52 protein-coding genes and 2 pseudogenes (1 of these 54 cut by a window edge) are annotated in these 57,671 nt (G+C 60.2%); 38 read left to right on the plus strand and 16 right to left on the minus strand.

Annotated elements, in window-relative coordinates; all coding sequences use genetic code 11:
• Positions 1–338 (minus strand): hypothetical protein (locus tag AC0IW7_RS03350; protein WP_471815736.1); only part of this gene is annotated, 338 nt, incomplete at its 3' end.
• Between the two features lie 160 nt (positions 339–498).
• Positions 499–1,233, minus strand: coding sequence for an SDR family oxidoreductase (locus AC0IW7_RS03355; protein WP_471815738.1), 735 nt, complete (start codon positions 1,231–1,233; stop codon positions 499–501).
• A gap of 206 nt (positions 1,234–1,439) precedes the next feature.
• Between AC0IW7_RS03355 and AC0IW7_RS03360 the strand changes: the two genes are divergently transcribed.
• Both AC0IW7_RS03360 and AC0IW7_RS03365 read left to right on the plus strand, forming a co-directional pair.
• On the plus strand, positions 1,440–1,877 hold the full coding sequence (locus AC0IW7_RS03360) for a nucleoside deaminase (protein ID WP_471815739.1): 438 nt from the start codon (positions 1,440–1,442) through the stop codon (positions 1,875–1,877).
• A 232-nt stretch (positions 1,878–2,109) separates the two neighbouring features.
• Positions 2,110–3,219, plus strand: coding sequence for a polyamine ABC transporter substrate-binding protein (locus AC0IW7_RS03365; protein ID WP_471815740.1), 1,110 nt, complete (start codon positions 2,110–2,112; stop codon positions 3,217–3,219).
• Between the two features lie 137 nt (positions 3,220–3,356).
• Here AC0IW7_RS03365 and AC0IW7_RS03370 read toward each other — a convergent pair whose 3' ends face one another.
• Positions 3,357–4,295 carry a glutathione S-transferase family protein gene (locus AC0IW7_RS03370; RefSeq protein ID WP_471815742.1) on the minus strand — a complete coding sequence of 313 codons (939 nt, stop codon included), beginning with the start codon at positions 4,293–4,295 and terminating at the stop codon, positions 3,357–3,359.
• Between the two features lie 64 nt (positions 4,296–4,359).
• A complete protein-coding gene (locus AC0IW7_RS03375; RefSeq protein WP_471816106.1) occupies positions 4,360–4,623 on the minus strand; it encodes a GIY-YIG nuclease family protein in 264 nt (87 codons plus the stop codon).
• A gap of 336 nt (positions 4,624–4,959) precedes the next feature.
• Here AC0IW7_RS03375 and AC0IW7_RS03380 point away from each other — a divergent pair, with 336 nt between their 5' ends.
• Positions 4,960–5,211, plus strand: a complete 252-nt coding sequence (locus tag AC0IW7_RS03380) for a ribbon-helix-helix protein, CopG family (protein WP_122492864.1) — start codon at positions 4,960–4,962, stop codon at positions 5,209–5,211.
• Entirely contained in the window at positions 5,186–5,476 is a 291-nt protein-coding gene (locus tag AC0IW7_RS03385; RefSeq protein WP_471815744.1) for a type II toxin-antitoxin system RelE/ParE family toxin, read from the plus strand. The genes AC0IW7_RS03380 and AC0IW7_RS03385 overlap by 26 nt, the downstream gene beginning before the upstream one ends.
• Before the next feature lie 16 nt (positions 5,477–5,492).
• On the opposite strand, the gene AC0IW7_RS03390 is transcribed toward AC0IW7_RS03385, so the two are convergent.
• The gene (locus AC0IW7_RS03390) at positions 5,493–5,963 is read right to left on the minus strand and encodes a nuclear transport factor 2 family protein (protein WP_471815746.1); all 471 of its coding nucleotides are present in this window, start codon (positions 5,961–5,963) and stop codon (positions 5,493–5,495) included.
• A gap of 122 nt (positions 5,964–6,085) precedes the next feature.
• On the opposite strand from AC0IW7_RS03390, the gene AC0IW7_RS03395 reads away from it, so the two are divergent.
• Together AC0IW7_RS03395 and yaaA are read left to right on the plus strand one after the other, a co-directional pair.
• A complete protein-coding gene (locus tag AC0IW7_RS03395; RefSeq protein WP_471815748.1) occupies positions 6,086–7,030 on the plus strand; it encodes a GlxA family transcriptional regulator in 945 nt (314 codons plus the stop codon).
• A 63-nt stretch (positions 7,031–7,093) separates the two neighbouring features.
• Positions 7,094–7,873 carry a peroxide stress protein YaaA gene (yaaA, locus tag AC0IW7_RS03400; RefSeq protein WP_471815750.1) on the plus strand — a complete coding sequence of 260 codons (780 nt, stop codon included), beginning with the start codon at positions 7,094–7,096 and terminating at the stop codon, positions 7,871–7,873.
• Positions 7,874–7,963: 90 nt separating this feature from the next.
• Here yaaA and AC0IW7_RS03405 read toward each other — a convergent pair whose 3' ends face one another.
• A complete protein-coding gene (locus tag AC0IW7_RS03405) occupies positions 7,964–9,787 on the minus strand; it encodes a glycoside hydrolase family 18 protein (protein ID WP_471815752.1) in 1,824 nt (607 codons plus the stop codon).
• Positions 9,788–10,683: 896 nt separating this feature from the next.
• On the opposite strand from AC0IW7_RS03405, the gene algD reads away from it, so the two are divergent.
• The 12 genes from algD (at position 10,684) to AC0IW7_RS03465 (ending at position 27,539) form a co-directional block, all read left to right on the plus strand.
• A complete protein-coding gene (gene algD, locus AC0IW7_RS03410; RefSeq protein ID WP_471815754.1) occupies positions 10,684–11,994 on the plus strand; it encodes a GDP-mannose 6-dehydrogenase in 1,311 nt (436 codons plus the stop codon).
• A gap of 140 nt (positions 11,995–12,134) precedes the next feature.
• On the plus strand, positions 12,135–13,616 hold the full coding sequence (gene alg8 / locus AC0IW7_RS03415) for a mannuronan synthase (RefSeq protein WP_463381810.1): 1,482 nt from the start codon (positions 12,135–12,137) through the stop codon (positions 13,614–13,616).
• A gap of 44 nt (positions 13,617–13,660) precedes the next feature.
• Entirely contained in the window at positions 13,661–14,827 is a 1,167-nt protein-coding gene (locus tag AC0IW7_RS03420; protein ID WP_471815756.1) for a PilZ domain-containing protein, read from the plus strand.
• Positions 14,828–14,830: 3 nt separating this feature from the next.
• Entirely contained in the window at positions 14,831–16,279 is a 1,449-nt protein-coding gene (gene algK / locus AC0IW7_RS03425) for an alginate biosynthesis TPR repeat lipoprotein AlgK (RefSeq protein ID WP_471815758.1), read from the plus strand.
• Positions 16,276–17,757: an alginate export family protein gene (locus AC0IW7_RS03430; RefSeq protein ID WP_471815760.1), complete on the plus strand. Its 1,482-nt coding sequence runs from the start codon at positions 16,276–16,278 to the stop codon at positions 17,755–17,757. Before algK ends, AC0IW7_RS03430 begins: the two co-directional genes overlap by 4 nt.
• A 26-nt stretch (positions 17,758–17,783) precedes the next feature.
• Positions 17,784–19,427: a mannuronan 5-epimerase AlgG gene (algG, locus tag AC0IW7_RS03435; RefSeq protein ID WP_471815762.1), complete on the plus strand. Its 1,644-nt coding sequence runs from the start codon at positions 17,784–17,786 to the stop codon at positions 19,425–19,427.
• 14 nt (positions 19,428–19,441) lie between these two features.
• Positions 19,442–20,935 carry an alginate O-acetyltransferase gene (locus tag AC0IW7_RS03440; RefSeq protein WP_471816108.1) on the plus strand — a complete coding sequence of 498 codons (1,494 nt, stop codon included), beginning with the start codon at positions 19,442–19,444 and terminating at the stop codon, positions 20,933–20,935.
• Entirely contained in the window at positions 20,932–22,044 is a 1,113-nt protein-coding gene (locus tag AC0IW7_RS03445; RefSeq protein ID WP_471815764.1) for a mannuronate-specific alginate lyase, read from the plus strand. The genes AC0IW7_RS03440 and AC0IW7_RS03445 overlap by 4 nt, the downstream gene beginning before the upstream one ends.
• 410 nt (positions 22,045–22,454) lie before the next feature.
• Positions 22,455–24,008, plus strand: a complete 1,554-nt coding sequence (locus AC0IW7_RS03450; RefSeq protein ID WP_471815766.1) for an MBOAT family O-acyltransferase — start codon at positions 22,455–22,457, stop codon at positions 24,006–24,008.
• Between the two features lie 12 nt (positions 24,009–24,020).
• Positions 24,021–25,196 (plus strand): alginate O-acetyltransferase, encoded by a 1,176-nt coding sequence (locus AC0IW7_RS03455; RefSeq protein WP_471815767.1) that lies wholly within the window; start codon positions 24,021–24,023, stop codon positions 25,194–25,196.
• 70 nt (positions 25,197–25,266) lie between these two features.
• The gene (locus tag AC0IW7_RS03460) at positions 25,267–25,917 is read left to right on the plus strand and encodes an alginate O-acetyltransferase AlgF (RefSeq protein WP_471816110.1); all 651 of its coding nucleotides are present in this window, start codon (positions 25,267–25,269) and stop codon (positions 25,915–25,917) included.
• A gap of 176 nt (positions 25,918–26,093) precedes the next feature.
• On the plus strand, positions 26,094–27,539 hold the full coding sequence (locus tag AC0IW7_RS03465; protein WP_471815769.1) for a mannose-1-phosphate guanylyltransferase/mannose-6-phosphate isomerase: 1,446 nt from the start codon (positions 26,094–26,096) through the stop codon (positions 27,537–27,539).
• A gap of 284 nt (positions 27,540–27,823) precedes the next feature.
• Here the strand turns inward: AC0IW7_RS03465 and AC0IW7_RS03470 are convergent, their stop codons facing one another.
• A complete protein-coding gene (locus AC0IW7_RS03470) occupies positions 27,824–29,215 on the minus strand; it encodes a PhoH family protein (RefSeq protein ID WP_122452130.1) in 1,392 nt (463 codons plus the stop codon).
• A gap of 541 nt (positions 29,216–29,756) precedes the next feature.
• On the opposite strand from AC0IW7_RS03470, the gene AC0IW7_RS03475 reads away from it, so the two are divergent.
• From AC0IW7_RS03475 to AC0IW7_RS03535, 13 genes are all read left to right on the plus strand, one after another.
• The gene (locus AC0IW7_RS03475; protein ID WP_463551522.1) at positions 29,757–31,052 is read left to right on the plus strand and encodes an NCS2 family permease; all 1,296 of its coding nucleotides are present in this window, start codon (positions 29,757–29,759) and stop codon (positions 31,050–31,052) included.
• A complete protein-coding gene (trmA, locus tag AC0IW7_RS03480; protein WP_471815771.1) occupies positions 31,049–32,137 on the plus strand; it encodes a tRNA (uridine(54)-C5)-methyltransferase TrmA in 1,089 nt (362 codons plus the stop codon). The genes AC0IW7_RS03475 and trmA overlap by 4 nt, the downstream gene beginning before the upstream one ends.
• Positions 32,138–32,264: 127 nt before the next feature.
• Entirely contained in the window at positions 32,265–33,218 is a 954-nt protein-coding gene (locus AC0IW7_RS03485; protein ID WP_471815772.1) for a YbgA family protein, read from the plus strand.
• A 14-nt stretch (positions 33,219–33,232) separates the two neighbouring features.
• Complete coding sequence (locus tag AC0IW7_RS03490) at positions 33,233–34,204, plus strand: MerR family transcriptional regulator (RefSeq protein WP_463551520.1); 972 nt, start codon at positions 33,233–33,235, stop codon at positions 34,202–34,204.
• Positions 34,204–35,682 (plus strand): deoxyribodipyrimidine photo-lyase, encoded by a 1,479-nt coding sequence (phrB, locus tag AC0IW7_RS03495; RefSeq protein ID WP_471815774.1) that lies wholly within the window; start codon positions 34,204–34,206, stop codon positions 35,680–35,682. Before AC0IW7_RS03490 ends, phrB begins: the two co-directional genes overlap by 1 nt.
• A gap of 3 nt (positions 35,683–35,685) precedes the next feature.
• On the plus strand, positions 35,686–36,162 hold the full coding sequence (locus AC0IW7_RS03500; protein WP_471815776.1) for a nuclear transport factor 2 family protein: 477 nt from the start codon (positions 35,686–35,688) through the stop codon (positions 36,160–36,162).
• Positions 36,159–36,947: an SDR family NAD(P)-dependent oxidoreductase gene (locus tag AC0IW7_RS03505; RefSeq protein ID WP_471815777.1), complete on the plus strand. Its 789-nt coding sequence runs from the start codon at positions 36,159–36,161 to the stop codon at positions 36,945–36,947. The genes AC0IW7_RS03500 and AC0IW7_RS03505 overlap by 4 nt, the downstream gene beginning before the upstream one ends.
• Positions 36,944–38,194 carry an NAD(P)/FAD-dependent oxidoreductase gene (locus tag AC0IW7_RS03510; RefSeq protein WP_471815778.1) on the plus strand — a complete coding sequence of 417 codons (1,251 nt, stop codon included), beginning with the start codon at positions 36,944–36,946 and terminating at the stop codon, positions 38,192–38,194. The genes AC0IW7_RS03505 and AC0IW7_RS03510 overlap by 4 nt, the downstream gene beginning before the upstream one ends.
• Complete coding sequence (locus AC0IW7_RS03515; protein ID WP_471815779.1) at positions 38,191–38,988, plus strand: DUF1365 domain-containing protein; 798 nt, start codon at positions 38,191–38,193, stop codon at positions 38,986–38,988. The genes AC0IW7_RS03510 and AC0IW7_RS03515 overlap by 4 nt, the downstream gene beginning before the upstream one ends.
• Positions 38,975–40,246 carry a class I SAM-dependent methyltransferase gene (locus AC0IW7_RS03520; protein ID WP_471815780.1) on the plus strand — a complete coding sequence of 424 codons (1,272 nt, stop codon included), beginning with the start codon at positions 38,975–38,977 and terminating at the stop codon, positions 40,244–40,246. Before AC0IW7_RS03515 ends, AC0IW7_RS03520 begins: the two co-directional genes overlap by 14 nt.
• 16 nt (positions 40,247–40,262) lie before the next feature.
• On the plus strand, positions 40,263–40,748 hold the full coding sequence (locus AC0IW7_RS03525; RefSeq protein ID WP_471815782.1) for a DUF2878 domain-containing protein: 486 nt from the start codon (positions 40,263–40,265) through the stop codon (positions 40,746–40,748).
• A gap of 39 nt (positions 40,749–40,787) precedes the next feature.
• Positions 40,788–41,105 (plus strand): YkgJ family cysteine cluster protein, encoded by a 318-nt coding sequence (locus AC0IW7_RS03530; protein ID WP_471815784.1) that lies wholly within the window; start codon positions 40,788–40,790, stop codon positions 41,103–41,105.
• Positions 41,106–41,163: 58 nt separating this feature from the next.
• Positions 41,164–41,889 carry a class I SAM-dependent methyltransferase gene (locus AC0IW7_RS03535; protein WP_471815785.1) on the plus strand — a complete coding sequence of 242 codons (726 nt, stop codon included), beginning with the start codon at positions 41,164–41,166 and terminating at the stop codon, positions 41,887–41,889.
• A 13-nt stretch (positions 41,890–41,902) separates the two neighbouring features.
• Here AC0IW7_RS03535 and yjiA read toward each other — a convergent pair whose 3' ends face one another.
• The 3 genes from yjiA to AC0IW7_RS03550 form a co-directional block, all read right to left on the minus strand.
• Positions 41,903–42,877 carry a GTPase gene (yjiA, locus tag AC0IW7_RS03540; protein WP_471815786.1) on the minus strand — a complete coding sequence of 325 codons (975 nt, stop codon included), beginning with the start codon at positions 42,875–42,877 and terminating at the stop codon, positions 41,903–41,905.
• Positions 42,878–42,975: 98 nt separating this feature from the next.
• Positions 42,976–43,179 carry a YbdD/YjiX family protein gene (locus tag AC0IW7_RS03545; RefSeq protein WP_122452145.1) on the minus strand — a complete coding sequence of 68 codons (204 nt, stop codon included), beginning with the start codon at positions 43,177–43,179 and terminating at the stop codon, positions 42,976–42,978.
• Between the two features lie 61 nt (positions 43,180–43,240).
• A complete protein-coding gene (locus AC0IW7_RS03550; RefSeq protein ID WP_471815788.1) occupies positions 43,241–45,307 on the minus strand; it encodes a carbon starvation CstA family protein in 2,067 nt (688 codons plus the stop codon).
• Positions 45,308–45,706: 399 nt separating this feature from the next.
• Here AC0IW7_RS03550 and AC0IW7_RS03555 point away from each other — a divergent pair, with 399 nt between their 5' ends.
• From AC0IW7_RS03555 to AC0IW7_RS03565, 3 genes and pseudogenes are all read left to right on the plus strand, one after another.
• Complete coding sequence (locus AC0IW7_RS03555; protein ID WP_471815790.1) at positions 45,707–47,503, plus strand: ShlB/FhaC/HecB family hemolysin secretion/activation protein; 1,797 nt, start codon at positions 45,707–45,709, stop codon at positions 47,501–47,503.
• A 28-nt stretch (positions 47,504–47,531) separates the two neighbouring features.
• Positions 47,532–47,666 (plus strand): annotated as a pseudogene (locus AC0IW7_RS03560) (ESPR domain-containing protein); the annotation flags it as partial.
• 120 nt (positions 47,667–47,786) lie between these two features.
• Positions 47,787–48,134, plus strand: a pseudogene (locus tag AC0IW7_RS03565) (integrase core domain-containing protein); the annotation flags it as partial.
• A gap of 58 nt (positions 48,135–48,192) precedes the next feature.
• Here AC0IW7_RS03565 and AC0IW7_RS03570 read toward each other — a convergent pair.
• Entirely contained in the window at positions 48,193–48,699 is a 507-nt protein-coding gene (locus tag AC0IW7_RS03570) for a DUF3015 domain-containing protein (RefSeq protein ID WP_122492896.1), read from the minus strand.
• Positions 48,700–48,896: 197 nt separating this feature from the next.
• On the opposite strand from AC0IW7_RS03570, the gene AC0IW7_RS03575 reads away from it, so the two are divergent.
• The 3 genes from AC0IW7_RS03575 to AC0IW7_RS03585 all read left to right on the plus strand — a co-directional run bounded on the left by AC0IW7_RS03575 (position 48,897) and on the right by AC0IW7_RS03585 (position 52,691).
• The gene (locus AC0IW7_RS03575; RefSeq protein WP_471815792.1) at positions 48,897–50,060 is read left to right on the plus strand and encodes a DUF3142 domain-containing protein; all 1,164 of its coding nucleotides are present in this window, start codon (positions 48,897–48,899) and stop codon (positions 50,058–50,060) included.
• The gene (locus tag AC0IW7_RS03580; protein ID WP_471815794.1) at positions 50,047–52,239 is read left to right on the plus strand and encodes a hypothetical protein; all 2,193 of its coding nucleotides are present in this window, start codon (positions 50,047–50,049) and stop codon (positions 52,237–52,239) included. Before AC0IW7_RS03575 ends, AC0IW7_RS03580 begins: the two co-directional genes overlap by 14 nt.
• Before the next feature lie 83 nt (positions 52,240–52,322).
• Positions 52,323–52,691: a PilZ domain-containing protein gene (locus AC0IW7_RS03585; protein ID WP_471815795.1), complete on the plus strand. Its 369-nt coding sequence runs from the start codon at positions 52,323–52,325 to the stop codon at positions 52,689–52,691.
• 144 nt (positions 52,692–52,835) lie between these two features.
• Here the strand turns inward: AC0IW7_RS03585 and radA are convergent, their stop codons facing one another.
• The 4 genes from radA to AC0IW7_RS03605 form a co-directional block, all read right to left on the minus strand.
• A complete protein-coding gene (gene radA, locus AC0IW7_RS03590) occupies positions 52,836–54,203 on the minus strand; it encodes a DNA repair protein RadA (protein WP_122492900.1) in 1,368 nt (455 codons plus the stop codon).
• 48 nt (positions 54,204–54,251) lie between these two features.
• Entirely contained in the window at positions 54,252–54,800 is a 549-nt protein-coding gene (locus tag AC0IW7_RS03595) for an ankyrin repeat domain-containing protein (protein WP_471815797.1), read from the minus strand.
• A gap of 54 nt (positions 54,801–54,854) precedes the next feature.
• Complete coding sequence (katB, locus tag AC0IW7_RS03600) at positions 54,855–56,378, minus strand: catalase KatB (RefSeq protein ID WP_471815799.1); 1,524 nt, start codon at positions 56,376–56,378, stop codon at positions 54,855–54,857.
• A gap of 321 nt (positions 56,379–56,699) precedes the next feature.
• A complete protein-coding gene (locus AC0IW7_RS03605) occupies positions 56,700–56,951 on the minus strand; it encodes a YdcH family protein (RefSeq protein WP_471815800.1) in 252 nt (83 codons plus the stop codon).
• A gap of 163 nt (positions 56,952–57,114) precedes the next feature.
• On the opposite strand from AC0IW7_RS03605, the gene mscL reads away from it, so the two are divergent.
• Entirely contained in the window at positions 57,115–57,549 is a 435-nt protein-coding gene (gene mscL, locus AC0IW7_RS03610) for a large-conductance mechanosensitive channel protein MscL (protein WP_471815802.1), read from the plus strand.
• A 33-nt stretch (positions 57,550–57,582) separates the two neighbouring features.
• Here the strand turns inward: mscL and AC0IW7_RS03615 are convergent, their stop codons facing one another.
• Positions 57,583–57,671 carry the 3' portion of a sulfite exporter TauE/SafE family protein gene (locus AC0IW7_RS03615; RefSeq protein ID WP_471815803.1) on the minus strand. 622 nt of this gene lie beyond the right edge of the window, so the window shows 89 of its 711 coding nt (coding positions 623–711); its start codon lies beyond the right edge, outside the window; it ends in the stop codon at positions 57,583–57,585.

The following is a 57,671-nucleotide window of genomic DNA, read 5'->3' on the forward strand; positions in this document are numbered from 1 at the left end:
CGGTTAGCGCCAGTGCGGTCGGCACCACCTTCAGCGACGCGGTTAGCGCCGGTACGGTCAGCACCACTTTCAGCGACACGGTTTGCGCCAGTGCGGTCAGCACCGCCTTCAGCTACACGGTTAGCGCCGGTACGGTCGGAACCACCTTCAGCTACACGGTTAGCGCCAGTGCGGTCGGCACCACCTTCAGCGACGCGGTTAGCGCCGGTACGGTCAGCACCACTTTCAGCGACTGCTTGGGAATTCAGTTGTTGGTACAGGTCGGTGGCGTGAACAGTCACAGCGCTGGCGGCCAGTACGGAGAGGGTCAAGCTGAGGATCAATTTGTTGGTTTTCATGATGTTCGCTCCAGAAGTTTTGTTTGCTTGGGTGTGAAGCTAGTATTGATCGATTTATTTACTGCGAAAAGCGCAAATATCCGCCTAAATATATCCACTTATTAGATATATAAGGCTATGCACAGGCGGATAGCGCCGGTCGCCACTGAGTGTGGGAGGGTTAGTACGGGCTTGCGGTCGGTCGCACGATCAGCTCGCTGACGTCGACATCTGCTGGTTGCTCAACGGCGTAGGCGATGGCGCGAGCGATGGCCGATGCCGGAATGGCAATCTTGCGGAACTCACGCATCTCAGCGCGCCCGCCTTCGTCGGAGATGCTTTCGGCCAGCTCGGATTCCGTCACACCCGGCGCGATGACGGTGACGCGAATGTCGCCGCCCACTTCCTGACGCAACCCTTCGGAGATCGCCCGCACCGCGTATTTGGTGGCGCAATACACAGCGGCGGTTGGGCTGACGGCGTAGGCGCCGATAGAGGCGATGTTGATGATCTGGCCGGCACGCTGTTGCTGCATCAGCGGCAACGTGGCGGCGATTCCGTGCAGCACGCCGCGAATGTTCACGTCGATCATCTGATTCCACTCATTGATCTTCAGCGCTTCGAGTTTGGACAGCGGCATGACACCGGCATTGTTGACCAGCACATCAACGCGACCGTGCCGCTCGACGGCGAAGTCGATAAACGCCTGCACGTCTTGCATGTCGGTAACATCCAGCGCGCGGACATCGGCGATACCACCGGCTTCGCGAATTTCGGCGGCCAGCGTTTCCAGGCGACCGGTACGGCGGGCGCCGAGCACCACGCGCGCGCCCTGACTGGCGAGAAGGCGCGCGGTGGCTTCGCCAATGCCGCTGCTGGCGCCAGTGATGGCGATGACTTTCTGAACGGTTTGCATGGCGTATCTCCTGATCCGTTTTTTTAGAGGTCCTGCCTGAGCAGGTCTGGGATCAAGAATAAAAACGCCGGGCCAGTGAGGGTTATTCGATTCCTGCGGCGTGTTTGCACATTCCTGCAAGCGTGAATTGGCAGCGACAAAGCCATCGCCACCACGCGCCCAATCGCCTAGGGTGTGGTTATCGCTATCCCATGTCAGGAGAAACCATGGACGCCTTTATGCAAGCGGCAATCGAAGAAGCACAGTTGGGACTGGCCGAAGGCGGCATTCCGATTGGCTCGGTGTTAGTGCATGACGGTCGCATCATCGGGCGCGGCCATAACCGTCGTGTGCAAGAGGGCAGCGTGATCAAACACGGCGAAATGGATGCGCTGGAAAACGCCGGCCGCCAACCCGCCAGCCTGTACCGCGACGCGGTGCTCTACACCACGTTGTCGCCCTGCCCCATGTGCAGTGGCGCCATTCTTCTGTACGGCATTCGCCGCGTAATCGTCGGTGAAAACCAGACCTTCATGGGCGACGAGGCGTTGCTGCGAAGCCGTGGCGTGCAAGTCGATGTGCTGCAAAACCACACGTGCGTGTCGCTGATGGAACAGTTCATTGCCGAGCAGCCGCAGCTGTGGAATGAAGACATCGGCGAGTAAACCCTCGCCAACCCGCGTACCTGCGCACGGGGCAGCCGCCCCGTTCTCACCGCCTTACTTCAAACTTTTCCGCGCGTGCACGCGCGAAAGACTTCCCGCCGCGCCAGCCCCTAGATTCGAGCCCCTGCCCGCTTTACGTAATTGCGCGCCGGCCACGCCGTGGTTCGGCAAACCCACAACGAATCGATGCAAGGCATAACTCTAATTACCTGCTCGGTTCTTCGGAGTAAGCATGATGAAAGGCTCGTTCGGCAAAACCACCCTCGGCTGCGCCATGGGGTTAGTTCTGGGGTTTTCACTGCACGCCAGTGCGGCCCCGCAGGAAATCCATTTCGCCAACTGGGGCGATTATGTCGGCCCCACCACCTTCGCCGATTTTGAAAAGGAAACGGGCATCAAGGTGGTGCTGGAACCCTACGACTCCAACGAAATTCTCGAGACCAAACTGCTTACCGGCAACTCCGGCTACGACGTGGTCGTGACCTCCGCAGAGTTTCTCGCCCGCCAGATCAAGGCCGGCATCTACAGCCCGCTCGACCGCGCCCAGTTGCCCAACGCCAAAAACCTCAACCCCGAGCTGATGAAAAGCCTCGAGGCGTCGGATCCCGGCAATACCTTCTCGGTGCCGTACCTGTGGGGCACCATCGGCATTGGCTACAACACCGCCAAAATCAAAGCCGCTCTGGGCGATAACGCGCCCGTGAACAGCTGGGATCTGGTGTTCAAGCCCGAGAATCTGGCCAAGCTCAAAGGCTGCGGCGTGGCCATGCTCGATGCGCCGACCAAGATCATTCCGCTGGCGCTGTTCTACCTGGGCAAAGACCCGAACAGCGAAAATCCCGAGGAGATCGCCGCCGCCACCAAATTGCTGCAAACCCTCAAGCCTTCGATCACCTATTTCAGCTCCACCAAATACATCGCTGACCTCGCCAACGGCGACATTTGCTTGGCCGTCGGCTTTTCCGGCGACGTGCTGCAAGCGCGGCAAAGCGCCATCGACGCGGGCAAGAAAAATGACGTGGCCTATAGCGTGCCGGATCAGGGAAGCAACATCTGGTTCGACAACCTGGCGATTCCCAAAACAGCCAAGAACGCTGCCGGCGCCCATGCGTTTATCAACTACCTGATGCGCCCGGAGGTTATCGCCGGCATCAGCAACTACCTGCGTTACGCCAACCCCAACACCGCCTCGCAACCGCTGCAGGACCAAGCGGTGCGCGAGAACACGGCGATTTACCCAGACGAAAAACTGATCGCGAAAATGTTTGTCAGCCTGCCGCCTTCGCAAACGGCGCTGCGGGTGATTACGCGCAGCTGGAGCACGATCAAGTCGGGCATTTGAGTTGCTCGCCTGAATAAGAAACGCCCGGTCAGAGCCGGGCGTTTCTTATTCAACGAATCGCTTTTGTGTAGGAGCCAGCTTGCTGGCGAAATGGCCACCGCCGCTTTCGCCAGCAAGCTGGCTCCTACAGGTGAGCCTCAGGACTGCGCTTCAATCTTGAAACCAAACCGCGGGAAGTGCACATGCACCACCCCGCCGCGTGGGTCTTCGCGACGCAGAATCAACTCTTCGCGCCCAGCGAACAGCAGCTCACCCGCCACCGGATCGACGCCGTAGTCCGTCGCGGCGATGGTCACCTGTTGTCCCGCCTTGAAACCGTTCGGGTCTTCAAATGCCTCATCGGGCAACGGCGCAGGCGTGGCGGAACGAGCGACTTCCAGCGCCTCTTCTGCCGTCATCGGCGTGGAAGAGCCGTGGCCAAAACCCAGCACGCGCCCAAGCCAGACCGACACCAACGGATAGTCATCCACCAACGGCGCGGTTACCGGCGTGGCCTTGAGGAACCACAACTGGTGAGCCAGGGCGAAGTCGGCATGGCTGGCATCGCCGAAGAGGAAGTCATTGCTGCTGGCCGCGAGCTGCTGCTCTAAACGGGCCATGAATTGCGGCCAGTGGTGTTGCGCTTGCGCCAACGGCACACGGCTGGCGCTGCCGCCGCTGAAAAGACCGGCGCGGTCAGCGATAAACGCTTTCACCGCCTCAGGCGGCAATTTGCCAAAGCGCACGGCGACCGAATCCGGTTGAAACACCAGGGACACCGCGTGTTGGAACAGCACGGAATCGATCCAGTTGGTAAAGCCGGTGATGGCGAACAATTGCTCAGCCGGGAAAAGCGCGGGGGCGGCTTTTTCAGCTTCAAGACGGCGGGCGATCAAGGCGGTATCGCAGTAAATATCGGCGCCTACTTGCAGCACCGGAGTCTTACGGTAGCCGCCGGTCAAGGCGACCAGATCCGGTTTTGGCATGACCGGCGAGATCATGACCGAGCGCCACGACAGCTGCTTGAACCCCAACATCAATCGCGTTTTTTCAGCAAAGGGCGATGTGGGGTAATGGTGCAGAATCAACTCAGACATAACGGCTCCGGGGCGCTAGATGAACGCTGAAGCTTACGCGGCAAAGTGGCCCCGGCCCACCCAATCAAGCTGATGGCGCGGTATCACCCGATTGAATCACCGTGCCGCTCGCCGCAAGCACTTCTTTGGCTTTCTTGCTCAGCCGTTTGATCGCTCGTTCACGTCGCAACGCATCGCCCTTGTTTTCACAACGCTCTACATACACCAGCGCCACCGCCGGGCTGGAATAAAAGAAGCGCGCGCCTTTGCCGCTCTGATGTACCGCGAAGCGCCGATGCGCGTCATCGCTGATTCCACAATACAAGGCGCCATTGGCCGCGCGGACCAAGTAGACGAACCAGGGCTTGGCGCTTGGCTCGCAAGCGGGAGGCGGCTCGTAAACGGATGGGGATTCGCGATCACAGGGGGAAGCGGGCAACTGCAACCTGAGTACCTTGTAGAAAGTATTACTGCGCTGGCAGCGCAGCGGGTTGGGCATGGTAACCGAGGCACGGCTGCACATAGTTGGGCGATTCACCGCATTTTTCCTAGCGCATCGCCGGACTCTCCAGGCCGCAGCCCAGGATCCTTCGACCTGCGCCCACCCAGCAAGCTGAATACACTGATGCCTCCCGTATACTGGAGCGACACTATGCTAACGCTGTATACCAATGAGGCCCCTGTAATGGCATCGCCCGTCCTGTCATTTCGAGTTGAAGACGATCTGGTTGAACGCTTGGACGAGCTCGCCCAAGCGACAGATCGTGATCGCCAATACCACCTCAAGCGCGCACTGGCGCGCTATGTGGAAGCCGAGTCTTGGCAGCTTCAAGCCACCATCCAAGGAATTGAGGATGCCGACGCCGGCAACCTCACGGATATCGACGCAGTGAAAGCGAAGTGGGTGAACCGTGCGAAAACTCGTACTGACCAATAAAGCCGAAAGCGATCTGGAGGCGATCCACGACCACTATGAAGCCTTAGTGGGGGCGGCCCATGCGGACGCCCTCGTGGTACGCCTTCTTGATTCGCTGCATTGTTTGCAGCGGTTCAACGGGCTGGGCCGGCCCTCACAGGCTCCCGGCATTCGGGAGCTGGTGTTAAACGAGTTGCCCTTTATCGCGCCCTATCGATTTGTCAAAAACGAGATTCAGGTGCTGCGGCTGTTGCACCAGCGCGCCGAGCGAGGCGAAAGCGGCTGAACGGCTACGGTTCAACTCAGCGCCCGGCCCGAAACGCCGCCAACCCTTTGCTCGCCTGCTTACGAATGGCGCCCTGCACCAGCGGCGTCCAGCCCAGCAACGTGCCTTTGGTCCCTAGCGCCTGGGCAGACCATTTCCACAGGTCAAACCGATCGCGGTGCTCAACGATTTTGCCGTCGCGAAAAACGAAGCTTGCCTGAATGCGATTAACCACCGTGCGCCCGGTGCCGCTGAATAAATAAGTAGCGACCCAGTGCGCACTGCCACTTTGCTCATCGGCTTGCACGTTTGAATAATCGAGCGAGAAGTTCTGCGCACGGCTGGTGAGCATGCGCCACATATCAGCGGCTTCGCTGCCTTTGAGCACGGGGAACACCGGATCACTGAAGGTCACGTCATCGGCATAGCACGCGGCCATGGCTTCAGCGTCTTGGCGCTGGAAGGCTTGGTAGAAACGGGTGATCAGTTCGGCGTTGGGGTGGCTCATGACGGCTCCGGTTGGCGATGGAAGTGGCGGCATTATCGAGTCACGGGTCAAAAACCACGATTGGCTAAATCGACAAGTTTGTGTTCAAAATAGCCATCCTCTCGTTTTACGGTTAGCGCTTCATGTTGCGCATCGCCCTCTATATTTGCCCGCAAACGGTGTGCTCGAGCCTGAGCATGGCCATGGATGCCTTTCAACTGGCAAACCAGCTAGCCGGCGAGCGCCTGTTCCATTTACAGCGCTTCAGTCTGGACGGCCGCGCCGTGCAACTGCAGTTCGCGAGCATCAGCGTAGACGCAGATTTGAGCCTGGCCGAGAGCGCCGACTTGATCCTGCTGCCGGCAACCGGCAGCGCCATCGACACCACCTTGAGCGTGAACGCTGCCTTGTTGCCTTGGCTGGCGAAACAGGCGCCGCGGCGTTTGCTCGCCAGTTTGTGCAGCAGTGCCTTTTTGCTCGGCGCCGCCGGGGTTCTCGACGGTCGCACTGCCACCACTCACTGGAGCCTCGCATCGCAGTTTCGCCAGCGTTTTCCACGCGTGAACCTGCAAGCTGAACACCTGCTCACCCACGATGACCGCCTGTTCTGCTCCGGCGGCGCGCACGCCGGGCTAGACCTGTGCCTGTACCTGATCGGCTGGCATGCCGGTGCCGACCTGGCGCACAAGGTCGCCGCCGCGCTGGTATTCGACCAAGGCCGTGGCGAGCAAACCCGTTTTGCACCGCTGGTGCCCGACACCCCACGCACTGACCCGCTGCATCCACTGCTGGCCTGGATGCGCGAACACCACGCCGAGCCGCTGGACTTACCGCGCCTGGCCCAGCAGGCCAATTGCTCACCGCGTACCTTGCTGCGGCGTTTTCGCGCCAGCACCGGCATCACGCCCAACGAGTATTTGCAGCGGCTACGCATTAGCGCGGCCCAGGCGGCGCTGCGTCAGCCGGCGCGCTCGTTGGAACAGGTGGCCGCCGACGTCGGCTTCGGTGACCGTGCGGCTTTTGCCAAACTGTTCAAGCATTTATCCGGCGAAACGCCGGGTGCCTTTCGCCAACGCTTGCGCGGTTAACAGCCGCCAGACAAAACGGCCGTCACCGCATAGAATCGCCGCAGCCTTTAGGAGACGCCTGCCATGCTGATGGTGATTTCACCCGCCAAGACCCTTGACTACGACACCCCACCTGCAACCAGCCGCCATACCCAACCGCAACACATCGACCACGCCCAGGAACTGATCGCCCAACTGCGCGACTTCACCCCGGCGCAGGTGGCCGAGCTGATGCACCTGTCGGACAAGCTTGCTGCCTTGAACGTGGCGCGCTTCGGTAGCTGGTCGCCAAAATTCACCAAAAAGAACGCCAAGCAAGCACTGCTGGCGTTCAAGGGCGACGTGTACACCGGCATGCACGCCGACGACTTCAGCGAAGACGACTTCGACTTTGCGCAAAAGCATTTACGCATGCTTTCCGGCCTATACGGCGTGCTGCGCCCGCTGGACTTGATGCAGCCGTACCGCCTGGAAATGGGCACCAAACTCGCCAACGCGCGCGGCAAGGATTTATACGCATTCTGGGGCGACAGCATCAGCGGCTGGCTGAACCAGGCGCTCAAAGCGCAAGGCGATGACGTGCTGCTGAACCTGGCCTCCAACGAATACTTTGGCGCGGTGAAACGTCAGGCGCTGAAAGCGCGAATCATCAACACCGACTTCAAAGACCTGAAAAACGGCCAGTACAAAATCATTAGTTTCTACGCCAAAAAAGCGCGCGGAATGATGGCGCGGTACGTCATTAAAGAGCGCCTCACCGACCCGGCCGGCTTGAAGGATTTCAACGACCAGGGTTACCGGTTCGATGCGGCGCAATCCAAGCCCGATCACTTAGTGTTTTTGCGCGACGCGGCTGAAAACTGAAGCCGTATACGCAAAAAAAAACAGCCGCTTTACGCGGCTGTTTTTTTTGCATGGAACAAGGCGCTTAGCTCATTTCAGAGCGATGTAGCGTTACGGCTTGATCTGGAAGACTGCATTGATTTTCTGCGCCTCCAACAACTGCTTACGGAACGTTTCAGGCGAATTGGCCATTGTCTCCAGGACCGCGTCGTAGCTCATTTCCACAATAATCGGGACCCAGACTCCCGACTTGAACCGGTACTCGACGCTGGTGCCACGTGCGATAACCTGAGCGGCGCCGTTGACGAACAGATTGGTTTCCCAGGCAGAGTTTCGGACCAGCTTCAGCACGGAACCTTCGCTAGCAGTGGCAGGCAAGTGGATATTGCCCGTCCAGTTGCCATCTGACAGCACCAGAGTCACGCGCATGGGCGTGCGGAAATACTGGCTCAACCCATCTTTTCTATTTTCAAGCGCGCGCAGCTGGGCGTCCTTACTCAAGGTGATGGCATTGGTAGACCATGCCCCGTTAGTAAATGTATAGGTACGCGTTTCGCCGTATTCAGGCGTATCGATGCCGTACTCTTTGCTGACAATATCGGTCGGCCAGGCACCAGTACGTGTCAGCGTGAATACGCTTCCTTCAGCCACGTTAGAGACGGGCAAAACGACGGTTCCGGTCCAGGCACCATTTTTGGTAACCGCGATCACCTGCTTGTATGACTTGAGCAACGTCTCGACATTAATGGCACGAAGCTGTTGGTCATCCGTGATGGTTATCGACTCCTGACGAACCGGATCAACGACCGGAGGGGTAACGGGCGGCTTGGGCGTACCCGGCTCAGCAGGCGTTTGCGCCGAAGACATAGCGTCAATCATGGCGTTCACTTTCGCCACTTGTGCGCTCATGGAAAGTTGTTCAGTGCTGGCACCAAAGTTCCAAACAAAGAGACCGCCGAAACCATTTTCGGCCTGCCACTTAGCGCGGGCCACGTTGTTCTCATCGGTTTCAACAAACGGCCCCTGCGGTGACCACTGTGCGTTGATGGTATTGCCCAGCACCACTTTTGACTTATCGCCCAGAACATTCGCGTAGTTCTGCAGCGCCACTTGGTATTTGAAATTCTTACCCGCGTCATAGGTCATGACGTTGAAGAAATCGAAAATATTTTTCGATTTGGCCAGCAGTTCCACCACTTCCCCATGGTGCGCCGACCGATCGGTTTCGATGTAGGAGCAGTTTTCCAGCACAGCGCTGTTCGCGCATTCCACAGGATCCGCGCCTACGTGATAGGTGGTGAGCGACATAGTCTTGTTTGGAGCCAACTCGCGGATGCGCTGGACCAGCGCCAGCAGGTGGGCATTTTCTTCGGGAGTAATACGTGCTGCTTTCTCGAAGTCGAAGTCGACGCCATCCAATTGAACAGTGCCGGCCTTTTGATAAACGGTAAAATTGCAACTGCCGTCCCAGTTGAAGCTCAGGCAGCCGTCAACGATATTGTCCGGCGTCAGGTTCTTGCCATACACCGGAAAATCGGTGTTGAGCAGGGCAACTATGTTCTTGGCCAGAATCTCACGGGCTTCCGGCGTCTGGATGTAAGACCAGATGCTTTCGTATGTTTGCCCGCCAAATGCCAACAGCATCTTGCGTTTGGAATTGTTGTGTTTGAGTTCGGTCCAGGCGATGTATCCCGGCGACATCCAGTAAGGGTCATACGCTGGAATGGTGACGATATCGTCAGAGGAACTAATAGTGCCCTTAGCATCCCATTGACCAAACGAAAGCATGTACGTATCGACCGCCGACTTCTCCAGCGCGGCCGCGTCAGACAGCCCCCACGACGTCAGATAAGCAACCTTGTGAGGCGCGCCCGCGAAAGCGGTCAACGAGCCGCACATCAATAGCGCGGCTAAAGCGGTCTTTGAACTAACCATGGTGTCCTCTCTTCAATTTGATTGGGAGACTGCGAGGCAGAAAGCCAGCAGCGACGCCAGGCTAGGCACGCAAAAAAAAGAAAGAAGTAGGTTCTGTACCCGTCGTTGCAGGAAGCGTCCGAAATTCAGCGAAGTTTGCGGAGGGAATTTGGTTGGCGAATCTGGCCGTTCCGGCCCATAACAAAAGCTGCGCAGTGGATATTTGGCGTCAGATAACAAGCGATACGTGCGAGCCGTGAACGGCAAAGACCTGAAACGTTCCCTGCACTATGCCTAACTTTAATTCGGCGTTATGGCCCTAACTGTCGTGCCTGCGCCGGCGGCACTTCAACTAATCTTTAGTAGTGGCCAAAAGTTATTGAACTGCTTAACGCCCTATAACCGGCGGCATACAGCGCGCCTGCCACTATATTGAAATCACCTTTAATAAGCCGCTTATTTCAAAGTATTGCGAAACCCTGACGAACGGTAGGAACTATCATTTCCCCAGCGGGCTCATAAACCCCGTAACGACTTTACAGGTCGACTTTCTTAGTGCTGCCCGCACTAGCCGACCCAACTTGCGCATTAAGCCGTGGATGTTTATTCGCTATAAGTCGCTACAACCAAAGCGCTACAAACCCGATGTAAACGAAGCAGCACATGATGGAGAAGCAGTACCCAAAAGACCTACTGCACAGCCTCACCAAGGGCTCTACGACCAGTGTTGGAGCGTAGGCCTGCTAGCCGGGCGCATCCCTCTTACAACATGCCCAAACACGCATTCACGCAGTTGAATGTGACGAACTTTTTATGCCTGCGCTTTTGCGGCTTATATAAGCGAAGCGCTTTACATGGGCGGTGGTTAATTAATCACCCACTGTTTAACGGCGTAACTCAAGTAATAGGTGAATACAATGCGTATTAGCATTTTTGGTTTAGGTTATGTCGGCGCAGTATGTGCCGGTTGCCTGTCTGCACGCGGTCACGAAGTTGTAGGTGTGGATATATCCGAAGACAAGATCAACCTGATCAATAGCGGCAAATCGCCAATCGTCGAACCCGGCCTTGAAGCCTTGTTACAGCAGGGCATAGAGACCGGCCGCCTGCGAGGCACCACCGATGTTGCCGCTGCAATACGCGACACCGAACTTTCGATGCTGTGCGTCGGTACCCCGAGCAAGAAAAACGGCGACCTGGAGCTCGATTACATCGAGTCGGTGTGCCGCGAAATCGGCTTTGTCCTGCGCGACAAAACGACCCGCCACACCGTGGTGGTGCGCAGTACCGTGCTGCCCGGCACGGTGAAGAATGTGGTTATTCCCCTGCTCGAAGATTGCTCGGGCAAAAAAGCCGGTGTGGATTTTGGCGTAGCGGTGAACCCGGAATTCCTGCGTGAAAGCACGGCGATCAAAGACTACGACCAGCCGCCGATGACCGTGATTGGCGAGCTGGACAAACAATCGGGCGACGCCTTGGAATCGCTGTACAGCGAGCTGGACGCGCCGATCATCCGCAAAGACATCGAAGTCGCCGAGATGATCAAGTACACCTGCAATGTCTGGCACGCGGCCAAGGTCACGTTCGCCAACGAGATCGGCAACATCGCCAAAGCCGTCGGCGTCGATGGTCGCGAGGTGATGGACGTGGTCTGCCAGGACAAAACCCTCAACCTGTCGCAGTACTACATGCGCCCCGGCTTTGCCTTTGGCGGTTCCTGCCTGCCCAAAGACGTGCGCGCCCTCACCTACCGCGCCAGCCAGCTGGACGTCGAACATCCGATGCTGGGCGCCATCATGCGCAGCAACGTAGCCCAGGTGCAGAACGCCTTCGACATCATTGCCAGCCACGACAAACGCAAGGTCGCCTTGCTCGGCCTGAGCTTCAAAGCCGGCACCGATGACCTGCGCGAAAGCCCGCTGGTGGAGCTGGCCGAGATGCTGATCGGCAAAGGCTTCGACCTGAGCATCTACGACAGCAACGTCGAATATGCGCGGGTCCACGGGGCGAACAAGGACTACATCGAGTCGAAGATTCCCCACGTTTCATCCTTGCTCAACAGCGACTTCAACGAGGTGGTGGATAACTCCGACATCATCGTTCTGGGCAACCGCGATGAGCGGTTCCGGCCACTGGCGCAGCATGCCCCGAAGGGCAAGCAAGTGGTCGATCTGGTGGGCTTCATGAAGCACACCAGCAACGGCACTACCGAAGGCATCTGCTGGTAGCCGTAAGTCCGGGGCGCGCGATGTTTGGCTGAAGTGCCGCCCCGACTTTTACCCCCTGCCTTACACGCAACACGGTCGCGCGCGCAGTGCGCTGCGCCTTGGCCGAAGGCATGTTTTTGAGAGACGGACAGGACACCTAAATGGATAGGCTCAAGCAGGGTTTAACAGAAGGCGCGGGGTGGCTGCTCTACCTCAGCCTCTTGTGCGCACTCGCCCTCGCACTACCCCGATCAGTGTTCGACCCCGAGTCCAAACACTTCATTCTGCTCATCGGTGTGGTGGGCATCTGGCGCTACTCCATGGGCGCGCTGCATTTCCTGCGCGGCGTGCTGTTTTTGTACGTGGTGTTTCCCCATTACCGGCGCAAGGCGCAGAAGCTTGGCGAGGCGGCAGACCCGTCCCACGTGTTTCTAATGGTCACCAGTTTTCGTATCGATGCACTGACCACGGCGCAGGTGTACCAGTCGGTGATTCGCGAGGCGATTGAATGCGGCTACCCCACCACTGTGGTGTGCTCCATCGTCGAACTCTCCGACGAATTCCTGGTGAAAAGCCTGTGGGAAAAATACAACCCGCCGGAACGCGTCACCCTCGACTTCGTGCGTATCGCCGGCACCGGCAAACGCGATGGTTTGGCCCACGGCTTCCGCGCCATTTCCCGGCACCTGCCTGACCGCGATGCCGTGGTGGCGGTGATCGATGGCGACAGCGTGCTCGAGCCTGGCGTGGTGCGCCGCACCGTGCCGTATTTCAAGCTGTTCCCCAATGTCGGCGGCCTCACCACTAACGAATTCTGCGAAGTGCGCGGCAGCTACATCATGAGCGAGTGGCACAAGCTGCGCTTCGCTCAGCGGCACATCAACATGTGCTCGATGGGCCTGTCCAAGCGCGTGCTGACGCTGACCGGGCGGATGTCGATGTTCCGCGCGCCGGTGATCAGCAACCCTGAATTTATCGCCGACGTGGAAAGCGACTCGCTCGACCACTGGCGCCTGGGCCGCTTCAGGTTTCTCACCGGCGACGACAAGTCCAGCTGGTACAGCCTGATGCGCCTGGGCTACGACACGTTCTATGTGCCCGACGCTGCGATCAACACCGTCGAGCACCCGCCGGAAAAGAGTTTTATCAAGGCCAGCCGCAAGCTGATGTTTCGCTGGTACGGCAACAACCTGCGGCAGAACTCGCGGGCCATGAAATTGGGCGTCAAGCGCCTCGGGCTGTTCACCAGCGTGGTGCTGTTCGACCAGCGCGTGTCGATGTGGACCTGCCTGCTGGGCCTCACCGTGGCGATCATCGCCAGCCTCAAATACAGCATCGCGTTCTTTCTCGTGTACCTGCTGTGGATCGGCTTTACCCGCCTGGTGCTGACGCTGTTGCTCGCAGTCAGCGGCCACCACATCGGCCCCGCTTACCCGGTGATTCTTTATTACAACCAGATCGTCGGCGCGATGGTGAAGATCTACGTGTTCTTCCGCCTTGACCAGCAATCCTGGACCCGCCAGCCGACCAAGCTCAACCGCGACCTCGCCAGCTTTCAGCAGTGGTTCAACACCTGGTCGTCGCGAACCATGACCTTCTCTGCCACCAGTGTGTTTGTCGCCACGCTGCTGCTGGTGGTGTGAGCGCGACCCCAATGCATCAACGACTCTCGAGTAGGAACAAGCCCATGAATACAGCCGTCAACGTCAATGTGGTGCACGAATCCGAAGCCCAGCGTCAGTTCGCCCGGGTGCGCCTGCCGGCCAAAATCCGCTTCAGCGGCAAGAACCGCGAGGTGGTGGAACAGACCGTCACCGACATGTCTGCCGGCGGCTTCAGCTACGCGGCGGCCACTAGCAACGTGCAGGTGGGCGACTTTCACAAAGGCAAAATGCTCTTCGTGATCGACAACATCACCCTGGCCATCGACACCGAATTCCAGGTGCGTTCGGTAGACCCCGACACCCAGCGCGTCGGCTGCCAATTCAGCAATATGCGCCCACGGGAAATCGCCACGCTGCGCCATTTGATTACCGCCCACTTGAGCGGCGAACTGGTCAGCGTCGGTGAGCTGCTCACCACCTTGCAGCGCGAAAACTTCACCAAAGCGCGTAAGCAAAAAACCGGCGCCGGCATGAGCGCGTTTGCCCGCATGCGCGCGGTCACCTTTAGTGTTGGCGTGTTCCTGGTCGGCCTGCTGGCGTTCGGTTTTCTGTTCAAATCCATCTACAGCCTGTACTTCGTCACCCACGCGCAATCGGCGCTGGTCAACGTGCCGGGTATGCAGGTGACGATGCCGCGCGAAGGCACGGTGCAAAGCCTGATCGGCGCCGACGGCCTGGTTAAAAAAGGCGCGCCTATCGCCACCTTCAGCGCCTCGATGCTGGAAATGCTCAAGGGCCATCTGGACGACAAACAACTGAGCCCGTCCAACGTCGCCACGCTGTTCAGCAAGCAAATGAAAGGCACCCTGACCAGCCCATGCGACTGCGTGCTGGCCAAGCAATACGTGGCCGACGGCCAATACGCGAGCAAGGGCGATGTGATTTTCGACTTGGTTTCTCGCGAGGCCAAAGCGCAAATCGAAGCGCGTTTCCCCTACAGCAAATTCAACGAAATCAAGCCCGGCGCCCGAGTGAATTTCCAGGTCGCTGGCGTGGATGAGGTGCGCAGCGGCAAGGTGCTCAGCAGCAGCCTGAATGACACCGGTAATTTGTCGTCGGACATTCGCGTGGTGATCCAACCCGACGAGCCGCTGGACAACGCCCTGGCCGGTCGCCCGGTGGAAGTGAGCAGCGACAACGGTCCGTCCTTCGGCTGGTTCGCCGACAAGGCGCTGGCGGCAGGGCTTTAACCCATGGCCGCTCCTACTCTCCACTCGTTTGCACGCACGCCGTGGCTGGCCGTCACGCCATGGCTGCTCGCCCTGGCCATGGCTGGCTGCGCGGGCTTGCCCGATCAACGCCTGGCCAACGAGGCGCTGAAAAACGGCGACACCGCGACCGCTCAGGCGAACTACAAAGCCTTGGCCGACATGGGCTACGCCGACGCCTCGGTGGGGCTCGCAGATATCCAGCTGCAAAGCGGCGACCCGGCGCAACTGGCTGCCGCCGAGGACACGTTCCGGCAAGCGGCGGACAACTCGCCGCGTGCGGCGTCGCGCCTGGGCCGGCTGCTGGCAACCAAACCCAACGCCACCGAGGCCGAGCACAAAGAAGCCGAGCAGCGCCTCAAGCAGGCGTTTGCCAACGGCGAAGAAGGCGCTGTGCTGCCACTGGCGATGCTGTATCTGCAATATCCGCAGACTTTTCCCGACGTGAATGCCCAGGAAAAAATCAGCCAGTGGCGTGAGCAGGGCCACCCGCAAGCGGAACTCGCGCAGGTGCTGCTGTACCGCACGCAAGGCACGTATGACGCGCATCTGGCCGACGTGGAAAAAATCTGCCAACAGGCCCTGGCCACTGCCGACGTCTGCTACGTCGAACTCGCCACCGTGTACCAGAAACGCGGCGAAGCAGATAAGCAAAAAGCCCTGGTCGAGCAACTGCGCAGCGCCTATGGCCGTGGCGTGGTGCCGGCCGCGCGCATGGAAGGCGTGGCCCTGGTACTGGCCGATCAGGAGCTGGTAACGGCCTCGGCTGACAGCGAAAACGCCGGCAAAACCGACCCGGCCACGGCGCAGGAATTGCTCGAACAGATTGCCCCCACCTACCCCGCCGCGTGGGTCAGCCTCGCGCAACTGCTGTACGACTACCCGGAACAAGGCGACATCGACAAGATGCTCGGTTACCTGAAAAACGGTCGCGACGCCGCGCAACCGCGCGCCGAACTGCTGCTGGGCAAACTCTATTACGAAGGCAAGTTGCTGCCGGCCGACCCGCAGAAAGCCGAACAACACCTGCTAAAAGCGGCGCCGACCGAAACCAGCGCCAATTACTACCTGGGCCAGATGTACCGCCGTGGCTACCTCGGCAAGGTGCAGCCGCAACAGGCGCTGGACCACCTGCTGGCCGCCGCCCGCGCCGGGCAGAACAGCGCCGACTTCGCCCTGGCGCAAATGTTTTCCCAGGGCCGCGGCATTCAGCCCGATCCGGTGAACGCCTTCGTGTTCAGCCAGATCGCCGTGCAAAAAGGCACTGCGCAAGCGCCCGAGCTGGCGGCGCAAATCGAACAGCTATTACCCCCTGGCTCACGTCCCCAGGCTGAGCGCCTGCTGCAACAGGAACAAGCCTTGCGCGGCGCCGTTCTACAACAGACGACACAGATGCAAGCCATGCAACCTCAGGACGGGCAGGAGCCGCTATGAGCCACGCAAAACGCAAAACCACCAAAGCATGGATGAGCGCCGGTTTCGGCCTGAGCGCTACGTTGATCACCGCCCACTCCGCCTGGGCCGTGCAAATGACCGACAGCAGCAGTTGGGGCCTGGACGTGAAGATTACCGCCCAGTCCGAAGATGACCGCGACCTCGGCACCCGCAGCGGCGGCGACGTCAGCGGTGTGGGTATCGACCTGCGCCCGTGGGTGTACGGCAAGCGCGGCAACTGGAGCGGCTACGCCATGGGCCAGGCGGTGAGCGCCACCGACATCATCGAAACCGACACCCTGCAACAACCCGAGGACGGCGAGAACGCCCAAAGCAGCAACAGCAGCGACGACAGCCGCCAGCCCGACAAAAGCTACCTGGCGCTGCGCGAATTCTGGGTCGGTTACTCGGGCCTCACGCCCTACCCCGGCGAAGAACTGCGCCTGGGCCGCCAGCGCCTGCGCAACGACGACGGCATGTGGCGCGACACCAATATCGAAGCGCTGAACTGGACCTTCGACACCACCTTGCTGCGCGCCCACCTGGGCGCGGCCGAACGCTTCAGCGAATACCGCACCGACCTCGACGAGCTGGCGCCGAAAGACAAAGACCGCCTGCACCTTTATGGCGACGTGGAAACGCAATGGACGCCCGGCCAGTGGGTCGGCCTCAGCGTGCAACACGCCCGCGACGACGGCGACCTCAATCGCCCCGGCGAAACCGTCGATGAGCTGGACAAAACCAGCACCGGCGACCTCACCTGGCTCGGCATTCAGGCCAACAGCGACGCCTACAACCACCGCAACGAAAACCGCCTCAACTACTGGGCCAGCGCCACCTGGCTGACCGGCGACCGCGACCGCCTGAACACCACCACAGCGGGCGGCGAGCAGATTGCCACCGGCAAGCAAAGCGGCGACGTCAACGCCTGGGGCACTGACTTGGGCCTGCGTTTCAACCTCGATGAACACTGGAAAGTCGGCGCCGCCTACGCCCGTGGCAGCGGCGGCGGTGGCGACAGCGGCGAAGACAACTTCGAGCAGACCGGCCTGCAAAGTAACCGCTCCACCTACACCGGCACACGCTCGCGGGTGCACCGCTTTGGCGAGGCGTTTCGGGGCGAGTTGAGCAACCTGCAAGCGGCCACCGTGTTCGGTTCCTGGCAACTGCGCGAGGACTACGACGCGAGCCTGGTGTACCACAAGTTCTGGCGCGTCGATGACGAGCAACCGATCGGCACCAGCGGCATCAACGCCGCCATGCAAGACGGTGAAAAAGACATCGGCCAGGAAGTCGACGTGGTGCTCACCAAGTACTTCAAACAGGGCCTGCTGCCCGCTGCCGTCAGCGAAAGCATCGACGAACCCTCGGCGCTGGTGCGCCTTCGTGGCGGCGTGTTCAAGCCCGGCGACGCCTACGGCCCGGATGCCGACTCGTACATGCACCGCGCGTTTGTTGACGTGATCTGGCGCTACTGATGACCGGCCACGGGAGACCCCTTGCGATGACTGCACACACCCCGCCGCTCCATCCGCTGCTGTTGGCCGGCGTGCTGCTGTTCACCGGTGCGTTCGGCCCTGCGGCGCTGGCTGTGGAGGTGCCGCCGGCGTCCGACAGCCAGCAAAACGTGGCACGCGCCAGCGACGCGCCATTGCCCGGCACCGACGGCAAGCCACAAGCGACCAAAGAATTGCGCCAGGCCAAAAGCTACACCGTGACCACTGCGCCCACCGAGGCGCTGGAATTGGCCGCACCGAAATTGCCCGACCTCAGCGGCTACACCGCCGAGGCGGTAAACGCCAAGATCGACCGCCGCAAAAAAGGCAGCGTTACCGTGCGGCGCATGGTGCAGCAAGATGCGCTGAAAGAATTTATCGGCGGCAACAACCGCATGGCCGAATGGGTGACCCGCCAGCGCGGCATGCCGCAGGCGATCTTTATCGAAGGCGGCTACGTCAGCCTGGGCGAAGTGGCGAAAAAGCTGCCCAAGCAGTACTTCACCGCCGATGCCAATGGCGTGTTCACCCTGCGCTTGCCGCTGGTGGTGGCCAAAGACGCGACGCTGCAGATTGGTAAAGACGTCAAGGAACTGCGCCTCTCCCAGGATCGCGGCGCGTTTATCGTCAACGACGGCAAATTGTTTATCACCGACACCCAGCTCACCGGCTGGAACGAAGCGAAGAAGGCGCCGGCCACCTTCAAGAAGCCCGAAGAATTTCGCCCGTTCCTGCTCTCTTGGGGCGGCACCGAGACCTACATTGTCAACAGCAAAATCGCCAGTTTCGGTTACAGCACCAGCAAGTCCTACGGCGTCAGCATTTCCCAATACACGCCCAACATGAGCAAGCAAATGGGCCGACCGATGCCCACCGGCTGGATCATCGGTTCCGAGTTCTCGGACATGTGGTACGGCTTTTACTGCTACGAAACCCAGGACTTCGTCATCAAAGACAACGTTTACCGCGACAACATCATCTACGGCATCGACCCCCACGACCGCTCGCGCCGCCTGGTGATCGCCGGCAACACCGTGTACGGCACGCACAAGAAGCACGGCATCATCATTTCCCGCGAGGTGGATGACAGCTGGATCATCAACAACAAGGTCTACGACAACGCGCTGTCCGGCATCGTCATCGACCGCAACAGCGTGAACAACCTCGTCGCTTACAACGAGGTTTACCGCAACAAATCCGACGGCATCACGCTGTACGAAAGCTCCAACAACCTGATTTGGGGCAACCAGGTGATGAGCAACGCGCGCCACGGCATTCGCCTGCGCAACAGCGTGAACATTCGCCTGTACGAGAACCTGGCCGCCGACAACCACCTGGTCGGCGTGTACGGCCACATCAAAGACCTGAGCGACACCGACCGCGACATCGATCTGGACCCGTTCGACACCAAGGTGTCGATGATCGTGGTCGGCGGCGAGCTGATCAGCAACGGCTCGGGGCCGCTGTCCATCGACTCGCCATTGAGTGTGGAGCTGTACCGAGTGGCCATGCTGGCGCCGACCAAATCGTCGGGCATCAGCTTCTCCGGAATTCTCGGCGACAAGCAAAACGAAATTCTGGACCTGATGGTTCGCCAGGATAAGGCAGTGCTGATCGACCCCGTTGAACGCCAGGCCGAACTTCAGGACTGAGGAGCATGCATTTCATGTACGTAGACAAGCCCCTGCACACCGCCAAGCGCTCAGCCAAAAGGCTCGCCCTGTCTGCACTGGCGCTCGCCCTGCTCGCCGCCGCCGCTATGGCAGAGGGCGCCGAGGGCGCCGAAACCGGCGCGCCGACATACAGCGTGCGCGGTAATCCGCCGCTGTGCCCGGCGGCGGCAAACAACAACTTGTATAACACCAAGTACCTGGGCTTCTTTACCCACTTGGTGCAGGCCCAGGATGACTGGCTGTTCCGTACCACCTACGACCTGCGCACCGACTTCGGCACCACGCCAGAGGGCTACGCCAAACTCAAAGCGTTGCGCGATGCCCTGAAGAAAAAAGGCATCGAACTGGTGGTGGTGTACCAACCGACACGCGGCCTCATCAACCGGGAAAAACTCACCGATGACGAGCGCAAGGCGTTCAACTACGACTTGGCGAAAAAGAACTACCTCGCCACCGTGGAAAAGCTGCGCCAGACCGGCATGTGGGTGCCGGATTTCAGCCCGTTGTTCGATGAAAACGAGCAGCACGCCTACTACTTCAAAGGCGACCACCACTGGACGCCTTACGGTGCCGAGCGCACCGCGAAAATCACCGCCGCCACGCTGAAAGAAATTCCCGGCTTCGACGACATTCCCAAGCAGCAGTACGAAAGCAAGCGCGTGGGTTTGCTGTCGAAACTCGGCACCTTTCACAAAGCCGCCGCGCAGTTGTGCGGCAACAGCTACGCCACTCAGTACGTCGACCGTTTCGAAACCGCCGTGGCCGACAGCGGCGGCGGTGAAGGCGGCGGCGATGACTTGTTCGGCGACGAATCGCAGCCGCAGGTGGCGCTGGTGGGCACCAGTAACAGTGGGCCGGCGTACAACTTCGCCGGTTTTCTGGAGCAATACAGCGGCGCAGAAATTCTCAACAACGCCATCTCCGGCGGCGGCTTCGACAGCTCGCTGCTGCAATACCTGAGCAGCCAGGAATTCCACGAACACCCGCCGAAAATCATCGTCTGGGAATTCGCCACGCACTACGACATGGCGCAGAAAAGCTTCTACCGCCAAGCCATGCCGCTGGTGGACAACGGCTGTGAAGGGCAAAAAGCGCTGCTGAAGAACGACGTGAAACTGCACAACGGCAGCACCGAGATCCTGGTCAACGGCAAGAACCAATTGCTCGACCTGCAAGGCGGCCAACACCAGATCGACCTGACCTTCAGCGACCCTTCAGTGAAAACGCTGCAGGCGACCATCTGGTACCTCAACGGCCGCCGCGAGAACCTCAAACTGGAACAAAGCGCCGCCGCCGATACCGGTGGCCGCTACGTGTTCCAACTGCGTAACGACCCTGGCTGGGCAGAGCTGAACATGCTCGCCATGGAAATTCACAGCCCCGAGCAAATGCCCGACGGCCTCAGCGTGAAAGCCACGCTGTGCAAACGTCCGGCAGGCGGGGCCGGCACCCTAACGGCAAAAGCCGCAGGAGGCACGAACCTATGAACATCCCTCACACCTTGCTGCGCAGCGCAGCGTTGAGCACCTTGTTGGTTGCCGGGGGCGCCAGTGCCGCCCTGGTTCCACCCCAGGGTTACTACGCGCCGATTGAAAGCAAAAAAAGCAAACCGCCGGAAGAACAATGCGGCGCGCCGCCCAAGCCTTACACCGACAAGCTGGTGTTTCGCAGCAAATACGAAGGCTCCGACAAAGCCCGCGCCACGCTGAACAAGGAATCGGAAAAAGCCTTCCGCGACTCCACCGCCAGCATCACCACATTGGAGCGCGGCGTGAGTAAGCAGGTGATGGGCTACATGCGAGACGGTCGCCAGGAGCAGCTCGACTGCACCCTCAACTGGCTGACCACCTGGGCCCAGGCCGATGCGTTGCTCAGCACCGACTTCAACCACACCGGCAAGTCGATGCGCAAATGGGCGTTGGGCAGTGTGGCGTCGGCGTATCTGCGCTTGAAGTTTTCCGAATCGAAACCGCTGGCGGCTTACCCGCAACAGGCGCAATTGATCGAGCGCTGGTTCAGCAAGTTGGGCGATCAGGTGGTGAAAGACTGGAGCTACCTGCCGCTGAAACAGGTGAACAACCACTCGTATTGGGCGGCGTGGTCGGTGATGGCCACGGCGGTGGCGACTGATCGCCAAGACCTGTTCGACTGGGCCATTGAGCAATACCGCGTCGGCGCCAATCAAGTCGACGACGAAGGCTTTTTGCCCAACGAACTGAAACGTAAACAGCGCGCCCTCGCCTACCACAACTACGCCTTGCCGCCGCTGGCCATGATCGCCAGTTTCGCCAAAGCCAACGATGTCGACCTGCGCACGGAAAACCGCGACGCCCTCAGCCGCTTGGCCAAGCGGGTGATGGAAGGCGTCAACGACCCGGACGAATTCGCCAGCAAAGCCGGCGAAAAACAGGACATGGACGACCTGAAAATCGACAGCAAATTTGCCTGGCTGGAACCGTACTGCCAGCTCTACCAATGCGCCGGGGATACGTTGAAGTGGAAGCAGTCGATGCAGCCGTTCAAGACCTTTCGCCTGGGTGGCGATTTGACCCGCGTGTTTGATCCGCAGGCGGAGAAGGGCAAGAAGGATTCTTGAGTTTCGCACCATTAAGCCCCCTCTCCCCAGCGGGGAGAGGGCTGGGGTGAGGGGTTGGATTTCAGCCCGAGCAATTGAGTAAAGGCGGCAAGTTTGCCCTCACCCTAACCCTCTCCCGCAAGCGGGAGAGGGGACTTACCGAGCTAGACGCAGTATCGCGATTCGGCCCCCTCGCCCCAGCGGGGAGAGGGCTGGGGGCGGCCGGCTAGGAGAGGGGGTTGGATTTCAGCCCCAACAATCGAGTAAGGGCAGCAAGTTTGCCCTCTCCCTAACCCTCTCCCGCAAGCGGGAGAGGGACTGACCGAGTAGCTCGAAATAACACAATCCACCCGGAAATCCCGGGGGGGGTTTGGGGGGGATGTGGCGCTAGCCACGTCCTCTGAACCGAAGGTGACGATGGAGAGAGTCGGATGGTTTTTTCATCCAATGTGTTCCTGTTCTTGTTCCTGCCGATTTTCCTCGGCTTGTACTATTTGAGCGGGCAACGCTATCGCAATCTGCTGCTGCTGATTGCCAGCTACGTGTTCTACGCCTGGTGGCGGGTGGATTTTCTGGCGCTGTTTGCCGGCGTCACGCTGTGGAATTACTGGATCGGCCTCAAGGTGGGTGCCGCCGGGGTACGGACCAAGCCGGCGCAGCGCTGGCTGCTGCTCGGTGTGGGTGTGGACCTGTGCATTCTCGGTTACTTCAAATACGCCAATTTCGGCGTCGACAGCCTTAACGCCATCATCACCTCGTTCGGCCTGGAGCCGTTCATTCTCACCCACGTGCTGCTGCCCATCGGCATCTCGTTCTACATCTTCGAGTCGATCAGCTACATCATCGATGTGTACCGGGGCGACACCCCTGCCACGCGCAATCTCATCGACTTCGCCGCGTTCGTGGCGATCTTCCCGCACCTGATCGCCGGCCCTGTGTTGCGCTTTCGCGACCTGGCCGATCAGTTCAACAACCGCACCCACACACTGGATAAATTCTCCGAAGGCGCCACGCGCTTTATGCAGGGTTTTATCAAAAAGGTGTTTATTGCGGACACCCTGGCGATTGTCGCGGACCACTGCTTCGCCCTGGAAAACCCCACCACTGGCGATGCCTGGCTCGGTGCGCTGGCCTACACGGCGCAGCTGTATTTCGACTTCTCCGGCTACAGCGACATGGCCATCGGCTTGGGCCTGATGATGGGCTTTCGCTTTATGGAAAATTTCAAGCAGCCGTACATCAGCCAGTCGATCACCGAGTTTTGGCGGCGCTGGCATATCAGCCTGTCCACCTGGCTGCGCGACTACCTGTACATCACCCTGGGCGGCAATCGCGGCGGCAAGGTGGCGACGTACCGCAATCTGTTCCTGACCATGCTGCTGGGCGGCCTCTGGCACGGCGCGAATATCACCTACATCGTGTGGGGCGCCTGGCATGGCGTGTGGCTGGCGATTGAAAAAGCCATCGGCATCAACACCGCGCCACGCAGTTTCAACGTGCTGCGCTGGGCCTTCACCTTCTTGCTGGTGATCATGGGTTGGGTGATCTTCCGCGCGGAAAACCTGCACGTGGCCGGCCGCATGTACGGCGCCATGTTTGGCTTTGGCGACTGGAACCTGTCGGAACTCAACCGCGCCAACCTCACCGGCTTGCAGGTGGCGACGCTGGTAGTGGCCTACGCCACCCTCGCCTTCTTCGGGCTGCGGGATTTCTACGCCAACCCGCCCATCGACAAAGGCAAAACCACCGAGGCCGACGGCCCTGCCACCGCGCAACCGGGCACCGTTAAAGCGGTGCCGGGCGAGCAGCCGAACATCCATGTTCCCGGCTTCACCGTGGGCACCGATGCACAGGTGCAAGCCGCGTACTGGAGCGCCGACTGGCCGCGCTACGCCATGCGAGCGCTGGTGTTGCTGCTGTTCGTGGCCTCGATTCTCAAGCTCTCGGCGCAGAGCTACTCGCCCTTCCTTTACTTCCAGTTCTGAGCGAGCCCAGCCATGACCCGATCATTACGCATTCTGTATATCGCCGTGTTCCTCGGCCTGCTGTTGGGCCTGGGCCTGTGGTCGCTGCGCGCCTTTACGGGCTTTAGCACCACGCCAACCGACACCGTGCTCAACGGCAAATGGGCCAAGGCCGCCGAAACCCAGTACGACAAGGAATTCCCGCTCAAACGCCTGGGCACGAACTTATGGGCGGCGCTGGATTACACGCTGTTCAACGAAGGCCGCCCCGGCGTGGTGCTGGGCCGTGACCAATGGCTGTTCAGCGATGAGGAATTCAAGCCCATCGCCAACGGCCAGGATTATCAGCAAGAGAACCTGGCGCTGATTCAGGGCGCCCGGGAGCAATTGGAAAAACAGGGCGTGAAGTTGGTGTTGGCCATTCTGCCGGCGAAGGCGCGGTTGTATCCCGAGCACCTGGGCGACGAAGCCCCGGCCTCGCTGCACAGCGACTTGTACCAACGCTTCCACACCAGCGCCGAACAGGCCGGCATTGTCGCCCCGGACCTGCTCATGCCGCTGCAACACGCCAAGTTGCAGGGCCAGGTGTTCCTGCGCACCGACACGCACTGGACGCCCATGGGCGCCGACGTAGTGGCGCAGAACCTCAGTACCACAGTGGCGAAACAGGCGCCGATCAATGCCGCGCCGCAGCAGTTCATCACCGAATCGAAACAGCCCGAGCCGTACAAGGGCGACCTCACCTCGTTCCTGCCGCTAGACCCGCTATTCAGCGACTTGCTGCCCAAGCCTGACCAACTGCAACAGCGCACCACGCGGGCCGCTGATGAATCGGCTGCCCAAGGTGACGACGCTATGTTCGCTGACGAGCAAGTGCCCGTGGCACTGGTGGGCACCAGCTACAGCGCCAACCCGAACTGGAACTTCGTCGGCGCGCTGCAACAAGCGCTGAAGAGCGACGTGGTCAGCTACGCCGAACAGGGCCACGGGCCGATTGAGCCAATGCTCAAGTATTTGCAAAGCGATGAATTCAAAAACGCGCCACCCCAGCTGGTGATCTGGGAATTCCCCGAGCGCTATTTGCCGATGAAAACCAACCTGAGCGACTTCGATCCCAAGTGGGTCGCTCAACTCAAGGCCGCCGGTGCGGCCACTGACGTGGCCGCATCCGGCCGCCAATCCTCGTTGCCAATCCAGGCAAACCGCTAGACCGGCGCCCTGCTCGCGCCTTTCAGGGCGGGCGCCACCCATCATGGAGAACGACACAATGAAGCCATCCATCACCCATGCAATCGTTAACAACCGCCTCGGTAAAGCCTGCGCGTTCGTGGTAGTTGGCCTGCTCGCCGCCCAGGTACACGCCGACGAAGCCGCCCTTTACGGCCCCACCGCGCCGAAGGGTTCGGCATTCGTGCGGGTGTACAACGCCGGCAGCCAGGAAATCAACGCCACGGTGGGCAGCGCCAAGCTCAGCGACGTCGGCCCACTGGGCAGCAGCGACTTCGGTTTCTTGCCGGGCGGCGACTACAGCGCTCAGGTCGGTTCGCAAACCGTGCCGGTCAAGCTGGCCGCCGATAAGTACTACACCATCGTCGCCCTGCCCGGCGGCCAACCGAAACTGGTGGAAGAACCGCCGTTCAAGAACAAACAGAAAGCCCTGGTGCGCGTACAAAACCTCAGCGACACCAAAGTCACCCTGAAAACCGCCGACGGTAAAACCGCCGTCGTCGAAGACGTCGCCCCCGCCGCCCGAGGCGACCGTGAAATCAACCCGGTGAACGTCAAGCTCGCGCTGTTCAACGGCTCGCAAAAAATCAGCGACCTGAAGCCGGTCTCGCTCGCTCGGGGTGAAGCGGTTGCGCTGTACGTCACCGGCTCCGGCAGCAAGCTTTCGCCAGTGTGGGTCAAGCGCCCGGCCGCTACTGAATAAACCCGCTCTTGGCTTTTCTGTTCGTGAATATCGATCTCGCGAGCTAGAGCGTGCCAAGGCAAAACCAGACCAGGAAACGCAGTTGGCTGTAGCCAATGAGCAGTCCTGGGCTGGTTTTAACGCAGGCAGGCCGACGCGCAGCAGATCGCACGGACTCACATGTAAAGGAGATTCCCATGATTCCAATCATCCTGTCGGGCGGCAGCGGTTCGCGGCTGTGGCCGCTATCGCGCAAACAATTCCCCAAGCAATTCCTCGCCCTCACCGGCGAGCACACGATGTTCCAGCAAACCCTCGAACGTCTGGTGTTCGAAGGCATGCAGCCGCCGGTAATTGTGTGCAACAAAGACCACCGCTTTATCGTGCAAGAGCAGCTCTCGGCGCTGAACCTGGCGAGCCAGGCGGTGCTGATGGAACCCTTCGGCCGCAACACTGCGCCGGCCGTGGCGATTGCCGCCATGAAGCTGCTCAATGAAGGCCGCGACGAGCTTTTGCTGGTGATGCCGGCCGACCACGTCATCGATGACCAGAAAGCCTTCCAGCGCGCTTTGGCCATCGCCACCATTGCCGCCGAAGCGGGCGATTTGGTGCTGTTCGGCGTACCCGCAACCAAACCGGAAACCGGCTATGGCTATATCAAGGCCGGCCAAGACGGCGCGCTGCCAGAAGGCGTCAGCCGGGTTGAGCAGTTCGTCGAGAAACCCAATGCCCAGCGCGCCGCCGAATTCGTCAAATCCGGCAGCTATTTCTGGAACAGCGGCATGTTCCTGTTCCGCGCCAGCCGCTTCCTCGACGAACTGAAACGCCACGACCCGGACATCTACGACACCTGCCTGCTGGCCCTGGAGCGCAGCACCTTCGATGGCGAAACCATCGACATCGACGCCGCCACCTTCGAGTGCTGCCCGGACAACTCCATCGACTATGCGGTGATGGAAAAAACCGACCGCGCCTGCGTGGTGCCGCTGACCGCAGGCTGGAGCGACGTGGGGTGCTGGAGTTCGTTGTGGGATGTGCATGAAAAAGACGACGCCGGCAACGTCACCAAAGGCGACGTGGTGGTGCGCGACAGCCACAACTGCCTGGTACACGGCAACGGCAAGCTGGTGTCGGTGATCGGCCTGGAAAACATCGTGGTGGTGGAAACCAAGGACGCCATGATGATCGCCCACAAGGATCGCGTGCAGGAGGTCAAGCAACTGGTCAACACCCTGAAAGAAGCCGGCCGCAGCGAAACCGAAAACCACTGCGAGGTTTATCGCCCTTGGGGTTCGTATGACTCGGTCGATATGGGCGGACGCTTTCAGGTCAAGCACATCACCGTGAAGCCCGGCGCGCAGTTGTCCCTGCAAATGCACCACCACCGCGCCGAGCACTGGATTGTGGTGTCGGGCACCGCCGAGGTGACGTGCGATGAAAACGTGTTCCTGCTGACGGAGAACCAGTCGACCTATATTCCGATTGCCTCGGTTCACCGGCTGGCCAACCCGGGGAAAATTCCGCTGGAGATTATTGAGGTGCAGTCGGGCAGTTATCTGGGTGAGGACGACATTGAGCGCTATGAGGATATTTACGGGCGCGATGAGGGCAACGGGGTGCAGGTGAAGACGGTGGTGCGCTAGAGCCAAACGGTCCCTCTCCCCCGGCCCCTCTCCCGCAAGCGGGCGAGGGGTGACGTCTTCAACGAAACGGTGATCGGCTCCCTCGCGCGCTTGCGCTAGAGCCAAACGGCCCCTCTCCCCCAGCCCCTCTCCCGCAAGCGGGCGAGGGGTGACGTCTTCAACGAAACGGTGATCGGCTCCCTCGCGCGCTTGCGGGAGAGGGCTGGGGAGAGGGGCTCTTCATCTTATAACCGACCAAAAAAAACCGGGCCCCAAGGCCCGGTTTTTTCCCTCCTATCCAACCCTCACATATTCGCTTCCGCGTACTCGGCCAGCACCGACCGTGGCACGCCTTGCAGGGTGATATGCACCCCATGTGGAAAATCTTTAAAGCGCTCCGTCAGGTAGGTCAGCCCCGAGCTGGGTGCTGACAGATACGGCGTATCGATCTGCGCCAGGTTACCCAGGCACACCACTTTGGAACCGGTACCGGCACGCGTGATGATGGTTTTCATCTGGTGCGGCGTCAGGTTCTGGCATTCGTCGATCAAAATCAGGCTTTGCTGGAAGCTACGACCGCGAATGTAGTTCAGCGATTTGAATTGCAGCGGCACTTTGCCAAGGATGTAGTCGACGCTGCCGTGGGTGTTCTCGTCGTCCATGTGCAGGGCTTCGAGGTTGTCGGTGATGGCGCCCAGCCACGGCTCCATTTTTTCCGCTTCGGTGCCAGGCAGGAAACCGATTTCCTGGTCCAGCCCCTGCACGCTGCGGGTCGCGATGATGCGCCGGTAACGCTTGGTGACCATGGTTTGTTCGATGGCGGCCGCCAAGGCCAGAATGGTTTTGCCCGAGCCGGCAGCGCCGGACAGGTTGACCAGGTGAATATCCGGATCGAGCAAGGCGAACAGCGCCAGGCTCTGGTAGATGTCGCGCGGGCGCAGGCCCCACGCTTCTTGATGCAGCAAGGGTTCCTGATGCAGGTCGAGCAGCAACAGCTCATCGGCTTTGATGCCTTTGACCCAGCCGACAAAACCCTGCTCGTCGATGATGAATTCGTTGATGTGCACGGCCGGCAAGTTGTCGGTCATCTGCACGCGGTGCCAGGTACGGCCATGGTCCTGGCGGGTGTCGACCTTGTTGACGCGATCCCAGAACGAGCCGCTGAGGGTGTGATACCCGCGCGGCAACAGCGAGATGTCGTCGACCAGTTGGTCGGTGTGGTAGTCCTCGGATTCAATGCCACAGGCGCGCGCCTTGAGGCGCATGTTGATGTCTTTGGTCACCAGCACCACGGAGAGGCCCGGCTTGCGGGCTTGCAAGTCGACCAGCTGGTTGATGATTTTGTTGTCGTTGAGGTCTTCGGGCAGCCAGGTGATGGGCTCGGCGCGACGACTCATGAGGATGGAGAGGTAACCGCAGGGACCGCTTTTATCGCGTTGAATCGGTACACCGTGTTCGACTTCTTCGGGAGAGGCACCGCCGAGGATCTTGTCGATCAGGCGGATGGCTTGCCTGCATTCTGCTGCGACGCCTTGCTTGCCAGTTTTGAGTTTGTCCAGTTCCTCTAGGACGGTCATGGGGATGGCGACGTGGTGTTCCTGGAAGTTCAGCAGGGCGTTGGGGTCGTGGATCAGAACGTTGGTATCGAGGGCGTAGAGGATTGGAGCAGTAGGGCTGGAGCGTCCGTGGTCATCCATACTCGGTCACCTTCTTATAGGAGCCAAGCGACGGAATGCCAGGTCAGCGCTCCGCCGCACCAGACCGCCGTTTCATTCCCTGGCCGCAGCGGGGGAATTGCACCAGCAGAGAAGAGGCTGCTGCGCGCCAGTTACGACGGTCTGCCTTTTAGATACTCCAAAAAACGTGACAGGAAAAAGTAATTTTTGCGTTTGCCAGGTTTATTTTTCGGTGCGACGAAAAGCCCTTGGCGTACCGGAAGCGGCTAGTTAAAGTCGGAAGTCCTACCAGCGCTTAACAGCCTTTTCCTACATACATTGTGCGTATGCAGGATCGCTCGCCCCGCCCTCCTCCCGTTCTCGTTTATCCGTCACCGTTTGCTGCCGTACCGGCCCGCGCACGATGCAAGGCACAAGTGCGCGCGTGCGAACTGGTATGATGCGCCGCTTTTTTCGCCGCACCCGACTCCTCGGAACCGAGCCACAGAGCGCCAGCCAGGCGTCTGTGCTTTGCTTCGATGAGCAACAAGACGGCCACTGATCACATCCGCGGAGCCCGCCCATGCTGGAAAGACTGTTCCAACTCACTGCACACAACACCACGGTGCGCACCGAGGTCCTCGCCGGGATCACGACTTTCCTGACCATGGCTTACATCCTGTTCGTGAACCCGAGCATTCTCGGCGAGACCGGCATGGATAAAGGCGCCGTGTTCGTCGCGACCTGCCTGGCCGCTGCCATCGGCTCGGCGATCATGGGCTTTATCGCCAACTACCCCATCGCCCTGGCTCCGGGCATGGGTTTGAACGCGTTCTTCACCTACACCGTCGTGCTGCATATGGGGCACACCTGGCAAGTGGCGCTGGGTGCAGTGTTCTTGTCGGCGTGCATGTTTTTCGTGCTGTCGATCTTTCGCATCCGCGAGTGGATCATCAACAGCATCCCTCTTGAGCTGCGCTCGGCCATTGCCGCCGGCATCGGCCTGTTCCTGGCGCTGATTGCGCTGAAAGAGGCCGGCATCGTTGTTGCCAACCCGGCCACGTTGGTGGGCATGGGCGACCTCAGCCAACCGGCGCCGCTGCTGGCGATTCTCGGGTTCTTCATCATCGTTGCGCTGGAAGCTCGCAAAATCACCGGCGCCGTGTTGATCGGCATTCTGGTGACTACCGCAGCAGGCATCGCCTTGGGCGTTTCGCAGTTTGGCGGCGTGTTCTCGATGCCGCCGTCCCTGGCTCCAACCTTTATGCAACTGGACATCAAAGGCGCGCTGAACATCGGCCTGGTGACCGTGGTGTTTGCTTTCCTGTTTGTGGATATTTTCGACAACTCCGGCACGCTCATTGCCGTGGCTAAAAAGGCCGGTCTGATGCGCGCCGACGGCCATATGCCGAAGATGGGCCGCGCCCTGATCGCCGACAGCAGCGCAGCGATGGTCGGTTCGGTGCTCGGCACCTCGACCACCACCAGCTACATCGAATCGGCAGCGGGCGTGAGCGCCGGTGGCCGCACCGGGCTTACCGCCGTGGTGGTCGCCATTCTGTTTCTGCTGTCGCTGTTCCTCGCGCCACTGGCGGGCAGCGTGCCGGCTTTCGCCACCGCGCCGGCGTTGCTGTTCGTGGCCGTGCTGATGACCGCCGGCCTGGCAGAAATTGACTGGAGCGACATCACCGTCGCCGCCCCGGTGGTGATTACCGCCCTGGCCATGCCACTGACCTTCTCGATTGCCAACGGCATCGCCTTTGGCTTTATCGCCTGGGCGGTGATCAAGCTGCTCGCCGGCCGCTGGCGCGAACTGAACCCGGCCATCGTGATTCTGGCCGTGCTGTTTGTGGTGAAACTGGGGTGGTTCAACGCATGAGCGCGCCCCAATTCGACCCCAGCACCTACGACGCCCAACTGGCGGAAAAGAAGCAGCGCCTGCAAGATTTGCTCGCGCCGTTCGATGCACCCGCACCGCAAGTATTCGAGTCGCCGCGCGAGTTTTATCGCCTGCGCGCCGAGTTCCGCCTGTGGCGTGAGGGTGAAGAGCGCTTCTACGCCATGTTCGCCGCCGGCGACAAACACACGCCGATTCTGCTCGAAGACTTCCCCATCGCCAGCCAGCGCATCAATGCGCTGATGCCGCAGCTAAAAGCCGCCTGGCAAGGTAGCAAAGCGCTGGGCTTCAAGCTGTTTCAGGTGGAGTTTCTGACCACGCTGGCCGGCGACGGGCTGATAACCCTGTGCTACCACCGCCCGTTGAACGAGGAATGGCAGGCTGCCGCCGAGCAGTTGGCGGCAGACTTGGGCGTGAGCATCGTCGGCCGGTCCCGTGGGCAGCGGCTGGTGGTTGATCGCGATTACGTCGTCGAAAAACTTGATGTTGCCGGCCGCACCTTCAGTTACCGACAACCGGAAGGCGCCTTCACCCAGCCCAACGGCACGGTGAATCAGCACATGCTCAACTGGGCATACGACGCGCTCGGCCAACGCAGCGACGACTTGCTCGAGCTGTATTGCGGCAACGGCAACTTCACCCTGCCGCTGGCCACCCGCGTGCGTAACGTGCTGGCCACGGAAATCAGCAAAACCTCAGTAAACGCCGCGCTGGCCAATCTGGATGACAACGGCGTAAGCAACGTGACGCTGGTGCGCTTGTCGGCCGAAGAACTGACCGAAGCGCTCAACGACGTGCGGCCGTTCCGGCGCCTGCAAGGCATCGACCTCAAGGCTTACGAATTTGGCAGCGTATTCGTCGACCCGCCCCGCGCCGGCATGGACCCCGACACCTGCGAGCTGACACGACGTTTCGACAACATCCTGTACATCTCCTGCAACCCGGAAACCCTCGCGGCGAACATCGCCCAATTGAACGACACGCACCGCATTGAGCGCTGCGCGTTGTTTGACCAGTTCCCCTACACCCATCACATGGAATCGGGCGTTCTGCTGACGCGCCGTTAATCGCCGCGCCTCCTCCCCAGCGTAAATACTTGTACAAGGCACTTGCACTTGTACAAGTACGCCTCTAGTCTCTCGCCTAAAGCTGTACAAGATCTTTCTCTTGTACAAGTAAGACGTAGGGGCAGAAATGGGTCAGAGCAAACCGAAAATAGCCGTCAGCGCCTGCTTAATGGGCGACGAGGTGCGCTACAACGGCGGGCACAAGCGTTCGATGCTGTGCACCGAGCAACTGACCGAGCATGTCGATCTGGTGGGCGTTTGCCCGGAAGTGGCGATTGGCATGGGCACGCCGCGCGAGCCGATCCGCCTGGTGGGCGATATCGCTGCACCGCGTGCGGTGGGCACCGTGAGCCCGGAGCTGGAAGTGACCGACGCACTCACCGCCTACGGCGAGAAGATGGCCACCCAGCTCACCGGCATCAGCGGCTACATCTTTATGCAGAAGTCGCCTTCGTGTGGGCTGTACCGGGTCAAGGTGTATCAGGCCAATGGCTTGCCGGCGCCGGGCGGGGGTCGTGGCCTGTACGCCGCCGCATTTTGCGCGGCGCTGCCGGATTTGCCGGTGGAAGAAGAAGGCCGCCTGAACGACCCGGTGCTGCGGGAAAATTTCCTCACCCGCGTGTACGCCTATGCCGACTGGCAGGAGCTGCTGCAAACCGGTCTGACCCGCCAGCGCCTCACGCACTTCCATGCCCGCTACAAATACCTGTTGCTGGCGACCAACCCTGAGCAGTACCGCGCCCTGGGCCAATTGCTCGGCGACATGGTGCTGCACGATCTGAAAGACCTTGCGCCACGCTATTTCAGTGCCTTGATGGAAGCGCTGCGCAAATGCGCCACGCGCGGCACCCACAGCAATGTGTTGCAGCACCTCAGCGGCCATCTCAAGCAAACGCTGAGCACCCAAGAAAAAGCCGAAATGCAGCAGCTGATCGAGCAATATCGCCGCGGTTATGTACCGTTGGTGGTGCCGCTCACGCTGCTCAAACACCATTTCCTCTTGCACCCTGATCACTACGTTGCGCAGCAGGTTTATTTGCAGCCGCATCCGGCCACGCTGAGCCTGCGCAACGCGCTTTGAATTGGAACAGATAAATGAATAAACACGCCCCCCAGCACGACGAACCCGAAGACAGCACCGATGCCGAGCTGCAAGCGGCGCTGGCCAATAACTTGTTGCCGATCCGCGACGTGTCGCGCATTACCGGCGTCAACCCGGTCACCCTGCGCGCCTGGGAGCGTCGCTACGGGCTGATCGTGCCGCAGCGCACAGCCAAAGGGCATCGCCTGTACACGCAAGATCACATCGCCCGTATTCAGGCGATTCTCACCTGGCTCAATCGCGGCGTAGCGGTCAGCCAGGTCAAGGCGCTGCTGAAAACCGCCGCGCTGCCTAATGCCCATGTCGACAGCAATGGCTGGGAAGAAGCCCGCGTGGCGCTGCTCAATGCCATCAGCGAACAAGCCGAGCGCCGGTTGGACGATGCCTTCAAGCGCGTCGAGCTGCTGTATCCACCGAAACTGCTCTGCGAACAACTGCTTCTGCCGCTGCTGGCCGAGCTGGAACAGCGTTGGCAAGGCCAGTTCGGCGCGCAGTTGGAGAAGGTGTTCTTCTTCTCCTGGTTGCGCAGCAAATTGGGTTCGCGCATTTATCAGAACAACCGTCAGCAGAGCGGCGCGCCGCTGTTGTTGGTGAATCTGTCGGACCTGCCGATGGAGCCGGCGTTGTGGCTGTCGGCCTGGCTGCTGAGCAGCGCCGATTGTGCCGTCGAGGTGTTCGACTGGCCGTTGCCGCCCCTGGAACTGGCGCTGGCCATCGAGCACATCAAGCCGCGCGCCACGCTGCTGTATTCCGGCCAGGCGCTGGCCAGCGCGCAGTTGCCCAAGTTGCTGGCCGACAGCAGCTGCCCGCGTTTGCTGGTGGGCCCGACCGTGCGCATTCACCATGCCGATTTGCTCGCGCTACAAACCCAGCTCAACGGCCTGCACCTGGCCGATGACCCGTTGCTGGCCCTGGAAACCTTGCAGCAGCTCGACTTGCTCGGCGCCAAAAAGGCCAACGCGTGATGCGCCAGCTGATGTGGTTTCGCACCGACCTGCGCGTGCAGGACAACAGCGCCCTGGCCGCCGCCATGCAGGCGGGGCCAACGCTGGCGGTGTTTCTACTCAGCCCTTCGCAATGGCAACAACACGACGACGCCCCGTGCAAGGTCGACTTCTGGCTGCGCAACCTCGCGCCCTTGCGCGACGCGCTGGGAAAGCTGGGCGTGCCGCTGCTGATCCGCAAGGCCGACACCTGGGCCGACGCGCCGCAGGTGATTGCCGAGCTGTGCAACGAGCATGAAATTGGCTGCGTGCAGGTTAATGAAGAGTACGGAATCAACGAAACCAAACGTGACCATGCCGTCGCCGACCGCCTGGGGGAGCAAGGCGTGCAGTGGCACAGCCATCTCGACCAGTTGCTGTTCCAACCGGGCAGCATCCTGACCAAGGCGGGCAATTACTTTCAGGTGTTCAGTCAGTTCCGCAAGGTCTGCTACAGCCGCCTGCATACCGCTTTGCCGCCGCTCGTGCCGTTGCCGAAAAAGCAGGCTGCGCTGGGCATTACCAGCGATGCTCTGCCCTCCTCCGTGCCCGGTTTCGCCACGCCACCGGCCAGCCTGCAGGCGCTGTGGCCGGCGGGCGAAGCTGAGGCCCATAAGCGGCTGGAAACCTTCGCTGACGAGCGCATCGGCTATTACCACGACGCCCGTGACCTGCCCGCCACGCCGGGGACCAGTCAGCTCTCGACCTACCTGGCAGCGGGCGTGGTGTCGGCGCGCCAGTGCTTGCACCGCGCGCTGATGAGCAACCACGGTGAATTCGAAAGCGGCAACACCGGCATCATCACCTGGATCAACGAGCTGCTCTGGCGCGAGTTCTACAAGCACATTCTGGCCGGTTATCCGCGTGTGTCGCGGCACCGCGCCTTTCGCCAGGAAACCGAGGCGCTGGCCTGGCGCAACGCGCCCAAAGACCTCGCGGCCTGGCAGGAAGGTCGTACCGGCATTCCGCTGATTGATGCGGCCATGGCGCAGTTGCTGGCGACCGGCTGGATGCATAACCGCCTGCGCATGGTGGTGGCGATGTTTCTGACGAAAAACCTGCTGATCGACTGGCGCGAGGGCGAGCGGTTTTTTATGCGCCATTTGATTGATGGCGACCTGGCGGCGAACAACGGCGGCTGGCAGTGGAGCGCGTCCACCGGCACCGACTCGGCGCCCTACTTCCGCATTTTCAATCCGGTCAGCCAGTCGCAACGCTTCGACGCCCAAGGCCGTTTTATTCGCCACTGGCTGCCGCAGTTGAATGCGCTCAGCGACAAAGACGTGCACAACCCGCACCTGCGCAAAGGCGCGGACTTGTTCGGTGGCGTGGACTACCCCGCGCCCATCGTCGATTTAAGCAGCAGCCGTGCCCGCGCCATCAGCGCGTTCAAGAGCCTGGGCGATGCCCAACTTCCGCCGTTGTTTGGCGACGACAGCGATGTGCCCTGGAGAAACTGAGCCATGCCCCTTGAACGAGCAACAACGCCCGGCCACGAGCCGCAGCGTGACGGTGACCCGCGCGACTTCCTGCAGCGCTTCGCTCACGCATTTGCCGCACTGAACGCCGACAACCTGGACACCTTGGGCCAGCTCTACAGCGACGACGTGCGCTTCCAGGACCCGCTGCATGAAATTCATGGTCTGCCGGCCATGCGCGCCTATTTCGAGCAGTTGTACGCCAACGTTCAGGACCTGCACTTTCAGTTCCACGGGTTCGATGAACTCACGCCGGGCGCCGGCTACCTGCGCTGGACCATGACCTACCGCCATCCCCGTTTGAATGGCGGCAAGGCCATCGAGGTGGACGGCTGCTCGCACCTGCTGTGGCACGACAAGGTGTACGCGCACCGCGATTATTTCGACGCCGGCGCCCTGCTGTACGAGCACTTGCCCGTGATGGGGCGGGTTATTCACTGGCTGAAGGGGCGCCTGGCATGAGCAGCGAAAGACGTATCTGGCTGACCGGCGCTAGCAGCGGCATCGGCGCGGCCCTGGCCGAACAGTTGTTGGCTCAAGGCCACCGCCTCGCCCTCAGTGCCCGCCGTGTGGAACCATTGCAAGCCTTGGCTGCACGGTTTCCGGGGCGCGTTCTGGTATTGCCCGGCGACTTGGGCGAGGCCGACCAAGTACGCGAGATCGGTGAGCAGATCGGGCAGCAATGGGGCGCGCTGGATGGTGCAATTCTCAACGCCGGCACCTGCGAATACATCGACGCCCAGCATTTCGAAGCAGCCATGGTCGAGCGGGTCATGCGCGCCAACCTGCTGTCGGCCAGCTACTGCATCGAAGCGGCGCTGCCGTTGTTGCGTGCGGGCCATGAACCGCACCTGGTCGCGGTTGCCAGCTCAGTCACCTATTTGCCGCTGCCCCGTGCCGAGGCCTATGGCGCATCGAAGGCGGCGCTGCGTTATCTGATGCAGGCGCTGCGCATCGACCTCGCCGCCGAAGGCATCGACGTCACGCTGGTTAGCCCAGGCTTCGTCGAAACGCCGCTGACCGCGCGCAATGACTTCGCCATGCCGATGACCTGGTCCGCCGAAAAAGCCGCCCTACATATCGCCAAGCGCATGGCCAAACGCCCCCACGAAATTGCTTTCCCCGGCCCCTTTATTGCCGTGCTCAAGTTGCTCGCCAGTTTGCCCTCCACGGTGCAACTGGCCCTGGGCAAACGCATGGCGCGCAGCGCCGAACCTGTTTCGCATTCCGCCAAGGACGACGTATGAAAATTGCCATTATCGGCAGCGGTATTTCAGGGCTGACCAGCGCCTATCTGCTCAACCGCCAGCACGATATTCAGGTGTTCGAAGCCAGCGAATGGATCGGCGGCCACACCCATACCGTGGACGTGCAAGTCGATGGCCGCGATTACGCAGTGGACACCGGTTTTATCGTGTTCAACGACTGGACCTACCCGAACTTCATTCGCTTGCTCGACAAACTGAAAGTGGCCTACCAACCCACCGAAATGAGCTTCTCGGTGCACGACCTGCAGAGCGGCGTGGAGTACAACGGCAACACGCTAAACAGCCTGTTCGCCCAGCGGCGCAATCTGCTGTCACCGACGTTCTGGGGCATGTTGCGCGACATCTTGCGCTTCAACCGCGAAGCCCTGGCCGAGCTGGAAAACCAGCAAATCAATTCCGGCATGACGCTGGGCACTTACCTGCAAACACGCGGCTATCGTCAGCGCTTTATCGACCACTACATCGTGCCGATGGGCGCGGCGATCTGGTCGATGTCGCTGGGCGAGATGCTGAATTTTCCGCTGCGTTTCTTTGTGCAATTTTTCAAGAATCACGGCTTGCTGTCGGTCAACAACCGGCCGCAATGGCATGTGATCAGCGGCGGTTCGCGTGGTTATGTGGAGCCGCTGGTGGCGTCTTTCCGCCAACACATTCGGCTTAATTGCCCGGTGCTGAAAGTGGAGCGCGATGAGATCGGCGTGACCGTGCACAGCGCCCATGGCATCGAGCATTTCGACAAGGTGATTTTCGCCTGCCACAGCGACCAAGCGCTGCAACTGCTCGACCAACCGACGGCGGCAGAGCAAAGCATTCTCGGCGCGTTGCCGTATGCCGAAAACGACGTGGTGCTGCACACCGATACGCGCCTGCTGCCCAAGCGTCGCCTGGCCTGGGCCAGCTGGAACTACCGCCTCGACGGCAACCGCGAGCGCGCGGCGGCGGTGACGTACGACATGAACATTCTGCAAGGCATTCAGAGCGACACTACGTTCTGCGTGAGCCTGAATCAGAACGAGGTGATCGACCCGGCAAAGGTGCTGTCGCGCCACACCTATGCGCATCCGCAATACAGCCTGGCCGGCGTCGAAGCTCAAGGGCGCTGGCACGAGCTGCTCGGCGTAAACCATACGTACTATTGCGGCGCCTACTGGGCCAACGGTTTTCATGAAGATGGCGTCGTCAGCGCCCTGCGCGTTGGGCAGGCGTTTGGCGAGGCGCTGCAATGAACAGCGCCTTGTACTGCGGCTGGGTGCAGCACCGGCGCTTCAGCCCGCGCGCCCACGATTTCCGCTATCGCATGGGCTTTCTGTTTCTTGATTTGGATGAACAGGAACAGGTGCTGGCGTTATCGCCATTGGCCGGGCGCAGCCGCTGGGCGCCGTTTGCGTTTCGCGAGACCGACTTTCTGCCGACCTTTACCGGCGCTGGCGTTCGCCTGAGCGATGCCGTGCGCGGCGTGGTCAGCGAGGCCTTGGGCACGCCCCTGCTGGGCAGAATCTGCCTGCTGGCACAGCCGCGCAGCTGGGGCGTGGCGTTTAATCCGGCAAGTTTTTTCTACTGCTACGACAGCGTCGGGCAGTTGCAGGCGGTGTTATGCGAAGTCAGCAACACACCGTGGCGCGAGCGTTATCACTACGTGTTGCCGTGCGAAGACGGCCACTCCGGCCCGCACCACGTGCGGGTGGACAAGTCTTTTCACGTGTCGCCGTTTCTGCCGCGCGATTTGCAGTACCGCATGACCTTCAGCCAGCCCACTGCGCGCCTGGGCGTGTTCATGGCCGACTGGCAAGGCGAGCACAAACTGTTCGACGCCAGCCTGAGCCTGACGCGCCGCCCGCTAACGCGCGCGAGCCTGCACGGGCACTTGCTGAGTTTTCCCTGGATGACCGCCAAAACCGTGTTGGCCATCTACTGGCAGGCGCTGCGCCTGCTGCTTAAACGCACGCCCCTTTTCTCCCACCAGCCGGCGCAGGGTTCTGTGCGCGTGGCTTCGCCGGAAAGCCACCATGAAAAGCCCTAGCCTCAGCAGTAAAACCTTTTCCCGCACTGGCAATGGCATCGGCGCCGGCTTATTGCGCCGCGCCGTGTTGCGCCTGCTCGGGCAACTGCGGCACGGCCAACTGAGCATCGTCGAGAACGGCGAGCGCCTGGTGTTCGGCCAGCCTGGCGCTGAGCTACAGGCGGAAATTCACGTGCTCGACCCCGCCGTGTGGTCGTTGGTCGCCAGCAATGGCTCGATTGGTTCCGGCGAGGCGTATATCCACGGCTACTGGAGTTCGCCCGACCTGACCGCCGTGGTGCGCGTGTTTGTGTGCAACCTCGACCTGCTCGATTCCATGGAGCGTGGCCTGGCACAACTGGGGCGCCCGCTGGTTGCCGGCCTGCATTGGCTGAACCGCAACACGCGCAAGGGTTCGCAGAAAAACATCGCGGCGCACTACGACCTGGGTAACGAGCTGTTCGAGCAATTCCTCGACCCGACCATGATGTATTCCGCTGCCATGTTCCAAAACGCGGACGACACTCTGGAGCAGGCGCAGCTGAATAAGCTGGAACGCATCTGCCAGAAACTCGCCTTGAAACCGACCGACCATTTGCTGGAAATAGGCACCGGCTGGGGCAGCATGGCGATTTACGCGGCGGTGAATTACGGCTGCCAGGTCACCACCACCACGCTGTCGCGCGAGCAATACGCCTACACCCGTCAGCGCATTGAAGCGCAGGGCTTGCAAGATCGCGTGACGTTGCTGTTGCAGGACTACCGCGACCTGGTTGGCCAGTACGACAAACTGGTGTCCATCGAAATGATCGAAGCGGTGGGCCACAGCTTTCTGCCCACCTACTTCAAGCAATGCGCGCACCTGCTCAAAGACGACGGCTTGATGCTGCTGCAAGCCATCACCATCCGCGACCAGCGCTATGAGCAGGCCAAACGCAGTGTCGACTTCATTCAACGCTACATCTTCCCCGGCGGCGCCCTGCCCTCGCTGACCACCATGCTCACGGTGGTGACTGAAGAAACCGACATGAACCTGCTGCACATGGAGGACTTCGGCCTGCACTACGCCCGCACCTTGCGCCTGTGGCACGACAACCTGCGTAACGCTCGCCACACCCTGCACGAGAAGGGTTACGACGATTACTTCTTCCGCTTGTGGGAGTTTTACCTGTGCTACTGCGAGGGTGGTTTTATTGAGCGCACCATCGGCACCGCGCAGCTGCTATTGGCCAAACCGGCGGCGCAACCTGCGCCTTTGTTGGGCCGCTTTGACGCTTAAGACGGTGGCGAACGCCGTGCTGTTTCAGCTCGGTTGGTTCGCTGGCGTGTACAGCCCGCAGTACCCGGCATTGCTGGGGGTCATCGCGCTGGTAGTGGTTATTCACCTGGCCTGGCTCGGTCGCGGCGAAGTGCGTTTGCTGTTGGCGGTGACGCTACTGGGCACTGCCCTCGACAGTGCCTTGATGCACGGCGGGCTGTTTGTGTTTGCCGAGGGGCAAGCGTTGCTGGGCGGCTGGCTGATTCCCGCTTGGCTGGTGCTGATGTGGACGCTGCTGGCCACCACCTTGCGCCATTGTCTGGCCTGGACGGCACGGCCGCTGGGGCTTGCCTGCGTGCTGGGCGCGGTGAGTGCACCGCTGTCGTACTACGCCGGCGCACGACTCACCGGGGTGCAATTGCCGTACGGTCTGGTGCCGAGTCTGCTCACCTTGGCAATGCTGTGGGCCGTGCTGTTTCCATTGCTGCACGCCCTGGCGCGACGACTGCACCCGGACGAATAGCAGCCTGCGTCGGGCGGCAATCTGTACACTGTCGCCCCCATGAGCGACCTTCCAACCATTCCCCTCGTCACCCTTGAGCCCGCGCCTGCCGTGGCCTGCTCCAACTGCGCGGCCTGTTGCTGCCAGTTGGAAGTGATGCTGCTCACCGACACGGGCGTACCCGAGCGTTACATCGACTCCGATGAGTGGGGCGGCGAGGTGATGGCGCGTCTCGACGACGGCTGGTGCATTGCGCTGGACCGCGACACGATGCGCTGCACCATCTACGAAAACCGGCCCTGGGTGTGCCGGATTTTTGAGACCGGCTCGGCGGAATGCCTGGAAGAGCGCCAACAGTTGTCGACTATTTACCGCTAATTCCCACAGCAGCATCGGTATAGTCGCACCTTAGACGTAACGGACAGGGACGCCCCGCGTGCACAGCATCGAACGCATTTACCCCAAAGACCTCAACCCGCAAAACCCCGACGACCACGCCACGCTGGCCATTCATATGCAGCGCTACGAATTCGCCTCGGGTTTGCTCAGTGGCTCGCGCGTTCTCGACATGGCCTGCGGCTGCGGTTACGGCACGGCGTTATTGGCCGAGCAGAACCCGGACAAGACCGTGATCGGCGTGGACATCGACCCCGAGGCCATCGCCTACGCCCAACAGCACTATCGGCTGAGCAACCTCAGCTATGTGTGCGCCAATGCCGAAACCTTCGCGGGCGACCAGGCGTTCGACACCATCGTCAGCCTGGAAACCATCGAACACTTGCCCAGCCCTGCCCGCCTCGTCGCCAATTACAGTCGCCTGTTGGCCAGCGGCGGTCAGGTGATTGCCTCGGTGCCGATTACGCCGACACTGGACGGCAATCCGCACCACTTGCACGACTTCAGCAAAGGCTCGTTCGCGCGGCTGTTCCGCAGCCAAGGCCTGCGCTCGGTGAAGGAGTTCGAGCAAATTCAGTGGTGGCAATTCAAAGGGCTGTTCAGCAAGAAAGCCGATCACCAGAAACAGCACCGCTCCGAAGGGGTGGGCAATGCCGTGTTGCAGTACTACCGGCGCCACCCTTTCTACCTGCTGGCGCGCCTGGGCTCGATGCTTCGCTATGGCTTTAGCAATCGCTACCTGACGTGCCAGTTCAAGGCGCAGTGATCGCGCCCTGAATTCAATCAGCCGCTACGGCGGCGAACCCCGCGCGAATCTCTTCTTCGGGCAACTGATCACCGATAAACACGATCACGCTTTCGCGCGCATCGTCGGCCGACCACTCGCGGTCCCAGTCAAAGCCGTACAGGCGCAAAACGCCCTGAAACACCATGCGCCGGTCTTCGCCGGCAATGTTCAGCACGCCTTTGTAGCGCAGCAGCGAATTGCCGTGGGTTTCCAGCAGGTTTTCCATAAAGGCGCTGAGCTTGTCGATATCCAGCGGCTGCTCGCTTTTCAGCACCAGGGTGCCGATACGATCCGGGCTGGCCGCGGGGGTTAGCGGACGCAGGCTGACGGTGGTGGGAAGGTCCGCGTTGAGGTTGAAGCCGCGTACATCCAGCAGTTCAGCCAAATCGATTTGGCCATGCTCAACCACCCGGATCGGTGCGCGACGGTTGATGCGGCCGAGGCGTTGTACAAGTGCGTCGTAGTGCTCGTCGGTGACCAAGTCCCGCTTGCTTACCAGAATGCGATCGGCGAACCCAACCTGCGCCTGGGCGATGGGTTCGGCCAGGTGGCGCTCGGCATTGGCGGCGTCGACCACGGTAATAATGCCGTCGAGCACGTAGCGCTCACACAATTCTTCTTCGGCGAAAAAGGTTTGCGCCACTGGCGCCGGGTCGGCCAGGCCGGTGCACTCGATCACCAAGCGGTCGAAGACCAGCTCGCCGCTGTCCAGGCGGTCGAGCAGCAGGTAGAGGGCTTTCTCCAGCTCGACATGAATGGAGCAGCACACGCAGCCGTTGGCGAGCGTCATCACCTGCACCGGCTCGGTGCCGAGCAATTCGCTGTCGATCGGGGTTTCGCTGAATTCATTCTCGATGACGGCAATTTTCAGCCCGTGTTCGGCTTTGAGAATGTGCCGCAGCAAGGTGGTTTTGCCGGCGCCGAGAAACCCGCTGAGAACGGTGACCGGAATGGGAGCGTGACTCATGGCTACGTCCTGAACAGTGACGCCGTGGGGCGCCTAAATAGAAAACGCCACGACAAGCGTGGCGCCAGAAATTTCAACAGAAGAAAAGTGCCACTGATTCAGCAGCAGCGAATAGGCCGCCCTTTTCCGCCGCCATAACGGGCTTCCTGACGTTCACGAAAGAACTCTTCGTACGTCATTACCGGCTTGTCCGGGTGCTTGTTGGCCATGTGTTCGACGTAATTGTCGTAATCGGGCATGCCCACCAGCATGCGCGCGGCTTGCCCCAGGTATTTGCCCATGCGACTCAGGTCATTGAACATGGTCTGTCCTCAATAAAGCGGGCCGGCGCGACGCCGGCCCGTGTCCACGCACGTGATTGGCTCAGATGTGCGGAATGGGTTCGAACGGGGTTTCTTTGTCACTGCGCTCCGGGCGAACCCAGGCCGCGCGGCCAACTTTAATGGCGTAGAACAGCACGCTGAACACCACGAACAGGAACAGCACCGTGAGGGTGGCGTTGGTGTATGCGTTGAAGATCACGTGCTGCATTTGCTCGGCGTCTTTAGCCGGGGCGATCACTTGGCCTGCGGCCAATGCATCGCTGTATTTGCGACCGAGTGCCACGAAGCCCACTGCCGGGTTGCTGTCGAACAGCTTGATCAAGCCTGCGGTGGTGGTGCAGATCAGCAGCCAGGTGGCGGGCAACGCCGTGACCCAAGCGTACTGCTGACGCTTCATTTTGATCAGCACCACAGTGCCGAGCATCAGCGCGATGCCGGCCAGCATCTGGTTGGAAATACCGAACAGCGGCCACAGCGTATTGATGCCGCCCAACGGATCGACCACGCCCTGGTACAGCAACCAGCCCCACATCGCTACGCAACCGCCCGTGGCGATGATGTTGGCGACCCAGGAATCAGTTTTGCGCAGCGCCGGAACGAAGTTGCCGAGCAGATCCTGCAGCATGAACCGTCCCGCTCGGGTCCCCGCATCAACCGCCGTGAGGATAAACAGCGCCTCAAACAGAATCGCGAAGTGGTACCAGAAGGCCATGGTGTTTTCACCCGGCAGCACCTGGTGAAGAATCTGCGCGATACCCACCGCCAACGTCGGCGCACCACCGGCACGCGCCAGAATGGTGGTTTCACCAATGTCACGCGCCGTGGCTTCCAGCACCTCTGGCGTGATCAAGAAACCCCAACTGCTGACCGTTGCCGCCACCGAGGCAACATCCGCACCCACTACAGCGGGTGGGCTGTTCATGGCGAAGTACACGCCCGGTTCAATCACCGAGGCAGCGACCATGGCCATGATTGCCACGAACGATTCCATCAACATGCCGCCGTAACCGATGTAGCGCGCATGGGACTCGCTCGCCAGCAGCTTCGGCGTGGTGCCCGAGGAGATCAGTGCGTGGAAACCAGACACCGCACCGCAGGCAATGGTGATGAACAGGAACGGGAACAAACCGCCTTTCCACACCGGACCGGTGCCGTCTACGAATTGCGTCAGCGCTGGCATTTTCAGATCGGGCATGGTGATCAGGATGCCCAGCGCCAAGGCGATGATGGTACCGATCTTGAGGAACGTAGACAGGTAGTCACGCGGGGCCAACAGCAGCCACACCGGCAGCACCGACGCCACGGCGCCGTAGCCGATCAGCATCCAGGTGATTTCAATGCCGGTGAAGGTGAACATCGGCGCCCACTCTGGGCTGGCAGCAACCTGGCCTCCAAGCCAGATGGAACCGAGCAACAGCAGCAGGCCCACCACCGAAATTTCACCAATGCGGCCCGGGCGGATATAGCGCATATACACGCCCATAAGCATCGCGATCGGGATGGTCGCCATCACCGTGAACATGCCCCACGGGCTCGACGCCAGGGCTTTCACCACGATCAGCGCCAGCACCGCGAGGATGATGATCATGATCAGGAACGCGCCAAACAGCGCAATGGTGCCGGGCACCTGGCCCATTTCTTCGCGCACCAGCTCGCCAAGTGAACGGCCGTTACGGCGCGTGGAAATGAACAGCACCATGAAGTCTTGTACCGCACCGGCGAGAATCACCCCCGCAATCAGCCAGAGCGTACCGGGCAGATACCCCATCTGCGCAGCAAGCACCGGGCCCACCAAGGGACCTGCGCCAGCGATAGCAGCGAAGTGGTGACCGAACAGAATGTGTTTGTTGGTCGGCACGTAGTCCAGACCATCGTTATTCAACACAGCGGGAGTGGCGCGGTTGGGGTCCAGCTGCATCACCTTATTGGCGATAAACAAGCTGTAGTAACGGTAGGCAACCAGATAGAGGGCCACGGCGGCCACCACTATCCATAACGCGTTGATGGCTTCACCGCGGCGCAAGGCCACGACACCCAAGGCACCGGCGCCCACTACGGCCAACACTGCCCAGGGCAGATGGCGTAGGACGCTATTGTTATTGTTCATGGAAAACTCCGAATGGATGGACGTACAAGCGGCCTTTCGAGTTTAGACGTTTCCGTGCCGCAAGGTATCCGACGTTGGTCTAGGCGCAAAGAACAGGACCGTAGCGGCCAGGGAAATCTGTCTAAGTAATGCCACGACCGCAGATTGATTGGTCAAGTCAAAGCGTCGTGTTGGGGCCAGAAACGGCACCACCAAATCGCATGAACAAGATTATTTAAGGATTAAGAAAAACACGCAACTTCTACAAATCCCACACCGAAAAGACCAACTTCCCACAGTTTATATTTCCCCTTACAACCATGTAGGCAGGAACTTACATCAGCAGGCGAACCACATTCTACTCGGTAGGTCCAGGCACGCTAAGAATGCATCTCCCCATAGATGCATAGATTACCGACCATGCGCCCATCCACCGTTTTACAAGCACGCAAGATCAATTCCCTACCCCCACGACGCCCCTTAGGCTCGCTTTCCGACGCGATAGGTAAAGCCATACTGATCGGCGTTTTCGCTACTGTTTTTCCGCCGCTTCTCCAAGCAGCAGATCCAGTTCCACGGATTAGCCCTCTTGACCGCGAACAAGACCTACAAAACAAACAGCGTCAACAAGACGAAATCAACCGTCAACTCGATAAAAATCAGCGCGACTCGCAAGCGCCACAATTTCAACTGCCTCAGGCATCCGAGCCAGCGGTTGACAACGGGCCTAAGTTTCTGATCAGCAAAATTACCATCAATAGCGGTGATCAAAGCAGTAGCTCCGTTAATGTTGATGATGTACTCGCTAAGTATAGAAACCGCGAACTCGGCAGCAGTGATCTGTTCAGCCTGATCCGAGATGTCAGTAATCGGTATGCCGATGAAGGTTATTCGACAACTACCGTAAGCCTTGTGCCAAAAAACATGAAGCAAGGCGAAGTAGAACTAAAGATAAATTGGGGCTACGTCGACGGATGGTTAATTAACGGAAAGCCGCCTAGCGGACCGTATCAAAAACTGTTAACCGAATCAGCCATGCCCGCACTTGCAGGTAAGCCATTAAACATTCGGCAAGTTGACCAAATGGTAGAAAACCTGAATAACGCGGCGAAAACTGCACGCGTTGACATTCAGCCTTCCGAGCGCCTTGGTTATTCGTATTTAAATTTGGTTGTTGAAGACAAAGGGCTGCCGAGCGTCACGCTTAAAGTTGATAATTCTGGCACGGACAGCCCGAGCAAGGGCCGTTATCGCTTCAGCGCCTCCACCAGCATTAGCGATCTGTTGCTGGGCAACGATACCGTCGGCCTTAACTTGAGTTCGCGCCGCTATGAACTCAGTGATAGCAACTCCGAGTACAACGCAGGTGTAACGTATTCGGTACCGTTCGGGTTCTCCAAAGTCGATCTTCGTTTCAACCATTCCCAATACGAGCGACTAACGCCGGGCGGGAAATACGGCACCTATAACACCAGCGGCGACTCCCAAACGTACGCCGCCAAGTTCAGTCATGTGCTCACACGCGGAAAAACCGACAAGTTAACGGCATCAACTGAAATTGAGCACAAGGAAAGCGCCAACTATCTAGAGGACGCATATCTAGAAACAAACAGCATGCCCTACTCCAACGTCAAATTCGGCTTGGAACATGTCACGCAGCTTGCCGGCGGCTCGTTATATTCCGACGTTACGTTTAGCCAAGGCCTATCCGCTTGGAGTTCGAAACAAGCAGCTTACGATGGAAACCATCAGCCTAAACACTTTCAAAAACTTGGGTTCAATACAGCCTGGTCGCGCCCTTTCAAATGGCTCGAACGGGACTTCAGCTTTTCCTCTCGTATTGGCGGCCAATATTCAAAAGACAACTTGCTGGTCGCCGAGAAAATGGGCCTCGGCGATGAGTTCACCATCAGAGGATTTAGAGCTACACCTCTCTGGGGCGACCAAGGGGTTTATATCTCAAACACGTTAACTCACCCAATGAAATTGTTAGGCGGCTCTATCTCTCCGTTGATCGGCCTCGACTCAGGCTATGCACGAGACGCTATTAGCGGAAGCGAAGGTGGCGCGATTTCCGGTTTAGCCATCGGAGCGAGCGGAAATTGGCGTTACGGCGGAGCTTCAATAACGCTGGGACTTCCCCTCTACATGCAACAGGAATTTAAGAATAGCAATGATAACGCTGCTCTTTATATGAGCACCTACCTAACTTTTTAAATTATTCATATTTAATAGGACCATCACCATGAACAAAAATTGTTTTCGACTGATATTTAGCAAAGCCATAGGCTGCTTAATTCCTGTCGCGGAAATCTGCACAGCGCAACGTAAGCCTGGGCAAACTCGGGGCGCATCCGCTACAGGCGTACATCGCTGGGCATTGAAAGCGCTTCCTCTCGCGTTGCTTGGCATCTTGCCGCAGGCATTCTCGCAAATTGCAATTGCGCCAAATCAGCAAACTATTAGTCAGTCGGCCAATGGCGTGCCGGTAATGGAAATTGCTGAGTCGGTGCTCAAGGCGCTGAAGAAGGCCGTAGATGAACGAAGAACCGATCAGCGTTTGGTTCATCACTCAGATCGTGGCGCGCAATACTGCTCGGACCTTTACCAGCGCCTGCACATCAAGCACAGCATTACCTGCTCAATGACCGACGGCTACGACTGTTACCAGAACGCGATGGCCGAGCGAGTGAACGGGATTTTGAAGATGGAGTTTCTGCTGCAGCGACCAAAGAACATCGCAGAAGCCCGAAAGATGGTCGACGAATCGGTAGGGATTTATAACGAAGAGCGGCCACATCTGGCCTTGAAATACAAAACGCCCGATGCGGTGCATCGGGCGTTTTGAGATTGAAACAGGTGTAAACCTATTTCAGGACTAGACACCTGTCATTTAATTTTCGAGGTTAAGCCGGCTGTTTGGCATACCGCGCCAGCTGGGCGTCTTTGCTCATGACATCCAGCGTATTGGCCAGCACCTGTTCGCTGGTCACGTCAGCCTTCGAGAAGATGCTGTCGAAGTTGGCGTGGGTCACCTGGGCGAAGTGCGCGCGGTCGCCTTTTTCAACGCCGAGCAACGTGGCGTAGGCGTCTAACGCTTCCCCCTGACCTTGGGCCATGTCTTCCGCAATGGAGTCGAGCATACCGTTCATGGCCAGCATCGAACGGCCGCCGTAGCCGAGTTTTACGTGCGAGTCGCAGCCGTTGGTGCCAGAGGTGAGGCCAAACGTGGCGTTCCCGGAGGTGCCATTGGTGGTGGTCGCGAGCAGGTGCGGCGCCAAACCGCGCTGCCCTTCAAACAGCATGTTGCCCCATCCGCAGCCACCGCCGCCGGCCTGATCGGCCTGGGCCGCAAAGCTGGCCGCGCTGAGTACCGCCACTATCAAACCTTTGCCAAGCAATCGCTTATCCATGTCTGCGCTCCGCAGTGATTGTTTTTTAAACGCTCTTGCAGCTTTGGTGACACATACCCCCCTGTCAAATCGACGCCGGACGACCGGTAGGCTTGGCACGCCCTCAGCGCTCATGCACCATGGCGCGCCGCCTCCCTTGAGCCCTGCCGCACGTGCCCGTTTCACTGCCTTTGTGGCGAACCCTTTGCGTAGTTTTTTTGGCCGTCATCACCCTGGCCGGCTGCGAGCGGCCGCCCGCGATTGCGCTGGACCAGCAGGTGTATATCTGGCAACGCCAATGGCGCGCGCAGCACGCCGAAACGCTTGCGCAAAGCCATGCCGACTTCTCCACGTTGCGCGTATTGGCGGCGCAGCTGCATCCGCGCGAGGGCTGGATTCAAGCGCGCATCAACCCACAAATGCTCCAGCAGGATGGCCGGCCGCTGGTGGCGGTCATCCGCCTGGATGGACAACTGCCTCGCCTTGACAGCGCCTCCATCGCCGCGCAGACGCAGACGTTGATCAGCGCCTGGCGGGCAATGGGGCTGAACCTGCGCGGCGTGGAGTTTGATCACGACTGCGCGAGCGCTCGCCTGAACGAGTACGCAGCCTTACTTCATACCCTACGCAGCCAACTGCCGAACGACCTCGCGCTCAGTATCACCGCCCTGCCCGCCTGGCTGAGCAGTCCTTCCCTCGCAGTTGTCCTGGCAGAGGTCGACAGCTCAGTGCTGCAGGTGCACGCGGTAAACCGTCCGACGCTGGGGCTATTCGAGCCAAATCAAGCGCTACGGTGGGCCATCGCTTACGGTGCAATTACGCCGAAACCCTTTCTGCTCGCCTTGCCCGCCTACGGTGTGGCCTTAACCGACAGCGGCGAAGTAGAGAGTGAGGCGCCCTTGGCCCAAGGCGGCAGCCGTCGCGAGTTGCAAGCCGATCCGCAGCAGGTGGCAACCTTGCTGGAACGGCTGCACGACTCGCCCGTGGCCAAGCTGACGGGGCTGATCTGGTTTCGATTGCCGCTGGCCGATGACCGTCGCGCCTGGCCATTGGCGACGCTGCAGGCCGTGGTGCACCGGCAACCACTGCGCAGCGCGCTACACGTTCAGGTGCAGCAGCAGGGGTCACTTTATGAAATACGCGTAATCAACCGCGGCAACCTGGCCGCTGCGTTGCCATCGCTCGTTCGTGGCGCCGGCCAGGGCTGCGAAGCCGGCGATGGCGTTCAAGGCTTTCGGCTGCAACGTCCCCTTGATTCGCTGCGCTTCACGCGCCCACCATCCAGCCAACAACCCGACCCATTGCCCGCCGGCCAGAGCCGCGCAATAGGCTGGGTGCGTTGCCAACAACTCGATCAAGGAGGATTCAGTGCCACGCCTTAATGCCCGCCGTCATCTGCTCGCCGCCGCCGTGAGCGCGGCACTTGCCTGCGCCCCCGCACTTGCCTGCGGCCCGGATTTTCCCCTGCGCCTCTTGAGCGACCGGGCCAACGCGCTAGCCGAGCTGCCTGAAAGCAATTTCACCTTCGAGGCCGCTCGCCTGGCGGTGTCTGTGCCCGCGTTGCCGCCGGCGGCATCCGCCGATGCGGAAAGCCGTTGGGACGCCGAGCAAAACCGTTACCTTGAGGAAATCGAGGTGGCTGAGGGCAAAGACCTGAGCGCCGAGCAATTGGCCACGGTGCGCCAAGTGCGCCAGCTCACCGACGCGGCGCAGGCCGAGAAAGCCGGCGCCGCGCTGCCTGCCGAGCTACGCCTGTACACGGCAGGCGCGGTGGCTTTTGCACAATCCGACGACGCCGCGGCGCAGTTCTATTTCCGCGCCGTGCTAGCGCTGCCGGCAGCCGAACGGCGGCTGCGCGGCGCCTGGGCCGCGTACTCACTCGGCCGTAGCCTGGCGCGCACTGTCGACGCTGCGCGCCCCGCCGAGCTCACCGATGATCAACTGGCCGACGCGCGCCAGGCCGATATCGAAGCCGCCAAGCAGGCCTTCCGGCAAACCCGCCAACTGGTGCTGGACGGTGCCAGCGATGCCATGGAACTGGGTATCGCCAGCCTCGGTGAAGAAGCGCGCCTGGAGCTGGATGAAGGCAACTGGTCGACCGCCATCGGCCTGTACGCCAGTCAGCTAAAACTCGGCTCCACCACCGGCTATAGCTCGATGAAAGCGCTCGCCGTCGACCTCAGCCAAATGCCGGAAGAACAACTGGCGCCGCTGCTTCAGCAATTGCCGGTGCAACGTTTGCTGACCGCGTACCTCATCAGCCATGCCGGTTGGTCGTATGGCGAGCAGCCAGCGGGCGAGCAGACCTTGGTGAAACTGCTGCAACGGGGCGACATCGCCAATATGGCCAACGCCGACCGCCTCGCCGCGTTGAGTTATCAAGTGGGCGACTACGCCGCCACCGCCGCCCTGCTCGAACATGCGCCCGACAATGGCCTGACGTGGTGGCTGCGGGCAAAAATCGCCTTGCGCAACGGCGATCAGAACAGCGCCCAGGCCGCCTATGCCAAAGCCGCCCAGGCCTTTCCTGAAGACGAGTCCTGGGGCTGGCGCCGCGACGCTAATTGGAACAGCGAAACCCTGCAGCCGCACTGCCGCGTAGAAGGCGAAGGCGCCATTCTGGCGCTGCAACGCGGTGACTACCTCGAAGCCTTCGAAGCCTTGTACCGCAGCGGCTATATCTACTGGGGCGACACGGCCGAAGTCGCCGAACGGGTGCTAACCACCGACGAGCTGAAAGCCTTCGTCGATGCCAACGTGCCGGCTCCGCCCTCGATTGCCACGCCGCCCGAGCCTTACGTTTACCAACCGCGCCCGGTTGCCGCCCAATTGCGGCAACTGTTGGCACGCCGCCTGTTGCGCGATGGGCGCTATGACGAGGCGCCGGACTATTTCTATGAAGTGAGCCTGCAAACAGCTGCCCGCGAGTACGGCCAAGCCCGGCAAGCGGCGCAGTCGCGCTGGACCGACACAGGTAAAGCCGAAGCGCTGTATCAGGCCGGTAAGCTGGCGCGCAGGCAAGGCATGGAGTTGCTCGGGTATGAAATGTCGCCCGACTTTGCCTGGTTCGACGGTATGTATTCCCTCGACCGGGTGCAGGTTCAGACGCCAGGTCGACTGTTGAGCCAAGCCGAAACCGAGCGGCAAAACGCCAACCTGGCGCAGCCCAACAACCGCTACCACTACCGCTGGGTCGCGGCCGAACTGGCTAATCAAGCCGCCGACTTGCTGCCGACCACCAGCCAGGCCTACGCCGCCACGCTGTGCCGCGCCACCGGCTGGATTATCTACAGCGACCTGCCGGTGGCGCAGCGCTATTACCAGCGTTACGTGGACAACGGACCGGTGGTGCCCTGGTCCGGAAATTTCGGCCAGAACTGCCAAGAGCCGGACTTCGAGCACGTCACCCAGCGCCTGTGGCAGTACCGCCTCGACACCACCTGGAAAGCCCTGCGCCCTTATAAGTTCTGGCTGTTCGGCCTGGCGCTGGTCGCCGGCATGGCAGTGGTCGGCTACCGGCGAAAAAAGCGCGCCGTCACACTTCAGCCACCGCAGCCATAGCCGGTGCCGTAGCCTTGGCTATAGTGATGGAACCGAAATGCCCCGATGAAATCGGATAGACACTGCCTACTGGAGCAAACCCCATGAGTGAGTCAACCAACGAGCGTCGGCGCTTCCAGCGCATTGCCTTCGACGCCAGCACCGAAATCGCCCAAGGCGATCAGCGCTGGACGGTTGAACTGCACGACCTTTCGCTAAAAGGCCTGCTGGTACAGCGTCCGGAAAACTGGAACGGCGATGTCAGCCAGCTGTTCGACGCCCATGTGCACCTGAGCCCCGACGTACATGTGCGCATGGAAGCCACCCTGGCTCGCGACGAAGGCGGTTTGCTGGGCTTCGAATGCCGGCACATCGACCTCGACTCGGTGAGCCATCTACGCCGGCTGGTGGAGCTGAATCTGGGCGATGAAGATCTGCTCGAGCGGGAACTGACCTCGCTCGGCGAGGCGTAACGCGTAGGTTGGGTAGTTCGGCTCAACCCAACCTACGAACTTCACCGTCATCCTCGCGAAAGCGGGGATCCAGGCTATCCCGTCAAACGCCTATCCGGGCCGATTTAAAAACCCGCGTGATAAAAGGCGTTGACCAAAACGCCCCTACTCAAACAACGCATCCAACGCCTGCTCCAACCGCGTCACCGCAATAATCTGCAGCCCAGGCGGCGACTCCTTCGGTGCGTTGCCTTTGGGCACGATGGCGCGTTTGAAACCGTGCTTGGCCGCCTCTTTCAGGCGTTCCTGACCACTGGGCACCGGCCGCACTTCACCCGACAACCCCACTTCGCCGAACACCAGCAAGTCGTGCGGCAACGGCCGGTTGCGCAGGCTCGACATCACAGCGGCCATCAGCGCCAGGTCGGACGCGGTCTCCATCACTTTCACGCCGCCGACCACGTTTAAAAACACGTCCTGGTCGTGGGTCGGAATGCCGCCGTGGCGGTGCAGCACGGCAAGCAACATGGCCAGCCGGTTCTGATCCAGCCCCAGGGTCACGCGCCTCGGGTTGGCCAGGTGGCTGGTGTCGACCAACGCCTGCACCTCGATCAGCATCGGCCGCGTGCCTTCCCACGTCGCCATCACCACGCTGCCCGGCACTTCTTCCTGGGCCCGGGTGAGGAAAATGGCCGAGGGGTTCGACACTTCCTTCAAGCCACGGTCTGTCATCGCGAACACGCCCAGCTCATTCACCGCGCCAAAGCGGTTTTTCACCGCCCGCAGTAAGCGCAGCCGACCGTCGGACTCGCCTTCGAAATACAGCACGGTATCCACCATGTGTTCCAGCACGCGCGGCCCGGCCAGCGCGCCTTCTTTGGTCACATGGCCGACCAGAAAAATCGCCGTGCCGCTCTGTTTGGCATAGCGCACCAGCAGCGCCGCGCTTTCGCGCACCTGCGCCACACCGCCGGGCGCCGATTGCAGTTGTTCGGTGAAAATCGTCTGGATGGAGTCGATCACCATGACCTTGGGCTTTTCCACCCGCGCCGTGGCGATGATTGATTCGATGCAGGTTTCGGTCATCACCTTGAGCTTGTCTTCCGGCAAGCCGAGACGGCGGGCGCGCATGGCGACTTGCTGCTGCGATTCCTCGCCGGTGACGTACAGCGCCGGCAAGCGCGTGGCGATGTTGCACAGGGTTTGCAGCAGGATGGTGGATTTACCAATGCCGGGGTCGCCGCCGATCAGCACCACCGAGCCGTCGACCAGACCGCCGCCGAGCACGCGGTCCAGCTCCACCGAGGCGGTGGAAAAGCGCGGCATTTCTTCAACGCTGACTTCGGCCAGGGTTTTGAGCTGCGCCTGTTGCCCAGCCCAACCGGCGCGACCGCTTGCTGCGGTTTCGCTGCCGACCTCGATCATGCTTTCGACCAAGGTGTTCCAGGCGCCGCATTCGCCGCACTGGCCGGCCCATTTGGGGAAGGTCGCACCGCACTCGGTGCAGCCATACATACGCTTGGCCTTGGCCATCTCAACCCCCTCGCCAAAAAGCGCCGATGATAACGCAGCTACCCCGTTTCAACGCGGCGCGGGCGTGCGAATTTCACCGGTGGCCAGCCGAGCGGCGCTGTTGCCCAGACCGTCTTCGGCGTTCAAATCCGCACCTTTGGCGGCCAGGGCATCGAGCAGTTCCGCGCGGTTGAACAGGCCGGCATACATGGCAGCGGTTTGCCCGGCGCCGTTGCGTTGGTCCGGGTTGCAGTCGGTTGCCAGCAGGCGCCGGGCGATGCTCACCTCACCCTTGAAAATCGCGCCCATCAAGGCGGTGTTGCCGCGCTGGTCTTGCTGACAGGCGTCGGCACCGGTCTGCAACAGCAGCTCCACGGCCGGTTGCTGGCCGTGGTAGGCCGCCAGAATCAATGCGGTGTAGCCCTTCTCATCCTGGCTATCGAGCGGGTAATGGGCGTCGATAAACGTTTGCAGCACCGGCACATCGCCTGCCCGTGCTGCCTCGAAAAAGTAGCTGCGCAGTTGCGCCTGTACATCAGCGGGCTCGCTCGGAGTAGCCGCCGAAACCAGCGCGCTGAATGCCAATGCGCCGAGCAGTACAACGGTTCGAATAATCATCACAGCGCTCCTGAAAAAACGGCGGCCCTCAGCAGAAGGCCGCCGCTATTACCCTTAGTCCGACAGCTTGGCGGCCAAGGCTTTCACTCGCTCCAAATCGCCCTTGGCGACCTTCGCAACACCCGTGCCGTATTCAGGGTCGGCCTTGTACAAGAACGACAGGATGATGTGCTTGCTCTGCTCATCGGTGGTAGCCAACGAGCCGCCGAAGCTTGCGATCAGATCCTCGCGCTCTTTCTGGCTGTAAGAGCGGTACAGATCACCGGCCTGTTTGAAGTTTTGCTCGCGCTGAATCTTCTTCTGCTCGGTGCTGCCTGACAGCGGCGAGCTGCTGTAGCGCGCGCTGGCAAATTCTTCACGCGGCTCCAAGCGGCTGGGCTGATAGTTGACCCCCGAGGTGGTTTTGCCGCTGTTCATGGCGCCGTCCTGATTGCCGTTATTAACCTTCACCCGTGGTTGGTTGATGGGCAACTGCAAGGCATTCGCGCCCAGGCGATAGAGCTGGGTATCGGCGTAGGAAAACACGCGGCCTTGCAACAAACGGTCTTCGGACGGTTCGATGCCAGGCACCAGATTGGCGGGCGCCATGGCCACCTGTTCGGTCTCCTGGAACACGTTGTCGGTATTGCGGTTAAGCACCATCTGCCCGACTTTGCGCTCGGGCACATCTGGCCAGATTTTAGTGGCGTCCAGCGGGTCGAAAGCGAACGAGCTCAGCTGTTCAGGCTTGAGCACTTGCACGTAGAGATCCCATTTGGGGAAGTCGCCTTTTTTAATGTGCGCGATCAGATCATTACCCAGGTGGCTGTAGTCCTTGCCCTGCACTTGCTCGACTTGCTTGGGATCGAGGTTGTTAATGCCTTGCAAGCTTTTCCAGTGAAACTTCACATAATGGATTTCACCGTTAGCATTAACCAACTTGTACGCGTGCACACCATTACCGTCCATTTGCCGATAGCTGGCCGGGGTGCCGTAGTTGGAATACAGCTCGGTTAACGTACGGGTGGATTCAGGTACATGGGAGAAAAAATCAAACCGGCGCGAATCATCATCCAAGTTGGTACGCGGGTCCGGCTTAAAGGCGTGCACCATATCGGGAAACTTGATGGCATCGCGAATAAAGAAAGTTGGGAAGTTATTACCCACTAAATCCCAGTTACCGTCGGCGGTGTAGAACTTGGTGGCAAAACCACGGGGGTCGCGCAGGGTTTCGGGGGAGTGGTTGCCGTGTACCACGGCGGAGAAACGCACGAACACCGGCGTGACTTCGCCGGCAGCAAACACCTTCGCTTTGCTCAGGTCGCTGAGGTCGTCGGTAACCGAGAACGTGCCATGGGCCCCGGTGCCGCGGGCGTGTACGACGCGCTCAGGAATGCGCTCGCGGTCAAAGCGTTGAAGCTTTTGCAGCAGTTGGACGTCTTGCAGCAGCACCGGGCCCGTGGTGCCGGCCGTTTGCGAGTTCTGGTTGTCGCCTACCGCTGCGCCGTTATCGCGCGTGAGCGTGGCGGCCTGAACGGCGAAGGAAAGAAACCCGACACAAAATAGTGAAGTGGCAGGAACAAGCGATTTTCTATTCATGATCGTCTCCCTATTATTTTTAGCGCATCAGTTGCGCTTTAGGAGACTAGAGCGATACAGCCACGTTTTCTAAATAGAAAACTTTAACCATCCCGATAAATAAAACTTCCTCGTTAGTTAATAACGCCAGGCGTATTCGCGCGAATAGCTTATTGAAAAATGAAAGTTACTGACTCGAATCAATATGAAATAAAAGCCTGAGGGCGGACACGTTAAATTAGAAATATCCGAGACGCAAACTGGTTTTTTCTTCCTATATATATAAGCGACAAACGCGAACCAAACGCTGGACAACTATCAGGCTTGGTTCGCGAGGCTTCGCTAGCGGTCTTTGGCCGCCGTTTCCAAGCGCTGGGCGATTTCCAGACTCAAGGTCACCCGTTCGTTTTTCAGCGCCTTGAGCGCCATGTCATCCATGGCCTGACGCCCATCCTCCACCTGAAAAATCTGTTTATCCAACGCCGCGTAGTCGGCGGCGAGTTTGCTGAAGTGCGCGTCCTGGCCCAGCAGCCGTTGCAGCTCGTCCTGATACTCAGGGTATTCCACGTGCAGCGGATGGTGTTCGAGGGTCATAGGCCGTCTCCTGTCGCAATGGGTGGGTTGACTCTCTGACAGCCTAGACCAGCGGCAAAAACGGGGAACGCACAGCGCCAAGGTCGGTCACTTGAAGCTGGGAGCGGCGAAACGGGTGCTCTACACTGCCCCCCAACCACCATTAGCAACAGGGAGTCGATCTATGAGCATACTCAGCGAGTTCAAAGCGTTTGCAGTCAAAGGCAATGTCGTCGACATGGCGGTCGGTATCATCATCGGCGCCGCGTTCGGCAAGATTGTGTCGTCGTTCGTGGGCGATGTGATCATGCCGCCTCTGGGCCTGCTGATTGGCGGCGTCGACTTTTCCGACCTCGCCATCACCCTCAAAGCCGCCCAGGGCGACGCCCCGGCCGTGCTGCTGGCCTACGGCAAGTTTCTGCAAACCTGTCTGGACTTCGTGATCGTGGCCTTCGCCATTTTCATGGGCGTGAAAGTCATCAACAAACTGCACAAAGAACACGCCAAAGCGCCCGCTGCGCCGACGGCTGAAGTGGTGTTGCTGACTGAAATTCGCGACCTGCTGAAAACCGAGCACGCGCCCGTGCCGCCTACGGTAGACAAGCAACAACCGCTCTAAACCTTGCCGTTCGGGGAGCGGCTTGAGCCGCTTCTAGAACAGGCTTTTGGCCAGGGTGGCCGCTGACATCAACACCAGCACGCCGCCGATCACGCCATGCAGCGCCATGGGTTTACGCCGAA

The sequence above is a fragment of the Pseudomonas sp. AC229 genome, from assembly GCF_979254655.1.

Coding starts and splice junctions, on each gene's coding strand:
- AC0IW7_RS03355 (WP_471815738.1), bottom strand. CDS start 1,233: ATGCAAACCGTTCAGAAAGTCATCGCCATCACTGGCGCCAGCAGCGGC.
- AC0IW7_RS03360 (WP_471815739.1), top strand. CDS start 1,440: ATGGACGCCTTTATGCAAGCGGCAATCGAAGAAGCACAGTTGGGACTG.
- AC0IW7_RS03365 (WP_471815740.1), top strand. CDS start 2,110: ATGATGAAAGGCTCGTTCGGCAAAACCACCCTCGGCTGCGCCATGGGG.
- AC0IW7_RS03370 (WP_471815742.1), bottom strand. CDS start 4,295: ATGTCTGAGTTGATTCTGCACCATTACCCCACATCGCCCTTTGCTGAA.
- AC0IW7_RS03380 (WP_122492864.1), top strand. CDS start 4,960: ATGGCATCGCCCGTCCTGTCATTTCGAGTTGAAGACGATCTGGTTGAA.
- AC0IW7_RS03390 (WP_471815746.1), bottom strand. CDS start 5,963: ATGAGCCACCCCAACGCCGAACTGATCACCCGTTTCTACCAAGCCTTC.
- AC0IW7_RS03395 (WP_471815748.1), top strand. CDS start 6,086: ATGTTGCGCATCGCCCTCTATATTTGCCCGCAAACGGTGTGCTCGAGC.
- yaaA (WP_471815750.1), top strand. CDS start 7,094: ATGCTGATGGTGATTTCACCCGCCAAGACCCTTGACTACGACACCCCA.
- AC0IW7_RS03405 (WP_471815752.1), bottom strand. CDS start 9,787: ATGGTTAGTTCAAAGACCGCTTTAGCCGCGCTATTGATGTGCGGCTCG.
- algD (WP_471815754.1), top strand. CDS start 10,684: ATGCGTATTAGCATTTTTGGTTTAGGTTATGTCGGCGCAGTATGTGCC.
- alg8 (WP_463381810.1), top strand. CDS start 12,135: ATGGATAGGCTCAAGCAGGGTTTAACAGAAGGCGCGGGGTGGCTGCTC.
- AC0IW7_RS03420 (WP_471815756.1), top strand. CDS start 13,661: ATGAATACAGCCGTCAACGTCAATGTGGTGCACGAATCCGAAGCCCAG.
- algK (WP_471815758.1), top strand. CDS start 14,831: ATGGCCGCTCCTACTCTCCACTCGTTTGCACGCACGCCGTGGCTGGCC.
- AC0IW7_RS03430 (WP_471815760.1), top strand. CDS start 16,276: ATGAGCCACGCAAAACGCAAAACCACCAAAGCATGGATGAGCGCCGGT.
- algG (WP_471815762.1), top strand. CDS start 17,784: ATGACTGCACACACCCCGCCGCTCCATCCGCTGCTGTTGGCCGGCGTG.
- AC0IW7_RS03440 (WP_471816108.1), top strand. CDS start 19,442: ATGTACGTAGACAAGCCCCTGCACACCGCCAAGCGCTCAGCCAAAAGG.
- AC0IW7_RS03445 (WP_471815764.1), top strand. CDS start 20,932: ATGAACATCCCTCACACCTTGCTGCGCAGCGCAGCGTTGAGCACCTTG.
- AC0IW7_RS03450 (WP_471815766.1), top strand. CDS start 22,455: ATGGTTTTTTCATCCAATGTGTTCCTGTTCTTGTTCCTGCCGATTTTC.
- AC0IW7_RS03455 (WP_471815767.1), top strand. CDS start 24,021: ATGACCCGATCATTACGCATTCTGTATATCGCCGTGTTCCTCGGCCTG.
- AC0IW7_RS03465 (WP_471815769.1), top strand. CDS start 26,094: ATGATTCCAATCATCCTGTCGGGCGGCAGCGGTTCGCGGCTGTGGCCG.
- AC0IW7_RS03470 (WP_122452130.1), bottom strand. CDS start 29,215: ATGGATGACCACGGACGCTCCAGCCCTACTGCTCCAATCCTCTACGCC.
- AC0IW7_RS03475 (WP_463551522.1), top strand. CDS start 29,757: ATGCTGGAAAGACTGTTCCAACTCACTGCACACAACACCACGGTGCGC.
- trmA (WP_471815771.1), top strand. CDS start 31,049: ATGAGCGCGCCCCAATTCGACCCCAGCACCTACGACGCCCAACTGGCG.
- AC0IW7_RS03485 (WP_471815772.1), top strand. CDS start 32,265: ATGGGTCAGAGCAAACCGAAAATAGCCGTCAGCGCCTGCTTAATGGGC.
- AC0IW7_RS03490 (WP_463551520.1), top strand. CDS start 33,233: ATGAATAAACACGCCCCCCAGCACGACGAACCCGAAGACAGCACCGAT.
- phrB (WP_471815774.1), top strand. CDS start 34,204: ATGCGCCAGCTGATGTGGTTTCGCACCGACCTGCGCGTGCAGGACAAC.
- AC0IW7_RS03500 (WP_471815776.1), top strand. CDS start 35,686: ATGCCCCTTGAACGAGCAACAACGCCCGGCCACGAGCCGCAGCGTGAC.
- AC0IW7_RS03505 (WP_471815777.1), top strand. CDS start 36,159: ATGAGCAGCGAAAGACGTATCTGGCTGACCGGCGCTAGCAGCGGCATC.
- AC0IW7_RS03510 (WP_471815778.1), top strand. CDS start 36,944: ATGAAAATTGCCATTATCGGCAGCGGTATTTCAGGGCTGACCAGCGCC.
- AC0IW7_RS03515 (WP_471815779.1), top strand. CDS start 38,191: ATGAACAGCGCCTTGTACTGCGGCTGGGTGCAGCACCGGCGCTTCAGC.
- AC0IW7_RS03520 (WP_471815780.1), top strand. CDS start 38,975: ATGAAAAGCCCTAGCCTCAGCAGTAAAACCTTTTCCCGCACTGGCAAT.
- AC0IW7_RS03530 (WP_471815784.1), top strand. CDS start 40,788: ATGAGCGACCTTCCAACCATTCCCCTCGTCACCCTTGAGCCCGCGCCT.
- yjiA (WP_471815786.1), bottom strand. CDS start 42,877: ATGAGTCACGCTCCCATTCCGGTCACCGTTCTCAGCGGGTTTCTCGGC.
- AC0IW7_RS03545 (WP_122452145.1), bottom strand. CDS start 43,179: ATGTTCAATGACCTGAGTCGCATGGGCAAATACCTGGGGCAAGCCGCG.
- AC0IW7_RS03550 (WP_471815788.1), bottom strand. CDS start 45,307: ATGAACAATAACAATAGCGTCCTACGCCATCTGCCCTGGGCAGTGTTG.
- AC0IW7_RS03555 (WP_471815790.1), top strand. CDS start 45,707: ATGCGCCCATCCACCGTTTTACAAGCACGCAAGATCAATTCCCTACCC.
- AC0IW7_RS03570 (WP_122492896.1), bottom strand. CDS start 48,699: ATGGATAAGCGATTGCTTGGCAAAGGTTTGATAGTGGCGGTACTCAGC.
- AC0IW7_RS03585 (WP_471815795.1), top strand. CDS start 52,323: ATGAGTGAGTCAACCAACGAGCGTCGGCGCTTCCAGCGCATTGCCTTC.
- radA (WP_122492900.1), bottom strand. CDS start 54,203: ATGGCCAAGGCCAAGCGTATGTATGGCTGCACCGAGTGCGGTGCGACC.
- AC0IW7_RS03595 (WP_471815797.1), bottom strand. CDS start 54,800: ATGATTATTCGAACCGTTGTACTGCTCGGCGCATTGGCATTCAGCGCG.
- katB (WP_471815799.1), bottom strand. CDS start 56,378: ATGAATAGAAAATCGCTTGTTCCTGCCACTTCACTATTTTGTGTCGGG.
- AC0IW7_RS03605 (WP_471815800.1), bottom strand. CDS start 56,951: ATGACCCTCGAACACCATCCGCTGCACGTGGAATACCCTGAGTATCAG.
- mscL (WP_471815802.1), top strand. CDS start 57,115: ATGAGCATACTCAGCGAGTTCAAAGCGTTTGCAGTCAAAGGCAATGTC.